The 57671-nt window shown below is 50.3% G+C and carries 55 protein-coding genes and 1 tRNA gene (2 of these 56 only partly in view); 32 read left to right on the top strand and 24 right to left on the bottom strand.

Features of this window, described 5'->3' with window-relative positions:
- Positions 1-87: the 3' end of a pyruvoyl-dependent arginine decarboxylase gene (locus METFOR_RS07195; protein WP_015285456.1), read on the top strand. It extends 456 nt beyond the left edge of the window; the window shows 87 of its 543 coding nt (coding positions 457-543); the start codon falls outside the window, past its left edge; the stop codon is at positions 85-87.
- 661 nt (positions 88-748) lie between these two features.
- On the opposite strand, the gene METFOR_RS07190 is transcribed toward METFOR_RS07195, so the two are convergent.
- The 6 genes from METFOR_RS07190 to acsB are packed head-to-tail and all read right to left on the bottom strand — an operon-like array spanning position 749 to position 8819.
- Positions 749-1516 (bottom strand): ATP-binding protein, encoded by a 768-nt coding sequence (locus METFOR_RS07190; protein ID WP_015285455.1) that lies wholly within the window; start codon positions 1514-1516, stop codon positions 749-751.
- A gap of 17 nt (positions 1517-1533) precedes the next feature.
- The gene (locus METFOR_RS07185; protein ID WP_015285454.1) at positions 1534-2580 is read right to left on the bottom strand and encodes a uroporphyrinogen decarboxylase/cobalamine-independent methonine synthase family protein; all 1047 of its coding nucleotides are present in this window, start codon (positions 2578-2580) and stop codon (positions 1534-1536) included.
- 5 nt (positions 2581-2585) lie between these two features.
- On the bottom strand, positions 2586-4487 hold the full coding sequence (locus tag METFOR_RS07180) for an ASKHA domain-containing protein (RefSeq protein ID WP_015285453.1): 1902 nt from the start codon (positions 4485-4487) through the stop codon (positions 2586-2588).
- Positions 4488-5825 (bottom strand): acetyl-CoA decarbonylase/synthase complex subunit gamma, encoded by a 1338-nt coding sequence (acsC, locus tag METFOR_RS07175; RefSeq protein WP_015285452.1) that lies wholly within the window; start codon positions 5823-5825, stop codon positions 4488-4490.
- A 1-nt stretch (position 5826) separates the two neighbouring features.
- Positions 5827-6783 (bottom strand): acetyl-CoA decarbonylase/synthase complex subunit delta, encoded by a 957-nt coding sequence (locus tag METFOR_RS07170; RefSeq protein WP_015285451.1) that lies wholly within the window; start codon positions 6781-6783, stop codon positions 5827-5829.
- Positions 6784-6788: 5 nt separating this feature from the next.
- Entirely contained in the window at positions 6789-8819 is a 2031-nt protein-coding gene (gene acsB / locus METFOR_RS07165; protein ID WP_015285450.1) for an acetyl-CoA decarbonylase/synthase complex subunit alpha/beta, read from the bottom strand.
- Positions 8820-8978: 159 nt separating this feature from the next.
- On the opposite strand from acsB, the gene METFOR_RS07160 reads away from it, so the two are divergent.
- A complete protein-coding gene (locus METFOR_RS07160) occupies positions 8979-10040 on the top strand; it encodes a PEGA domain-containing protein (RefSeq protein WP_015285449.1) in 1062 nt (353 codons plus the stop codon).
- 81 nt (positions 10041-10121) lie between these two features.
- Entirely contained in the window at positions 10122-11633 is a 1512-nt protein-coding gene (locus METFOR_RS07155) for an MBL fold metallo-hydrolase (protein WP_015285448.1), read from the top strand.
- 551 nt (positions 11634-12184) lie between these two features.
- Here METFOR_RS07155 and METFOR_RS07150 read toward each other — a convergent pair.
- Positions 12185-13045, bottom strand: coding sequence for a DNA adenine methylase (locus tag METFOR_RS07150; RefSeq protein ID WP_015285447.1), 861 nt, complete (start codon positions 13043-13045; stop codon positions 12185-12187).
- Positions 13046-13163: 118 nt separating this feature from the next.
- On the opposite strand from METFOR_RS07150, the gene hxlB reads away from it, so the two are divergent.
- The 3 genes from hxlB to METFOR_RS07135 are packed head-to-tail and all read left to right on the top strand — an operon-like array spanning position 13164 to position 15917.
- On the top strand, positions 13164-13763 hold the full coding sequence (hxlB, locus tag METFOR_RS07145) for a 6-phospho-3-hexuloisomerase (protein WP_015285446.1): 600 nt from the start codon (positions 13164-13166) through the stop codon (positions 13761-13763).
- An 8-nt stretch (positions 13764-13771) separates the two neighbouring features.
- Positions 13772-14875, top strand: a complete 1104-nt coding sequence (locus METFOR_RS07140) for a pyridoxal phosphate-dependent aminotransferase (RefSeq protein WP_015285445.1) — start codon at positions 13772-13774, stop codon at positions 14873-14875.
- Positions 14876-14879: 4 nt separating this feature from the next.
- Entirely contained in the window at positions 14880-15917 is a 1038-nt protein-coding gene (locus METFOR_RS07135; protein WP_015285444.1) for a M42 family metallopeptidase, read from the top strand.
- Between the two features lie 297 nt (positions 15918-16214).
- On the opposite strand, the gene METFOR_RS07130 is transcribed toward METFOR_RS07135, so the two are convergent.
- Positions 16215-16286: transfer RNA gene (locus METFOR_RS07130), tRNA-Arg, on the bottom strand.
- Between the two features lie 430 nt (positions 16287-16716).
- Here METFOR_RS07130 and METFOR_RS07125 point away from each other — a divergent pair.
- The 3 genes from METFOR_RS07125 to METFOR_RS07115 all read left to right on the top strand — a co-directional run bounded on the left by METFOR_RS07125 (position 16717) and on the right by METFOR_RS07115 (position 20503).
- Entirely contained in the window at positions 16717-17793 is a 1077-nt protein-coding gene (locus tag METFOR_RS07125) for a carboxypeptidase regulatory-like domain-containing protein (RefSeq protein ID WP_015285443.1), read from the top strand.
- A complete protein-coding gene (locus METFOR_RS14535) occupies positions 17790-19133 on the top strand; it encodes a response regulator (RefSeq protein WP_015285442.1) in 1344 nt (447 codons plus the stop codon). The genes METFOR_RS07125 and METFOR_RS14535 overlap by 4 nt, the downstream gene beginning before the upstream one ends.
- Positions 19134-19513: 380 nt before the next feature.
- Positions 19514-20503 carry a DUF1616 domain-containing protein gene (locus METFOR_RS07115; protein WP_015285441.1) on the top strand — a complete coding sequence of 330 codons (990 nt, stop codon included), beginning with the start codon at positions 19514-19516 and terminating at the stop codon, positions 20501-20503.
- Between the two features lie 46 nt (positions 20504-20549).
- On the opposite strand, the gene METFOR_RS07110 is transcribed toward METFOR_RS07115, so the two are convergent.
- From METFOR_RS07110 to METFOR_RS07080, 7 genes are read right to left on the bottom strand one after another with little or no spacing between them, the layout of a single operon-like run.
- The gene (locus METFOR_RS07110) at positions 20550-21329 is read right to left on the bottom strand and encodes a hypothetical protein (protein ID WP_015285440.1); all 780 of its coding nucleotides are present in this window, start codon (positions 21327-21329) and stop codon (positions 20550-20552) included.
- Positions 21326-21799 (bottom strand): hypothetical protein, encoded by a 474-nt coding sequence (locus METFOR_RS07105; RefSeq protein WP_015285439.1) that lies wholly within the window; start codon positions 21797-21799, stop codon positions 21326-21328. The genes METFOR_RS07110 and METFOR_RS07105 overlap by 4 nt, the downstream gene beginning before the upstream one ends.
- On the bottom strand, positions 21796-23109 hold the full coding sequence (locus tag METFOR_RS07100) for a DUF58 domain-containing protein (protein ID WP_015285438.1): 1314 nt from the start codon (positions 23107-23109) through the stop codon (positions 21796-21798). The genes METFOR_RS07105 and METFOR_RS07100 overlap by 4 nt, the downstream gene beginning before the upstream one ends.
- Before the next feature lie 3 nt (positions 23110-23112).
- Positions 23113-24222 carry an AAA family ATPase gene (locus METFOR_RS07095; RefSeq protein ID WP_015285437.1) on the bottom strand — a complete coding sequence of 370 codons (1110 nt, stop codon included), beginning with the start codon at positions 24220-24222 and terminating at the stop codon, positions 23113-23115.
- Positions 24223-24230: 8 nt separating this feature from the next.
- Positions 24231-25115 (bottom strand): DUF4350 domain-containing protein, encoded by an 885-nt coding sequence (locus METFOR_RS07090; protein ID WP_015285436.1) that lies wholly within the window; start codon positions 25113-25115, stop codon positions 24231-24233.
- The gene (locus tag METFOR_RS07085; RefSeq protein WP_015285435.1) at positions 25105-26916 is read right to left on the bottom strand and encodes a hypothetical protein; all 1812 of its coding nucleotides are present in this window, start codon (positions 26914-26916) and stop codon (positions 25105-25107) included. The genes METFOR_RS07090 and METFOR_RS07085 overlap by 11 nt, the downstream gene beginning before the upstream one ends.
- Positions 26913-27173, bottom strand: a complete 261-nt coding sequence (locus METFOR_RS07080; protein ID WP_015285434.1) for an MraY family glycosyltransferase — start codon at positions 27171-27173, stop codon at positions 26913-26915. Before METFOR_RS07080 ends, METFOR_RS07085 begins: the two co-directional genes overlap by 4 nt.
- A 395-nt stretch (positions 27174-27568) precedes the next feature.
- Here METFOR_RS07080 and METFOR_RS07075 point away from each other — a divergent pair, with 395 nt between their 5' ends.
- Together METFOR_RS07075 and METFOR_RS07070 are read left to right on the top strand one after the other, a co-directional pair.
- Positions 27569-27901 (top strand): hypothetical protein, encoded by a 333-nt coding sequence (locus tag METFOR_RS07075; protein WP_148277625.1) that lies wholly within the window; start codon positions 27569-27571, stop codon positions 27899-27901.
- Positions 27902-28054: 153 nt separating this feature from the next.
- The gene (locus METFOR_RS07070; protein ID WP_015285432.1) at positions 28055-29923 is read left to right on the top strand and encodes a hypothetical protein; all 1869 of its coding nucleotides are present in this window, start codon (positions 28055-28057) and stop codon (positions 29921-29923) included.
- Positions 29924-30067: 144 nt separating this feature from the next.
- On the opposite strand, the gene METFOR_RS14530 is transcribed toward METFOR_RS07070, so the two are convergent.
- Positions 30068-30766, bottom strand: coding sequence for a metal-dependent hydrolase (locus METFOR_RS14530; RefSeq protein WP_015285431.1), 699 nt, complete (start codon positions 30764-30766; stop codon positions 30068-30070).
- A 241-nt stretch (positions 30767-31007) separates the two neighbouring features.
- Here METFOR_RS14530 and METFOR_RS07060 point away from each other — a divergent pair, with 241 nt between their 5' ends.
- On the top strand, positions 31008-31568 hold the full coding sequence (locus METFOR_RS07060; RefSeq protein WP_015285430.1) for a DapH/DapD/GlmU-related protein: 561 nt from the start codon (positions 31008-31010) through the stop codon (positions 31566-31568).
- Between the two features lie 121 nt (positions 31569-31689).
- Here the strand turns inward: METFOR_RS07060 and METFOR_RS07055 are convergent, their stop codons facing one another.
- Entirely contained in the window at positions 31690-32223 is a 534-nt protein-coding gene (locus METFOR_RS07055) for a hypothetical protein (protein ID WP_015285429.1), read from the bottom strand.
- Between the two features lie 442 nt (positions 32224-32665).
- On the opposite strand from METFOR_RS07055, the gene METFOR_RS15555 reads away from it, so the two are divergent.
- Entirely contained in the window at positions 32666-32890 is a 225-nt protein-coding gene (locus METFOR_RS15555; RefSeq protein ID WP_015285428.1) for a hypothetical protein, read from the top strand.
- Entirely contained in the window at positions 32880-33293 is a 414-nt protein-coding gene (locus tag METFOR_RS07045; protein WP_015285427.1) for a type II toxin-antitoxin system VapC family toxin, read from the top strand. The genes METFOR_RS15555 and METFOR_RS07045 overlap by 11 nt, the downstream gene beginning before the upstream one ends.
- 613 nt (positions 33294-33906) lie before the next feature.
- Here the strand turns inward: METFOR_RS07045 and METFOR_RS07040 are convergent.
- Complete coding sequence (locus METFOR_RS07040) at positions 33907-35175, bottom strand: ATP-binding protein (protein WP_015285426.1); 1269 nt, start codon at positions 35173-35175, stop codon at positions 33907-33909.
- A 618-nt stretch (positions 35176-35793) separates the two neighbouring features.
- On the opposite strand from METFOR_RS07040, the gene METFOR_RS07035 reads away from it, so the two are divergent.
- From METFOR_RS07035 to METFOR_RS06965, 16 genes are all read left to right on the top strand, one after another.
- A complete protein-coding gene (locus METFOR_RS07035; protein WP_199484004.1) occupies positions 35794-36174 on the top strand; it encodes a nucleotidyltransferase domain-containing protein in 381 nt (126 codons plus the stop codon).
- 78 nt (positions 36175-36252) lie between these two features.
- A complete protein-coding gene (locus tag METFOR_RS16195; RefSeq protein ID WP_394295931.1) occupies positions 36253-36510 on the top strand; it encodes a HEPN domain-containing protein in 258 nt (85 codons plus the stop codon).
- 112 nt (positions 36511-36622) lie between these two features.
- A complete protein-coding gene (locus METFOR_RS15550; RefSeq protein ID WP_015285423.1) occupies positions 36623-36943 on the top strand; it encodes a nucleotidyltransferase domain-containing protein in 321 nt (106 codons plus the stop codon).
- Positions 36936-37319 (top strand): HEPN domain-containing protein, encoded by a 384-nt coding sequence (locus METFOR_RS07020; RefSeq protein ID WP_199484003.1) that lies wholly within the window; start codon positions 36936-36938, stop codon positions 37317-37319. The genes METFOR_RS15550 and METFOR_RS07020 overlap by 8 nt, the downstream gene beginning before the upstream one ends.
- Positions 37320-37704: 385 nt before the next feature.
- The gene (locus METFOR_RS07015; protein ID WP_015285421.1) at positions 37705-38646 is read left to right on the top strand and encodes an SDR family oxidoreductase; all 942 of its coding nucleotides are present in this window, start codon (positions 37705-37707) and stop codon (positions 38644-38646) included.
- Positions 38647-38770: 124 nt separating this feature from the next.
- Entirely contained in the window at positions 38771-39868 is a 1098-nt protein-coding gene (locus METFOR_RS07010; RefSeq protein ID WP_015285420.1) for a DegT/DnrJ/EryC1/StrS family aminotransferase, read from the top strand.
- Position 39869: 1 nt separating this feature from the next.
- A complete protein-coding gene (locus METFOR_RS07005) occupies positions 39870-40847 on the top strand; it encodes a Gfo/Idh/MocA family protein (protein ID WP_015285419.1) in 978 nt (325 codons plus the stop codon).
- Between the two features lie 45 nt (positions 40848-40892).
- Complete coding sequence (locus METFOR_RS07000; protein WP_015285418.1) at positions 40893-41486, top strand: DapH/DapD/GlmU-related protein; 594 nt, start codon at positions 40893-40895, stop codon at positions 41484-41486.
- Positions 41483-42577, top strand: a complete 1095-nt coding sequence (locus METFOR_RS06995; RefSeq protein ID WP_015285417.1) for a DegT/DnrJ/EryC1/StrS family aminotransferase — start codon at positions 41483-41485, stop codon at positions 42575-42577. Before METFOR_RS07000 ends, METFOR_RS06995 begins: the two co-directional genes overlap by 4 nt.
- 60 nt (positions 42578-42637) lie before the next feature.
- Entirely contained in the window at positions 42638-44071 is a 1434-nt protein-coding gene (locus tag METFOR_RS06990) for a nucleotide sugar dehydrogenase (RefSeq protein WP_015285416.1), read from the top strand.
- Between the two features lie 185 nt (positions 44072-44256).
- Entirely contained in the window at positions 44257-44571 is a 315-nt protein-coding gene (locus METFOR_RS06985; RefSeq protein ID WP_233504475.1) for a nucleotidyltransferase domain-containing protein, read from the top strand.
- Positions 44549-44953, top strand: coding sequence for a HEPN domain-containing protein (locus METFOR_RS06980; RefSeq protein ID WP_015285414.1), 405 nt, complete (start codon positions 44549-44551; stop codon positions 44951-44953). The genes METFOR_RS06985 and METFOR_RS06980 overlap by 23 nt, the downstream gene beginning before the upstream one ends.
- Before the next feature lie 34 nt (positions 44954-44987).
- Positions 44988-46049 (top strand): non-hydrolyzing UDP-N-acetylglucosamine 2-epimerase, encoded by a 1062-nt coding sequence (gene wecB / locus METFOR_RS06975; protein WP_015285413.1) that lies wholly within the window; start codon positions 44988-44990, stop codon positions 46047-46049.
- A gap of 21 nt (positions 46050-46070) precedes the next feature.
- Entirely contained in the window at positions 46071-47342 is a 1272-nt protein-coding gene (locus METFOR_RS06970; RefSeq protein WP_233504474.1) for a flippase, read from the top strand.
- A 136-nt stretch (positions 47343-47478) separates the two neighbouring features.
- Positions 47479-48303 (top strand): class I SAM-dependent methyltransferase, encoded by an 825-nt coding sequence (locus METFOR_RS14835; RefSeq protein WP_015285411.1) that lies wholly within the window; start codon positions 47479-47481, stop codon positions 48301-48303.
- Positions 48304-48446: 143 nt separating this feature from the next.
- Positions 48447-49202, top strand: coding sequence for a TylF/MycF/NovP-related O-methyltransferase (locus METFOR_RS06965; RefSeq protein WP_015285410.1), 756 nt, complete (start codon positions 48447-48449; stop codon positions 49200-49202).
- A 1260-nt stretch (positions 49203-50462) separates the two neighbouring features.
- On the opposite strand, the gene METFOR_RS06960 is transcribed toward METFOR_RS06965, so the two are convergent.
- The 4 genes from METFOR_RS06960 to METFOR_RS06945 all read right to left on the bottom strand — a co-directional run bounded on the left by METFOR_RS06960 (position 50463) and on the right by METFOR_RS06945 (position 55723).
- Positions 50463-51926, bottom strand: coding sequence for a glycosyltransferase family protein (locus tag METFOR_RS06960; RefSeq protein ID WP_148277624.1), 1464 nt, complete (start codon positions 51924-51926; stop codon positions 50463-50465).
- A 356-nt stretch (positions 51927-52282) separates the two neighbouring features.
- Positions 52283-53377, bottom strand: coding sequence for a glycosyltransferase family 4 protein (locus METFOR_RS14525; protein ID WP_148277623.1), 1095 nt, complete (start codon positions 53375-53377; stop codon positions 52283-52285).
- 5 nt (positions 53378-53382) lie between these two features.
- Complete coding sequence (locus METFOR_RS06950) at positions 53383-54594, bottom strand: glycosyltransferase (RefSeq protein WP_015285406.1); 1212 nt, start codon at positions 54592-54594, stop codon at positions 53383-53385.
- Positions 54569-55723, bottom strand: coding sequence for an N-acetyl sugar amidotransferase (locus tag METFOR_RS06945; RefSeq protein WP_015285405.1), 1155 nt, complete (start codon positions 55721-55723; stop codon positions 54569-54571). Before METFOR_RS06945 ends, METFOR_RS06950 begins: the two co-directional genes overlap by 26 nt.
- 77 nt (positions 55724-55800) lie before the next feature.
- On the opposite strand from METFOR_RS06945, the gene METFOR_RS14520 reads away from it, so the two are divergent.
- Positions 55801-56010: a type 1 glutamine amidotransferase family protein gene (locus tag METFOR_RS14520; RefSeq protein WP_052310769.1), complete on the top strand. Its 210-nt coding sequence runs from the start codon at positions 55801-55803 to the stop codon at positions 56008-56010.
- A 35-nt stretch (positions 56011-56045) separates the two neighbouring features.
- Entirely contained in the window at positions 56046-56267 is a 222-nt protein-coding gene (locus METFOR_RS16190; protein WP_394295930.1) for a type 1 glutamine amidotransferase family protein, read from the top strand.
- Here the strand turns inward: METFOR_RS16190 and METFOR_RS06935 are convergent.
- Together METFOR_RS06935 and METFOR_RS06930 are read right to left on the bottom strand one after the other, a co-directional pair.
- Positions 56252-57394 carry an N-acetyl sugar amidotransferase gene (locus METFOR_RS06935; RefSeq protein WP_015285404.1) on the bottom strand — a complete coding sequence of 381 codons (1143 nt, stop codon included), beginning with the start codon at positions 57392-57394 and terminating at the stop codon, positions 56252-56254. The two genes, METFOR_RS16190 and METFOR_RS06935, sit on opposite strands and share 16 nt — an antisense overlap.
- Positions 57391-57671, bottom strand: partial view of a DUF354 domain-containing protein gene (locus tag METFOR_RS06930; protein ID WP_015285403.1) — the 3' portion only. The gene runs 832 nt beyond the window's last position; the window shows 281 of its 1113 coding nt (coding positions 833-1113); the start codon falls outside the window, past its right edge; it ends in the stop codon at positions 57391-57393. Before METFOR_RS06930 ends, METFOR_RS06935 begins: the two co-directional genes overlap by 4 nt.

The raw sequence follows: 57671 nt of genomic DNA, 5'->3' as shown, positions 1-57671 counted from the left end.
ATCAAGACCAAGCACATCTGCCAGTCCGCAGAAGGGGACAAGAACGGGTTGTGGACAACGACGATCGCGGTCGCGGTGTTTCTTTGATTTTTGTATTTTTTCTCCGTTGAAAACATTATTTGAATGATGGGGGCTGATGCCCCCATACCCCCTTTTGTGATAAATGGCCGCCACAGTCGAAGAACGCTTTGCATTCTTCTCCCATCTCATCCCCGCGGGATTCGATGAGAGGATTTTTTTAAAAACTCTGCTTCATTCTTGCAGAATGAAGCACCCCGAAGGGAGACCGCCGTGACCAAAGTCAGGGCGGTCTGGAGAAAAATCCCGAGGATTTTTCAACTCGCCCCGCGGCGGCATCAAATACCTGTTCGAATCATTGTAATTATTCTTCTAATGGTAATCCAGAGACATCGCCTGCGCCCCCAAGTCGAAGAACGCTAACGCGTTCTTCTTCTGCTTCGGGTCTTATAACCCTTAGCATCCCCTTGGGGGTGCTTTATTCCAAAGGAATGAAGCAGAGGGATTTGAAAAATCCCTCTTGTCGAACCTCTTCAGAAGTGAGACACGAAAAGAACCTGAAAGATTCTTCGAGTCAGGGATGGCACAAGGGGGGCGATCACGACAAGAATAGGGGGATTATTCAGAGTAAAAATTTTGCATCTGAATATCAAAAGAGGATTGATAGTGCGGTTTGACCATCTTGATAAATAGCATGGCGGTGGAGTATCAGACTATCAGAACCAAGAGGCTATTTCTCACCCCGCGCCCTCTTCATCTCCCGGATCCTCTCCGCCAGTTCCCGCACAGCAACCCGCGCCGGTGAATTGTTCGGAATAAGCGAAACCGGCTCCGCTGCCAGGTCCGCTTTCTCCACAGCAGGATCTTCCGGAATAATAGCAATGGGCGATTCAGATCCAATATCGATTGAAGCCGCCCCGGTTTTGTACTGGTTGAACACAACGCGGATCTTCTCCTGCTCAAGGCCGAGCTGGGTGGCAATCTCCCTTATGCGGGCGATAGTCCGGAGGCCCCGGGCGCCGGGATCGCTGACAATGAGGAGGAGGTCCGGTTTTCCGATAGTGCCCCGGCTGATGTGTTCCATGCCTGCCTCAGAGTCGATGACAATGAACGGGTAATCGCGTTCAAGTGACTGCATGCATTCCGACAGGAGGTCGTTGGCAAAACAGTAGCAGCCGGTTCCTTCGGGCCGGCCCATGGCGACAAGGTCGAATCCCTCGCTCTCGACAAGAGCCTGCCGGAAGCGGAGCCGGACATAGTCGTGCCTGTTCATGCCGGGCGGGATATTCCGTGAGAACGCCTCCTCCCGCATGCTCCCGAGCGTCTCTTTCACGGAGACGCCCAGTGCTTCATGCAGGTTGGCATTCGGGTCTGCGTCAACGGCAAGGACCGGCGTCTCGCCCAGGGCGATGAACAACCGGACAAGGAGAGAACTGACCGTTGTCTTGCCGGTCCCTCCCTTGCCGGAGAGTGCAATCGTAAAAGGGTGTGGCGACATTCTGCTTTCTCCGTATGTCAGCAGGGCGGGTAGTTTTTGTCGGCACGGATCCGGAGGGAGATCTCTGCTGCTGCCCCCATGATGCCAAGCGAACCGTCCCTGTCGGCAAAACGGATCCCGCAGCTGGGGGTGACGAGCGACTGTGCATCAAAGAGCTTTTCCGGCATTCTCTGGCAGAGATGGGTACGTATCGCGAGATACTTCTCATACAGTGTGTCAACCGTTTCCGTAGTGAAGATCTTGTATTCGGCCGGAACAATCCCCCATGCTACGACTCCGCCCCGCTCCATAAAGGTGATAACCGAGTCGGCATACAGGAGGAACTCTTTTGCCGTTGCATAGGCATCGAGGGAGATGACTGCGGGGCTGAGTTCCATGACAAACTCCCAGTCCGTATTGGAGCAGCAGTGGACACCGAGCCCGCCCTGGACGAGCGAGGCGATATCCTCCCATCCTGCTTTCACGGTATCCTTGTCAACCGGGACAACCGAAGAGCCGAGCGATGCAAGGTAGGGCTCGTTCAAAACAACGAGCGTCTCCTTTGCACCGCACTGCTCCCTCATAGCATTCTCGCACCAGCGGGCCTTGAGCGCGATCATCTTGGAGAGGACATCGGCAAGCTGGGTGTCGTAATAGATCGGACGTTTGTCTGCATCCACGACCTGCATGCCGAACGTGACCGGACCGGTCACCTGGCACTTGAGCACGCAGGCAGAGGGGACTGTCCGTGACAGCATCTCCATGAATGCCGAAGCATACTCCCTGTTGAGCCCGTAGCCGGAGAAGTTCCCTTCGACAAAGTCCATGTACACCTTCTCCATTGCCGCGGTCTGGTCTTTTGTGCTGTCAAACAGGAGCCGGTCCTCGCGGATGATGCGGCCCGGGAGCTGTTCTGAGTCATTGAAGACAATGCCCTCCAGCAGGGCGCGGTTTGGCAGCGTCGGGATATAGGGGAAACCCGGAAAGATGGAGAGCACGTCGTCGCAGGCCTGTTTCGGGTCGGTGTGGGGGAGCCCCCCGACGCCGGTTGCGAGAGAGTAGGGTGGTGGTATCATTATTGCCATGCTGATCACTCCTTCCTGATCCGGCAGGAATCGAGGAGTTTCTGGACTCCCGGGAAGAGCGAGAAGTCCGTGTGCGGGAGGAAGGTGCTGCCGGTGTACTCGTCCATAAAGGAGCTCTCGGCATTCAGCTCGATGTAGGCAATCCTGTATGCGATATCATCAAGGGTCTTTCGGGCCCGGCGGTTGATGAGTGCAATGTTTGCACCGGTGACCGCCCCGTTGCCGATATTTTTGATGTCGTTTAAGTCAATCTCCGGGATCAGGCCGATGATCGTAGCGTTCTTCTTGTCCAGGTAGTTGCCGAATGCACCGGCAAAGTAGATGGTCGAAATGTCCTTGTGGGTCACCCCCGCTTCCTTCATCAGGGTAACGCAGGCAGCGTGGACTGATGCCTTGCTCATGATCAGGTTCTTGATATCGTTCTCGGTGATCACGATGTCCTTTCCGATATCCGTCTCCTTTGCCCAGGCAATGACAAATTCGGGGAAGTGCGTTCCTTTCCGGATGCGGGGATGTTCGATCTCGGTGTTAATCCGTCCGGTCCGGTCGATGACACAGACAACCAGCAGCTCGGCAAGCAGGTCAATGAGCCCCGAGCCGCAGACCCCCCGGGGTTTGATCCCGTTGATGGTCGAGTACTCCGGGTCGAGCGTGACCGGGTCAATGGTGATCTTCTCAATTGCCCCGGGGTTGGCCCGCATGCCAAAGAGCACCTCGCCCCCTTCCAGGGCCGGGCCGGCCGCGCCGGCACAGGAGAACATCCACTCCCTGTTCCCGAGCACAACTTCGAAATTCGTGCCAATGTCCACGAGGAGCGAGATCTCATCGCGCTCTCCCATGCCGCAGGCAAGGATGTCGGCAATGATGTCGCCCCCGATGAAATCGCTGACCGCCGGAAATGCAAAGACGCCGCCGTTCGGGTTGCAGTTGATGCCGAGACGGTGGGCAGCGATCGAGAGCGCCCTCCGGACAACCGGGACATACGGCTCGGCGATCATGTAGGCCGGGTCGATCTCGAGGAGCATGTGAGTCATGACGGTGTTTCCGGCAACAACTACATCATAGATGTCCTCGCGGTCGATCCCGGCAGAGTTCGATGCGGTGGTGAGGGCCTGGTTGATACTCTCGGCTGCAAGTGCCTGGAGCTTGGTAAGGCCGTTCTTCCGGGCAAAGTTGACCCGGGCCAGAATGTCCTCACCACAGCTGATCTGCTTGTTGTAATTCGAGGCCACCCCGACGACTTTCCCGGTTACCAGGTCCCAGAGATAAACGACAACGGTTGTCGAGCCCAGGTCCACGGCAGCGCCATAGGCCCTCTTCGAGGTATCGTTCTCCTGGAGATCAATGACCCGGTACCCCCCGGGAACGAGGCCGATGGTTGCCGTCACCTTCCAGTCACTGTGACGCAGGATGGAGGGGATCTCGCGGAGCACCTCAAGCGGAGCGTACATCTTCTCCGCCACCGGCCCGCCGCTCTTCTGGATGCCCCAGAGAAGGCGGGATAGGTCAGGCGACGGGTCGGCAAGACTCGGCGGCTGGAGCTCGACATAATATTTCCTGACCGACGGGCGGAACTCGATCTCGTGGTCAAGCCCCTCGACAAGGATCTTCTGCTCCTGGATGAGGGTGCTCTCGGGAACGAGGACATGGAGGTCACCCTGGACAATCGTCTCGCAGGCAAGGCAGGCGCCTTTCTGCAGCTCGGCGTCAGAAAAGAACCTGCCGAATTTCTGCCGGTCGAACTCTGCGCGTCCCGACTGAATGTATACGATGCATTTGCCGCACTTGCCCTGGCCGCCGCAGACAACGTTCATGGAGAGGCCGGCCCGCTGCGCGGCATCCAGTACGGTCGTCCCCCGGGGGACATCGATCTTGCGGTAACTGGGGAGGAAGGTAACGGTCCGCATCTATTTTTTCCACTCCTCGTGCAGGTACTCCCCGATCTCCGCTGCATCACGGGGACCGACAAGGACCTTCCAGCCGGTTGCATCTTCTATTCTTCCGGAAAGAGGCGATGCATACCCGGGGATGATCAGCTTCCGGTGGGAGACCTCGTTCTCAAGCCCGAACTTTTTGATTGAGTCGCGGACAAGCATCTCCGAGAGTTTTCCTGCTGCTACGGCAGTCAGGACCGAGAGCCCCTCCGTATCCACGATCAGCATGAAGCAGGGGACGCGGGCAGATTCGAGGTATCCCTGGAGCGTGAAGAACGTGAGTGAGAAGTTCACGGTCATCAGGACGGGTGAGTCCTTATCCGGCGAGCCTACGCGGTAGATTCCCGGGTTCATCTGGATGGGTTTCTGGGGATCGGTATAGATGTTCTGCCGGAGGGTAAGGGCAGCTTTTGCGGACCCGACCGGGAGGGGATCGGTAACGATGACGGACCCGTATTTGACAATTCCTAATGCAACGGCTGCATCCTGCTGGCCGGTCTCTGCTGCATTGAGGTACACCGGATACCCGAGATCCGGGACTGCACGGGTGATGGCGAGCTGGCGGACAGCCGTGGAACGCCGGATAAAGTCACCGAAAGTTCCGGGCGCAAGGTCAAGGACAAGGTCAGGCACGCCATCGGCTGTGCAGGTCTTCACCAGGTTTACAAGGCCATCGAGGCTGCCGGATCTCACGACAAGCGGGCAGCCGTGCTGTTTAGCAAGGGCGCACATCTCCTTTACATTTTCCTGCGTTGCTGCATGGAGGAGGGGGCGGTAGGTGCCACAATAGACCAGCGCTGCTTTCAGGGCTGCTGTGTCTTTCGAGATGAGGACGGGCGGCAGGTGGGCTTCGACCTTTTCCACCGTTTCCACGGCCCGGGCAAATGTCTCTGCCGAACCACTCACATTCTCAATAGCGATACCATTGAACCGGAGGTCAGCACCCACGCGGGTGAGCGTCTCGTCCCGCACCCTCCGCGTAACGGCAACGATCTCGTCAGCCTGCATCGTATCGGTGACACGGAAGACAATGCCCGGGGGGTGGTAGAAGGTCTTCTCGTGGCGGTACAGGACGGTCTCTTCCCCGACCTTGAAGTTCCTTGTACCGACACCGATCTTGACGAGACGGATCGGCGGGCGGGTTGTTGCGCCAAGCACGGACTTTGCCTCGTCACTCAGGTACGGGCAGAGGTCGAGGTCTGCTTTCCCGCCGGCAAGTTTCATGGCGAACGTGAGACAGGTCGGATCCCCACACTCCTTGCAGTTCTTCTTGGGAAGGAGCTTGTAGATATCGAGTGCCTTGAGGGCCATCTCACGGCACCCCCGCGGAGTGTGCCGGTTGTTTCATGCCGGCAAGTGCCTTCCGTAAGGGCGCGATGGTTCCGGGGTGACGGACGCAGAGGATCTCTGCCCCGGCAGTTGCGGCCGCAAGGCAGGTGAAGAGCTCCCACTGGATTGCGGTCTCGTCCTGCAATCCGGCGCCAGCCTCCCGCACCTCCTTGATGGTAAGGGTATCGGCCGCGGAGCAGATCATTGGCATGGCAAGGTCGCTGTCTCCCTTGAGGGCAGAGAAGCGTATCCGTTCCATGGCAGAGTATGAGTACTCGAAGCCATACCCGAGCGCTCCCGTATACGGATCAATGACAATGTGGTCGCGCTGCACCCCGATCTCCTTGAGGAGAATGTTGAGCTGCTTTGCCAGGTTGATATCGATGGGAGACTGGGCGATGATGGAATGGTTATAAGCAAGGGCAGCTGCTGCGATGCTGCGGTACTTCCCCGCTTCTGCGGTCCCGAGGAGGAGACGCTCCCCCTGCCCGGCCTCTCCGCATTTCTGGTACACTTCGCTGTCGATCTTCGGCTCGTTGCTCCCCTCGATGATGACCGGGAGACTGGTTGCCAACAGGACACCTTCGACAACAGGGCCAAGAGACGCAACGTCTGAGAAGTTCCTCTGCTTCGTGCTGGTCAGGTGGAGGCGGACAAGGTCGGCGCCATAGTCTGCATCCGCTTTCTTTGCCCATTCGTTCACGTTGCTCGTCACGTCACCGCAATACTCTTTCACAATGGGCGACCAGAAGGAGGGGTTGTCGCAGATCTCAAAAGCAATGAGCGGGGCGGGTGTGGAGGGCTGGCCTTCAAGGAACGGGAGGGTTGTTCCCCCGCCGATACGGTACGAGACCCTCCGCGTCCCGCCATCAGCATTCGTTGCACCGAGGACCACTTCGCCAATGGGGGTGGTCCAGCCGAAATTCAGCTCGGGCGGCATGGCACTCACACCAGGGGCTTCATGGTCAGTGCAGGATGCCCGACACGCTCTAAAAATTCCATGAGCGCTTCGATAGTTTCAGCAGTGGTCTCATCCGCAACCTTGTCAAGGAACCCGGTAAGGCCCCGTTCTGCAAGTTTCTTTTCCAGCCGCTCTTTGAGTTCTTCCTTTAATGCTGCCGGCATCCAGACAAGCCGCTCGATCCCTCCCTCGCCCTGGAGGAAACGGTCCGAGAGGACATAGTTCTTGGAGATGCCGGCAAACCCCGGTGTCTGTGCTCCCCCGCCGATAGTGCCTGCAAGCGTGGAGAACGTCATCCCAGAGGGAGTCATGCCCTTGTATTCCCGGTTCACAACCATGATCCCGTTCACTTCCGGCAGCATCAGGGCAATTGCCTCGAAACAGCCGCAGCAGGTCATCGGGTATTCCATCACGCTGTACAGCGAGCACCGCTCGATCTCCCCATGGCTTGCCTTCTTGACAAACCGGTTCACGCCCTCGAATTCTCCGGTCAGCTCGTTGATAACGGCCCCTTTCTCGATGGGCTGGTTGGCCCCCGACGGAGACATCTCGTACGCAATCTTTCCGTCAAGCCAGCTGATGGCGCCGCAGAGGGCGAGCCGTTCGGGAGTGATGACACAGACATGGTTTGGGGCGAACGTCTGGCAGAGCGTGCAGGAATAATACGTATTCACATCTGAATCGCGCATGCCCTTGATCCGGGCATCGCGCTCATCGTACACCCGCTCCGCCTCTTTTTTTGCCTCAACAACCTTTGCCGGGTCCGTGATCAGTGTCACGGCTACCGCATCGAGCAGCTGGGGGAAGTCCATCCGGAACTTACTTGCAAGCAGCTTGCCGATGTGCTCGATCTTCACCCCTTTTGCCACGGCTTCTTTCGAGATCCTCACCCAGATGAGGTCACGCTGGGCAACGTGCCAGGAGCCTTCGCCGTAATTGACAAAATTATGGATGCGGCGTTCGAGGACCGGCTCGTAGTCCTTCTTCATCGCCTTTCCGGCGACTTCGATGATGATCCCCAGCGGGTTCGCTGAGCCCTCCTTCATAGCATCGATCTCCGGACCGATGACTGTGACCTTGCCATCTTCGATCTCGGAAGGCTCGCGCATTCGGAGAAGCTCAAACGCGGTCGACCGGCCACCGCCAAACTCCACGTACATCTCTTCTTTCCGTATGCTCTTTCCCTCAAATGCCGGTGAACAGCTCATGGGGATGGGAATTGCCGTGACATTGACCTTGATACCCTTGAGTTCCATTCCCTGGCGCACCACATCCCCCGGGGTTGCCGGAACCCAGGTTGCATTCTCGTACCCGCCAAGGGAAAGGATGGGAAATCCCAGCACCCGCATGCCGTCGACAAGGGCGATCTCTTCATCCGTCAGGCCGGGGAAGACAATGACAATGGCCTTGGCACGCTCGGCTGCGTATGCCAGCAGGCGGTGCATGTCACCGGGCGTGACCCCGCCAAACATCATGGCAACGCGGGCTACGATGTCCACAAAGTGAATGCCGTAAAACGGGGATGAGCCCAAGGGGATGAGGCGATAGTCGAGACCGACCTTCACGCCGGCTCCTGACAGCGACGGGACAACGTTTCCGGCAAGGAACGTGAGCATGTATTTTTCCTGCAGCTCGCGGCAGATGGCCGCGGCGCTTCCTTCTCCTTTAGGAGTGCCGACAATGAGTGCAAGCCCAAGAATGCTTCCGTCCACGAGCGAATAACCGAGCTTCCGGATTACCGTGTCGCTGATGAAACCGGTATAGGGAGCGGGTTCCTTTCCCTGAACTGCGGTCTGTTCAGCCAGCAGGCATTCAGATGCAACGATGGGGTTATTCGCGGTCTTTTTGAGAACGTCTTCCGCTGCTGCACGATCGTGGACTGCGACACCGGTCAGCGCGTACGATATCGGGAGGTGGTAGGCCGTTTCCTCATAAGAGAACGGTTTCTGGATCGATGCGATCCTCGTTTTCAATGCCTCTTCGCCATGTTTTTTGGCTGATTCTACGTCGGTCATTACCTCTTTGCCTCGTACCAACAGTTACCCGGTAATATAGATATAGTTTCGTTATATGATAACCCGGAATCCGTCGGATTTGGCCTGCTCCGGCAAACAATGACCGTAAAGGAGATATACCGTCACAAAATGATATTCTTTATAAATTGAGGAACCGTTATGGGAGAGATTATCCTGAAGAGTATGATTCCACGGCTGGTTTTCCTTCTCGCCGTCATATTCTGCATACCGCCGGCACTGGCTGAAACCGGGACGATGTCGATCGCCTACTGGGGCAATGGCGGGTACTATATTGGCGACACGATCATCTTTGACGGCGTATCCCCGGCAGGGAATTCCACCGCAATCAAGCTGACCGGGCCGGGCCTGCCGGCAAATGGTGTCCCCATTTACGATCTTGATGGGGCCGAGGGAACCGGAAACCCGGTTATCGTCAAAGAAGACGGGAAATGGCGCCTCGTCTGGTATACCGGGTCGATAAAGGGCGTTGACAAGATGCAGACCGCCCGTTACTACATCACGGTTTTTGATGTGAACAATCCTGAAGTATCCGCAAAAACATCGGTCATGATGAAGAAGCCGGACTTTTTTGTCACGGCAAATCCTGATACTCTTGAAACCGGGGATTACCTCCAGCTCCTGGGAACAGCAGAACAGGGAACATCCGATATCCATATCGTTATCAGCGATGAGATCGGGAAAGTGTATCGCACGTATGACACCGCTGCAAGCCGGTCAGGATATTTCACCTATGCGTTCCGTGTGGATATGATGCCGGGCACATACTATGTGACCGTCTCAAGCCCGTCCGTGAAGAACACGTACCGGACCACGATCACGGTTGTCCCGCCCGCTGCTCCGGCAGCAAACGTTACTGTCGCACCAACGACGCCTGCGGGCATGGCAGCCGATACCGGGACGCTCTCCATATCCTCCAACCCGGCCGGCGCTGCCATCTATGTGGACTCGGTTAATATGGGTGTCACGCCGATCACCCTGGCAAATATCGCATCAGGAACGCATACCGTGGAAATCCGGTCGCCCGGGTATCTCACCTTCTCTCTCCAGGTGACGGTAAATGCCGGTGAAACCACCTCCCTCTCCCCGGCACTGGTGAAAAGCCCGCTCTCCCTCCCCCTCTCTCCCGTTACCACACTTGCCGGCCTGATCATCGCTGGTGCTGTTTTCCTTATCGGTTGTGCGGCACGGAAGACAGAATAACCACGTTCTTTTTTGCTCCCTTTTGAGACCATAATCTATATCGACGCAGGGACGCAAACGTACTACCTCAATCGGAATATCATGCAGAAGTATTCTTTCGTCGCCCACATGCCGGATGAACCCGGCTCCCTGCACCGGGCAGCCGAGATCATCAAGCACTATGATGGCAATATCAACCGCATCCAGTTCGACCGGAGGATCGATCCCGGAACGGTTTTCTACGAGGTGACCGCCACGGAAGAGTCGTACCGGAAGATCATGGATGACCTTGCCCGGATCGGGTATCTCCAGACCTCGCTTGTCACGCTGGATTTTTTGAAATTCTGTGTCTATCTCCCGCACCGTCCCGGGGCACTCTATGAATTCCTCTCGTACATCACTGCAGCCGGGGCAAATATCGCGTTGATTGATTTCGACGATAAGGGTCGCCACCCGGACCGGCTGACCATCAGCCTGAACCTCGAGCAGAGCAAGGAGATCGACTGGCTGCTTGACGAGCTCAAGTCCCGGTACCGGCTCGAGATCCTCGAGTATGACCGTACCGGTCGCCACCTTGACGATACGGTCTTTTATGTCCGGTACGCGCAGGCTGTCCGCGATTTGATCGGAGAATCGGAGGACGCGTTCCTCCTCTCCTTCCTTGCCGACAGCAACCACATTGCGCAGGAACTCATGGACCGCGGGTGCAACCCCCACCAGGTCTTTGACAGTGTCCTTGCCACCGGCCGGACCATGATGGAGACATCAGGCCCGGGCTTTTATGCATCGGTGCAGCAGTTTGCGGTGGCACCCGGGATAACCCTGTACTGCTTCCAGCCACCCTGCGGCGGATCGGTCTTTCTCATCAGTTCACCGGATGACCTCCTGATGATTGATACCGGGTACGGTATCTATCACCATGACTTCATGGCTCTCTTCTCCCGGTATGGCATTGACATGCGGAAACTCTCCCGCATCATCGTGACGCATGCTGACGCTGACCACTGCGGGGCATCGGGGCATTTCACCGTCCCGGTTCACATGCACAACGGAACGCTTGCGATCATCCGCACGAACAACCGGGGCTGGGGATCGCGGAGCCAGGAGTCCGTGCTTGAAGCGTTTTATACCAGGATGATCAACCTCTTTTCGCGGTTCCAGGTGCCAGAAGATATCCACTGTTTCGGCGAGCCCGAACGAGAGAAGCAGGGTATCTTTCCTGTCATCGGGACGGTATCCATCGGCCCGCTGCATCTGGACGTGCTTGACGGTTTAGGGGGACACACCTTCGGGCAGGTATTCCTCTATTCCCGGGATCATGGTTTGATCTTCGCAGCGGACAGTGTCATCAATTTCGGAAGCCTGACCAAGGCCCGGGCGGATTACAGTTCCCTTGCCGCATTCCTGGTCACCTCGGTCAACGTGGACAGCGACCGGGCTAAACAGGAGCGTGTTGCGCTGATGGCCCTTGCAGAAGAGACTGACAAGGCCCTGGCATCATCCGGCCAGCGCTGCCTCATCTGCGGCGGACACGGGGCCGTCTCGGTTATCGAGAACGGGAAGCTGACTGCTTTTGGCCAGATAGAAGAATATCACGCGGGAAAAACCGACTGATTGTTGATCTGGATACTATCCGGAAAGAGCCGGTGTACCAGACAACTAATAAAGGGCATTTCCAGCCCGCCCCCGCAGACGGGCCGGATTGCCTGAGGCGAAAAACGGTATTGTAAGGTTAATGGGGAGTGGGGGCATTGTGCATTGGAAGCGGGAGACACCAATCTTATCTCCTTTGTCTCTGCTCAACCACGTTTGACCGGTTTCTCAGGCGTCACCTCCATATCTTTCGTATTCACACTGGTACTTACTGACGGGTATGCTGCGGACGGGTTGTCGCGCATGAGGGTGATCCGGGCCCGGAAGATCTTCTTCTCCAGGAATCAGCCGGATCACGAGGAACACAACCCGGGATATCTTTTGGGGCAATTTCCGGTATCTTCCCGTTTTCTTACCAGCGTTGTCTGCACCGTGCTGTTGCCGGTCAGGGACCGGTTTGCACAACGACCATGTTGTGACAGAACCTGCTAATAACCCTCATTATTTGCATGGCATTTCTGCATAGCATAAAAAAGAAATTGTGGATCTCAATTTTACGGCATAGAGTTCAGTCATTTCTTATCAAAGGCATAGTTCGTGACAATGATCTCCTGGATCCCCCGTCTCCGTTCGCCATTGCAGTTGATGAAACGCTTGGCATTCACCGACTCAATATGGAAATCAGCATACAGTTCCTCGATCTCCGGCACCTTGGAGTTGCTGAGCATGATGCAGACCCCCTTCTTTGTGAGCCGGCGGAATAACCGGGCGAGGCGCTCCTGCTCAGTGAACGGAAACCCGTGGGAGTTATAGTCCGTGAAGTTTGCCGTCTTCGAGAGCGGCTGGTAGGGGGGATCGAAATAGATGAAGTCTCCCTTCTTTGCGGTCTTCACGGCCAATGCAAAGTCGCGGTTCTCAACCTTCACCTTCTCAAGCATGGCAGAGAACTTGAGGATGCTCGTGTCCGAGGGGATGGAACGCTTCGTGTAACTGCCAAACGGGACGTTGAACTTACCCTTCCGGTTCACCCGCCAGAGCCCGTTGAACCCGTGCTTGTTGAGGAAGATGAGCAAGGCAGCCCTTTCGAGAGAATGGTTCCTGCTGCCGATCAGTGCATTGAACCGCTCTTTGTGCTTCTTATATGAGGCCTCATTATTCTGGAAATCCTCGTTTGCGAGCGCCGTGATGAGAGCTCCCGGGGTGTCCTGAACAACCCGGTACAGGTTGATGAGTTCGCTGTTGAGGTCGGAGATGACCGCTTTTTTTAAGAGCCCCTTGTTCTCAAGGTGGACGAGCAGTGCACCGCCCCCGACAAACGGTTCGTAATAGGTATCCCAAAATTCCGGGAGGCGGCAGTCCAGCTCTACAAGCAGCTGCCGCTTGCCACCGGCCCACTTGATGAATGGCGAGCATTTGACGAGCGGGGATATCACAGTCAAGATTGTATGAACATCCCATATAGATCTATCCCCGTGGACCTATGTTACGCAACGGGCTCGCTCTGTAGAAATCCTCATCTGCTTTGTAGATGCATCATTTCTGGAGAAAACCATGGAGCGCCACAGGGTTCAGGAGATGATGCTCTTGATGGCATCGAAGATCCGGAAGATTACCAACACCATCTCCGATGACGATGTCGAAAAATTCCTCGAAGAGATCCTCAAGGCAAAGCGGGTATACGTGATCGGCGCCGGGCGCTCGGGACTTGTAGCGAAGGCATTTGCCATGCGGCTGATGCACCTCGGTATGCAGGCCTACGTGGTCGGAGAGACCATCACCCCGGCGCTCTCCGGGGGAGACCTGATCGTGATCTTCTCCGGATCCGGCAGGACCAAGACCGTGGCGGATATCGCGGAGACGGCAAAGGAGATTGGGGCGCACATCTGTCTCATCACCTCCAATGCGGATTCACGGATTGGCAGGATCTCCGACTGCAATGTCGTCATCGAACACCAGCGCGATGCAGTGACTGACGATGCCGTGGAATTTGAGATCCGCCAGATGATGGGAGAGCACAAGTCGTTTGCCCCGCTTGGCACACTCTTTGAGACTGCGTCCATGATCTTTGCCGATGCCGTCATTTCCCGGCTCATGGAGATTACAAAGACCGACGAGTCTTCGCTCAAGAACCGCCACACGAACATCGAATGAGGAAAACCATGACCATGAAATTTTCAGAACGGGTTGCCGGAATCGAGATCTCCGGCATCCGAAAGATCTTCGAAGCTGCAGGCCCGGGATCGATCAACTTAGGCCTCGGCCAGCCGGACTTCGACACCCCGCAGCATATCAAGGATGCTGCAATCAAAGCAATCCAGGATGGAAAAACCGGCTATACTACGAACAACGGCCTGCCGGAACTCCGTACCGCTATCAGTAAAAAGTTCAAAAACGAGAACGGGATCAAGTACCATCCTGACCAGCTGATTGTCACGGCCGGTGCGAGCGAGGCACTCCACATTGTCATGCAGGCCATGCTGAACCCCGGTGATCGCGTCCTCTGCCCTGACCCGGGTTTTGTGTCGTACTCCTCGCTTGCCACCATTGCCGGCGGAAAACCGGTCAGCGTGCCGCTGACAAAAACGCTCCATATCGATGTCGAGGCGGCAAAGAAGCTGATGGCCGGGGCAAAGCTCATGGTCATCAACTCACCCGGCAACCCGACCGGCGCGGTTGAGAGCGAGGAGTCGATCCGGGCCCTTGTCGAGTGCGCAGCAGACAAGGGAGTCACCATCATCTCCGATGAAGTGTACGAGCATTTCATCTATGGCAAGAAGCACGTGAGCGCAGCGCAGTTCGGTGATAATGTGATCACCATCAATGCCACGAGCAAGACCTACGCGATGACCGGATGGCGTATCGGGTATCTTGCGGCATCTCCCGAGATCATCGGGCAATGCCTGAAGGTCCACCAGTACTGCCAGGCCTGCGCCACCTCAATCGCCCAGTACGCGGCAGTGGCTGCGTATGAAGGAGACCAGAGCGCAGTGAAAGTCATGCGGGACGAGTATGAGGCACGGCGCGACCTCATCTGGGGCGGACTGAAAAGTCTTGGTTTTGATTTCCCGAAGCCCGAGGGGGCGTTCTACACGTTCGTCCCGATGAAACCCGCCCTCACAGAGAAGATTATCGAAGCCGGTGTTATTGTGGTACCCGGCACGGCGTTCGGTGCCAATGCCCCGGAATACACCCGGTTCAGTTATGCCACATCGCGGCAGAATATTATGACAGCACTTGAGCGGATTGGAAACCTTGTGAAGTGATACCATGGTCAGGGAACTGTTAGCAAAATTATCCAATGCCCACGGTGTGTCGGGCAGTGAAGGCAGCGTATTTGCGATTGTAAAAAAGGAGCTCAAAGGCCACGTGGACGATATCCGCGAGGACGCGATGGGCAACCTGATCGCAACAAAGAAAGGCGGGAAGTTTTCAGTGATGCTGGCCGCCCACATGGACGAGATCGGCCTGATGGTGAAATATGTCGACGAGAAGGGCTTCATCCGCTTTGTCGCGCTTGGCGGCTGGTACGATCCCGTGCTCTACACCCAGCGGGTTGTCCTGCACTCGACAAAAGGGCCGGTGTACGGCGTTGTCGGCGGCAAGCCCGTGCACATGATGAATGACGAGGAGCGCAAGAAAGGTGTCAAGATCGACGACATGTTCATCGATGTCGGGGCATCGAACCGGCAGGAAGTGGAACTCCTGGGTATCGATGTCGGCACTCCCGTTACCATCGACAGGCAGTTCGCGGAACTCGCAAACAACCGCGTAACCGGCAAGGCCTTTGATAACCGGGCCGGTGTCGCGATGCTGATCAAGGCCATGCAGGAAGTGAAGTCCCCGCATACAATTTATGCGGTTTTCACTGTGCAGGAAGAGGTGGGCCTGAAAGGGGCGCGGACGAGCGCGTACTCGCTTGATCCCGACTGCGCCATTGCAACCGATGTCACGATCCCCGGCGACCACCCGGGCATTGACATGAAAGACGCACCAGTTGAGATGGGAAAAGGCCCGGTCGTCACCATTGTCGACTCCAGCGGCCGCGGACTCATTGCAAACCGGAAAGTCGTGAGCTGGCTCAAGGCAGCGGCCGACGCAGAGAATATCCCGGTGCAGCTTGAAGTGGGCAGCGGGGGCACGACCGATGCAACAGCGATCCACCTGACAAAGGGCGGCATCCCGAGCACGACGATCAGCGTCCCCTCGCGCTACATCCATTCACCGGTTGAGGTAATTGATCTCTCGGATCTCGAGAACAGCGTAAAGCTGCTGGTCGCTGCGCTGAAGAAGAAGCCGGTGCTATAAAACTTTATTTTCAAAAGTTTTTTTGTCCCTGCCTAACGAGGGGTCGGCAGAAATCGAGCGTCATATTCAGCGAGGTTTGATTGGAGAAAGCGACACGTCATCAGACTTGGAGCATGAGAAGACAAAAAATTTCAAAACCATCAGATTTAGACTCGCCCGAGCGATCCCCGCATGGGGTGGGTGGAATCACAATTTTGAGTTATAGAGAATCAGATGGATTCACGTTATTTGTTGATTAATGAATTATTAACATGAAATAACTCATTTTTGAGAAGAGATTTTGACGTGAAAACCAAACGCCCCGGCCGGGACTTGAACCCGGGTCAAAAGCTCCGGAGGCTTCTAGGATGTCCACTACCCTACCGAGGCATTGTTCGGCCATGCACGGTGCAAAACCCCCCACGCATACACCCGTTCCGGAAATCATGGGTGTCTGCGACGGAGGCCGGAGCGTGCTCCGCACCCGTTCACGGTTCCATAATAACAACACCTCATTCTGTATTAAAGCTCACGGAGACCCGGTGATAGTCTGGCGGCCCTGACAGGTATTTTGTCACGGAGCGGGGGGCATGTACCAGAGTATGTGAATTGCCAGGGAGCGGTAAATCTGGTGAGAATGCGGTACAATAGAGGAATAATGCTGTGAATGGGCCTAATCACACAGATATTTGATCGGAAAGTATTGTAAACCCCCTGCAATAAATAATAACTATCTGATTTCCGATCGCAGCTGTCTGCGAGGGATTACCACACCCGTATGTCATTTCTTTCATATCCCGGAAGAACAGGCAGGATCTTCATGATAGTCTTCCTTCTCGCTCTGGCATGGACTGTCACTGCCGCTGAACCTGGATCTCTCACGGTGGTTGTCAAGGATGCCCGTACCAAAGCCGTTGTCGGGAGCGCGCTCGTATACCTTGACGGCGCATATAAAGGGACAACCGCGGACTCGTCCGGGGTGATTACTCTCGACGGCCTTAAAGACGGGACCCATACCGTGCGGGTAACAAAACCGGATTTCCGGGAAGTTACAACCAAAATTGTCTATCCTGATCAGACAACAGTCTCCTTGGAGATTGCACGGGGTGCGCTCGTACTCTTAAACGAAGAGAGTGAGAAAAAGGGTGCAATTAACGTAGTTTTTTATCCTTCATCAACCTCCTACAGTTGTACTGACCATGCAAAGGTCTCAACACCGGTCTATATCAACAACGAGACCCGCTTGAGGGAGGACGTGATGAAGGTGATCCATTCGACGTATCTGGACCTTGACAAGATTACCCCGTCATCAAAACCCCTTCCTGCTGATTACCGTGACCGGTTTAATTTCTATTACTACTATGACCCGTCAGCACCTGCGGATGCATTTGACGGCTGTGCCGGTACAATTCCCGGCAATTACTGGAATGACGTGACGTTTGCCGATATAACCGTCATCCTGTACCCGAAATACTACGGTGCTTATTCGGACGCAGCATGCATGCCGACCGGGTGCAGCCAGGACTATGGGCCCGGCCGCAACCTGATGAAGGCCCCGGCCGACCAGCTGACCCTGATCCAGCACGAGACCGGGCATGCAATGTATGATCTTGTCGATACGTACTGTGGCAACACCTATTATTACCAGAACGACCCGCATGCAAATGTCTGGAGTTCGCGCGAGAACTGCGAGTCGGATGCACGTTCCGATGGCCGGGATCCTGCACAATGCCGGCAGATCCAGCAGGCTGCAACCGTCTCGTCAGCGAGCTGCAGCCAGCCCTACTGGCGCTGGGACCCCATGCCCGATATCATGGCTAGCGGGTACCGGGGAAAATTTGGTGAAGCGGCAACACAGCGGATCAACTACGTTCTCGGAAAGGTGGTTGTATCATGAACTTCCACAAGCTAACCGGTCTCCTTGTCATTATTATCCTGTGCTGCGGTATCTGTCCGTTCGGTACAGCCGCTGAACAGGTGGTTCCCGATTTCGATAAAGTTGTCCGTATCCAACTCAATTACCTGGATGGAGCTTATACGCTTTCATCTGCCGAGGTCCAGTACGGCAGGGCCCCGAACCTGGCACTCCAGTCCGGCGAACTGAAAGGCAGCATCCTTGACACCGCCGGAAAGGAACGGCTCTCGTTCTCCACAAGGGAACCCTGGCGGGCCCAGGGTGACATCCTCGGCGACCCGGAAGGGCGCACCCTGATCGGCTACACGGAAGACGGGGACTCAAGCGACATGAGTATAACGGTCCCCTGGGTGCAGGACATGGCAGCCTTCACCCTCACGGACTCGCGGAACGGGGCATTGTTAGTATCCGCAGACCTCACGCCGGCCGCAACGCTTTTCTGCGCTGATTACCCCGGCGATCCGGATTGCCAGGCGCGCGGGACGCCATCCCATCTGGCTACAATGGAACCGGTGCCGGAAACAACATCCCTGCCGGTTGTCTTCATGGCAGTATTTTCCGTATCGGTCTTCCTCGCGGCCGGTCTTGCCATCATGACAGTAAGAAGAAGGACAGCGGCAACAGGGATCCCGGTGGGGGCAGTTGCCGGAGAGAAACCGGTGAAACAGACAGTACTTATCGTAGATGATGATCCCGGGATGGTAGAGATCATCGACCAGTTCCTCACGGATGAAGGGTACGCGACCATCCGGGCTTTCAGCGGGAAAGGATGCCTCGACATCCTGAAAAAGCAACTCCCCGACCTGATCCTTCTCGATGTCCTGATGCAGCCAATGAACGGGTGGGAGACACTCGAGCAGATCAAGAAGGATCCCTTAACAAAACCGATCCCGGTCCTGATGCTGACCGGCAAACGTCTCACCTCTGCCGAAGCAAAACAGTACAACATCTGCATCGATGACTATATCACGAAGCCCTTCCGACATGAAGAGATCTTCAGTGCGATCGACAATATCCTCCAGAGGAAACAGCGCTTTAAGGACGGTCTTGAGCTGGCAAAGAAGGTCGGCGTTGACCGGGAGAAGTTCTGCGAGCTGGCAAAGTTATCACGGCGGATCTCGGTCAACAAGAAGATCATCGATATCCTGCAGGCACCTGCCGGAACACCGGCCTGGGGACCGGATGAGATGACACCGGAGAACAAAGAGGTCATCGAGCAGATCACCATGATAACCCGGGTCAACGAAAAGCGTGCCGAGCAGCTGAAGAAGGAGATTAATACCGTTTTCCGGTCCAAGGGCGTTCCGGAGATCACCTGGTAAGTCTGAGGGCCGCTCACTTCCGGGAATTCCTGTCACGGCCGGATACACGTTTTTGCCGGTATGAATAATCCAAGGGATTTTCATCAGATTCCTGTACCGCGGGGCGGCATAGCGCACTCTGTAAAAAACCTCCTTCCGGATAGTTGCCCCCCCTTGCGCCTCCGACTGGTTTGAAAAACCAGAATAATAAGAAGAGCGCGAAGCGTTCTTCGACTTCGGCGGCCGTTCATCGCAAACGGCGGTATGGGGGCATCAACCCCCATCACTACTTCATAGAATTTCAAAAGAGCCCTTTTTTCCCTATAAGTGACGCGTACCTGCCATTGCAGACGGCAATAATCCCGACATGCATAATATCCTGAACAGTGAATATTCCTGTCATGGATCAGCCGCGGCACCCATATGATACGGTTGTTGCCGCGTTTGCGACAACACGGGTGCCCCGTGACCTTTTGGCCTGCGAACTCTGGCTTCTTTTTGCGCTTCTCTGCATCTACGTTCCCGTCCTGAACGAGTCTTTCCTCCGCATCCTGTTCGGTATCCCGCTGGTCGTGTTCATCCCCGGCTATGCGCTGATAGCGGCCCTCTTTCCCGCTGCCCGCGATCTCGATGGCATCGAGAGGATTGCACTCTCGTTCGGGCTTTCCATTGCGGTTGTTCCTCTCACAGGGCTTGTCCTGAACTATACGCCCTGGGGGATCCGGCTCGATCCGATTATTGTCTCCCTGTCACTGATCACCGTCTCCCTGTGCCTCCTTGCCCAGTACCGCAGGGCGCAGGTTCCGGAGGAAGAACGGTTCGTTGTCCCGTTCCAGGAGATCCGGAGTACCCTCGTAACTGAATTCTTTCCCCAATCTGAACGTTCACGCACCGACCGGATCCTTTCCATCATCCTCCTTGTTGCAATTGTCGGGGCCATTGCCACAACGGTCTTTGTCATCGTTGTCCCCAAGGAAGGCGAGAAGTTCACGGAGTTCTTTATCCTCGGGGAGAACCAGAAGGCTGCCGATTATCCCACCCGCCTCGTCGCCGGGACGAACAGCTCCCTCTATATTGGTATCGGCAACCACGAGTACCGGCCGGTGAACTACACGGTCGAGACATATTTTATGAAGATGACATTCGACGAGAGAACAAACACCAGCACCCTGCATGCCATGGACCGTATCGACCGCTTCCCGGTACAGGTCGCCCATAACCAGACCACGGTCATGCCCTACACCATCGTGCCGGTTGCTGCCGGGGACTATAACCGGCTCGAGTTCCTCCTCTTCAACGAGACCGTGCCTGATGACGGGATCACCGGGACAGAACGTATCAACCGGAGCTATCGCGATCTCCATCTCTGGGTATCAGTAAGGTCGCTGTAACCTGTGCCGGCCCGACCGGAACTACCGGAAAACCGGTGATTTCTGGTTATTCGTTCAGCACCGTGAAGATTGCCGTCACATCCGGTTTTTTCATATCGGGAGAACACCGTTCAACACGCACAACCTTTCCGGTGCTTTCGGCACAGACCGATGCAAAGAGACTGCAGACCGGGCAGGGGCTCGTGATACAGCACTTGGGAGATTCTGCAACCATGGCACGGCACCCGTCAATGAGCCGGTAATCCTCCATGACAATGGTGATAACCCCGGATTCTTCCGATGAACTGATCTGCACAGCCACCTCAAGAACGTCTACGCCAAGTTCCCTGACCAGGTTGTTCAGGCCGGCCGGGTCACGGGGAATCGCAAGGTGCTGTTGTGTCCTGAGCAGCCGGAGAAGGGGGGCACTGGCAGGCTCCACGAGGATTCCTGCCATGTCCTGCCCTGCCACGAACGGTTCGGTGAGGAGCGGCATACCGGTGTATTCCGCTGCCGGGACCAGCAGCATGGGATGGTCCCTGCCATCCCTGCCCCCGGGAATAAGATGGGCGTTTCCCTGGGCCCCGAGATCTGCACAGATGCGGGCCATGCTGATGCTGCCCTGGACCGGCAGGAGACTGAGATAGCGGAGATCAAGAGGGTCGCTTGCGGAGAGCGTGACAAAGAAGATTCCTGTCAGGATGCAGGCCAGGGCTGCAATGACAAGGGCTGCGCTCGTGAAGTCGCCACGGTTGGTCAGGATGGCCGTTGCCACAAGGACAGCGGCCAGGATTACGAGTGCAAGGGCTGCCTTGTAGCGTGGATTGATCGTTGCGAACGTGATCATGATACACCACCGGAATACTGTTTTTTGAACTGGTATATGCGCACGGACTGGACAAGGAGAACGATGAGAAAACCAGCCGTAAGGACAGATAACGGAAGTACTACATGGTTCGAGAATTTAACAAGCAGCGCAACGGCGGTGGTGATTCCGCAGAAACAGAGGAAGGAGTGGAAGTCCGGTGTATTCTTGAGAATGCCATGCGAGGAACAGACAGTACCGGCTACCATCCATACGGTAAAGAGCCCGGCCCAGAGGTTCATGGCGCCCGCTGCTGTGATGAGGAGCACGCCGGAGCAGACAAGATAGAATCCCCGGTCCGGCCAGCTGCGGGAAACTGCGTAGATGCCAAGGAATGCTAGGAGAAGGGCCGGGGCAGGGTACCAGATCTCTGGTCGTACGTATGCGGTTATTGCGATAATCCCTGCTGCAAGGGGCACAAGGAACCGGAATTCCGGCAGGAATGTGTTCATGCACCCACCCCGCGGGCTGCTGAAAAGGTATCCCGCCGGACAGGTCTTCCTTCCCGTACTTCCTCAACGACCCGGACCGTCACTTGGATCTGGCAGGTCCGGAGGGGCCTGACCACATGCCGGATATGGCTTGTGTCCCCGCAGCCGAGCGTGAAGAGATATGCGTTATTCAGGAGCAGCTGCGAGAGTGTCCGGGTGACCTGCCCGGCAAAGGCCGGGTTCCGCTGGCAATACAGGATTCCGGTATACCGCTCCTTCAGGGTTTCAAGAGCCGTCCGGATCCGCGGATCCCGTGCCTGTGCCCCGGCATTCTCGCAGTGCCGGATCATGCTCCTGAGATCGTTCCGATCCGGCATGCGGTAGAAGTGGACGGAGCGTTCGGCCGGGTGCATCCACTCTTTGAGTTCTGCAAGGCAGTGTGCCGGGTTCTTCTCCTCGCGGATGAGGTGAATGATATTTGGGCCGGAGATGAAGAGGATGGAGATATGCTGGAAGGACTGCAGGGTATCGGTCACCATCCCGGTAACCTCGGAGATCATCTTTGCGAATGCCTTTTCTGAGTAGGGCGCCCCGCACCAGGGGAGGTCGACAATGAGAAGCGGGGGAAAGCTTGTCGGGGTGCTGTATTTCCGGATAAACATTTTGTTGTACTTGGCCGAGATCTTCCAGTCCACGTGGCGCAGGTCATCGCCGGGCTGGTATTCCCGGAGCGAGTGGACGTCAACGGTTGAGAGGATGCTTGCCTTCCGGTTGTCCCGTGTCCCTTCCAGGGAATCCGATGAGGGTGCCTGAAAAAGCCCTGCCGGCAGGACCGAGAGGACCGGGCCCGTCTCCGTCTGCCGGGATAATCGCAGCGTTTCAGAAAAAAAGAGATTCCTGAACGTGAGGGAAATTCCGGAAAACCGGAGATCCCCGTGGATAAGGGGAATGATCCGGTAGCGGCACAGGTATGTCTGCTCGGGACTGCCAGACACGGTATCGATTATTGTCTCACCATCCATGAGGAGTGTCTTATGAGGAGGGAGTTCTTCGATGATGACATGGACACGCGGCATGCCGCGGAGCGTGATCCGGGTTGTTACCATAAGCGAGGTGCCCCGGCGGACCATATTCCGGCCCAGTGTCCGCCGGCACTGGACGGAGGACGCAATCTTCCGGACTTCGCTGTCGAAAACGAGATACTGCCCGAGAACCGCAATGGCAAGCGTACTCCCGGCGAGGAGGAGCACGGGGTCATCGAGTGCCAGTGCTCCGGAAATTAAGAGGAGGTTGACAAGACAGATCCCCTGTGTGCACCGTCTCAGCTGCAAAACTCAGAGCACCTCGACTTTGGAGAGGATTTCTTCAAGCACCTGTCCCCGTGTGACCCCTTCCACTTCCGCGTCGCGCGACAAGATGATCCGGTGCGTGAGTGCCGCCCGTGACACCTGCTTGATATCGTCGGGGATGACATAGGTGCGGTTGTTCAGGGCAGCGAGCGCTTTGCCGCCACTGACCAGGGCAAGAGAGGCACGGGACGATCCACCGAGTTCGATGTCGGGATGCGTCCGCGTTGCGATCACAAGGTCGCGGATGTACTGGAGGACTGGTTCTTCGATAGAGACCTGGCGGATTACCTGGATGTAATGTTTGAGGGCGCCGGGGGTGAGGATGGGTGAAAGAGACTGGGAATAGGTCTCCCACTGGAGCATGCCCTCATTGGCGCGCCGGATGATGCTGAGTTCTTCATCCGGGTTTAAGTAATCGGAACGTATGGAGAACATGAACCGGTCGCGCTGGACTTCGATGAGCGGAAATGTCCCCTCGAATTCATGGGGGTTCTGCGTTGCAATGACACAGAACGGCGACTGCATCGGCATGGTGATCCCGTCCAGCGTGACCTGGCGCTCGCTCATTGCCTCGATAAATGCGCTCTGCGATTTCGGGTTGATACGGTTGATCTCATCGGCAAGGAGGATGTTGGTGAAGACCGGTCCCTTCCGGAGGACAAACTCCTTCTTGTACTGGTCGTAGATCCTCACACCAAGCATATCCGCGGGCTGGAGATCGATGGCCCCCTGGATACGGTTGAAGCTGCAGCCGGTCAGGAGGGCGATGGATTTTGCAATCGTGGTCTTGGCGGTTCCCGGCACCCCCTCTACCAGGATATGCCCTTCGTTTAAGAGGGCAAGAAGGATCAGGTCGATGACCTCATGGTTCCCGACAACGAACTCGTTCAGCCGCTCGTTGATGAGGGCGGCAAGACCGGAGATCTCCTCGACTTCTTTTTTCAGTTCCGGAAGGGGAAGCCGCCCGGATGTTTCTTTTCCCACGCTTTCTGAATCGTTGCCGGCCGGTGCGATCCCGGCGTGTCTGCTGGTGCCTTCCCGCCCGGTTTTCCGGGACATATCGACAATTTTTTTCTCAAGATTACTGTGGTCCATCCTTTCACCTAAACAGCCTTCTTTCTCCAGGCCCACGCTATGCCCAGGATCAGCAGGCAGAATATGAGAATTTCTATAATTACTGTATTTCTTACTACATGAAGAATCCCGCTTAATCCTTTCGCGTCCGCGGTGCGGGAATTCATCTGGTCAATAAGAAGGAAGCTGTCCTGTGTGGTCAGGTTGTCAATAAGCGCACGGTTGTTTGCGTTCTCCGGCTGGAGATACATCGTGTTGACGAAAATGCTGGGATCGGACAGGACAACGAGCCTGCCGGGCCCGATGGATTCCTGGACCATCACCGGCAGGGTGCCCATCTCTTCACCGGCATTGAGCCGGTTGTTTGCGTTCCGGTCAGCCCAGCTCATGACCGATGTAAGCACGAGCGGCGATCCGCCCTCCAGTAACGCCGCACCGTTCAGTGTTATCTCCGATGGCATGACAAAGGGTCCCGTTTCCTGCGTACGGTACGCGATGATCAGGTACGGGTCAGCATACTGGCGGTCGAGGCTGGAGATGTTCACGGGAGTGATCGTTACCCTGCTGCCGATCCCTGCCAGGATTTCATTGCCGGCACCGAAGTCATCGGCAAGGATGATGGTGTGCCCTCCGGCAAGGAATGCCTTGTACCCGGCAATCTCCCGTTCGGTTGGACTGCGGTGCGGCGCAAGGATCAGGAGTGTCGCGTTTCCCGGCTGCTTGTCAAGGACTCCCGGGTCGAAGACCTCAATTGTCCTGTCGCGGCCAAGGTCGGAGAAGAATGCAGATGTCCCGTTCCAGCCGGTATTGTACCGCGAGAACTCCATGTCATTGGCCGAGAGGTGCAGGAAGAGGAGGACAAGGGCCGCAACAAAGACGCCCCCGGCTATCCATGAAGCATACCTAATGGCCATCACCCTCCATCTGTTCGTCCGTAGTATGCAGGGCCGTCTCGAAGACGGTCTGGTCCCTGACCGAAACGATCCCGCCATACCGGATACGTTCATATACGGCAATGAACCGGGCGAACGGGCGACAGTACGGTTTGCCTTTGCAGCCGCGGGAGATCTCGCGTGCTGTCAGCGTGCGGTGGCGGCGGATCTCCTGGTCACGCGCTACCCGTGCAGCCAGCTGCTGGTACACACGCCAGGATGCAGCCTTCAGCCCTTTTTCCTGCAGGAGGCGGGTGTAATACGAGATGAGTGTTTCATTGTCGGGGTCCATCAGTTCGCTGGTATCGGCAGGCTGGGCTGGCAAATCGCCTCCCAAATCCTCTGCTGAAGCGCTGACACCGGAATTTACCAAAATCCCATCAGTCTTTTCTGCACGGGCCTCGATCTTACGCGTCATCCGCTGGATGTAATACAGGGCAGCTTTGACAAAACCCGCAACGATTACAATGGCAAAGATGACGAGGAGGATGTCCCAGAGTTCCAGCTCATCACCGGTCTTTGGGATGAGCGAGATCTCAATCACCTGTAGATCGCTTGCCGACGGGTCGATGGGGTATCCTGCTCCATTGAACCGTGCAAGGATCGTGTGTCTTCCCGGAGGAAGATCGATCTCTTTCATGAACCATCCCCGGCTGTCAGTCTTGGTGACCAGCACGTGTGTCTCGTCCCAGACCAGCTCGACAGAGGCGGAACGGACCGGGTAATTGGCCATGACCGCGCCGGAACAGTTGACGGTCGTGGTCTTATTGGTCCGGCTCACCGAGAGGTTTGTCGCGGATGCTACCTGCTCCACCGTCAGTGTCCGGTTCACGGAACGCGACGTGGGAGAGCGGGAATAAACAGTATGGGTCCCCGAGAGTGTGCGTTCAATCGGGATCTTTGTGTTGTAATACCCGAAACTGTCCGTTGTGAGGGTGGAGAACGGGACGTCATCCATGTACAGGATAATCTGTTTTCCTCCTTCACGGCGCGTGACATTTCCCTGGAGCGAGAGCGAGATCCCCATGTACTCGATCACTTCGCGGTATTTTCCTGTTTCCGGGCGGAGGAAGAGAGAGATGCGGTCGTCACCCGGGACGAGCGAGGTATCGACCCGGAGCAGCGTCTCGGCCTCCGGGTTCTCGATCTGCTCGATGATCTGGTCGACAACAACCTGGCTCTCCTGGTTCTTCGTCGTGTTGATACCGAGTTTCCGGCCGCTGTCAGCCACGCGTTCCGTTGCATTGCGGTACCGTGCACCCATGCCGCGGACTTTCTTCCGCAGTTCTTCTCCCCGGAGACGGATCGTGGTGAGCATATCCTGGTTGTTCTCGCTGTGGTACTGGATCTCCATCACCTGGAGCTCGTCTAAGGAGATGGTTGTATTGAGAAGGGAATCCAGGATCTCCTTCTGCATGGCCGTGTTTCTCTCCAGTTCCTGGATCTCGCTCTCGTTCATGTCCAGTTTCACGATCAGGTTCTTTAATGAACCGTGGCTGTTCTGGAACCGCTCGAAGTCCCGTCGCGCCTGTTCGATGTCGTGGACCCGGATGGAGAGCGATAGCGGCCCGGTAAAATCGACAAATTCCTGGATTTCCGGTACGATATCGTCCGTGCTGTTGGTTGCCTGCAGTTTCAGGACATCGGTATTCTTATGGAACGGGGACGGGAAGGAGTCCTCTTCAAGCGAGTACAGCAGGGGAGCGGGAATAGTCAGGACGAGGGCTGCGAGTATCGCGATCACGAGCAGGAAAAAAACCGCGTACCGGATCTTTACATTCATCGTGCAAGGATCTCCATGACTTTTATTGCAACAATGCCCCCGAAGAGAAGGATACCTGCAGCAACCACGTACTTGAGGTACCGCATGTACGGTGGCAGGGTAAACCGTGTATCCATCAGTTCGACAATCACGAGGAGGCCGATCAGCCAGAGAACAAAAAAGATCTCAAGGTCAATCCGTGCGGCAAGGAGCATGAATACCGTGATAACGATAAGCCAGACCGTGACGACGATGATGGCGAGATCCTTTTTCTTCATGGGTTTCCGATCATCTTTTTGGATATTGGGATATAGGTAATTTTCTTTTTATATGCAGGTTTCAATATGATCTTGTCTGTACAAGGGCATGAATATCATGAATAAAAATCCTGGCGAAAGATACGTCTGCCATGGGGACGGGAAGGCGAATCCTGCCCTTATCCGGGAGACCGTATTTACGGAGAGCGGATATTACCCCCCCTGCTGACAGGTATGCCAGACAGATTACTCCTCTTTGCCGGGGTTATTTTCCTTGTGCTCCTGGCACTTGCCTGCCCGGTGCAGGCATTCCGGCAAAACCCTTGATATCACGGTCCCTGACAATGTCGATACCGTCATCACGTTCGAGCATGAACGTTCCTGGTTAGGAGAAAGTGATTGTCTTTACCACTATCATGGACCCTGGTGCCAGACTGGCTGAAGCCGCCTGTTCGGAGTACAACCGGGAGGCAACGGTCAATGCCGTCTCTCCCACTTTTGTCCAGCTCACCGTTTCGGGCTTTGCATCGCGATCTGCGGGAGATGATGGTATCACGATGAAGATACCGGCCCTGTTGTTCCGGAATGCGGATAAAATCCTGAACCAATACTGGTTTGCCCGGCTCATGAACCCGGACTTCTCCCCTCATATCAGCCGGGTGACCTTCCCGGACGGGTATGGTGAGACATTTACCAGCCAGGCAAAGCTCCCCGCCATCACGCACACCCCTGCCCGCTCCGGGCACTGAGCATTCCCGCCTTCCATTTTTTCCATCACCCGGTCATACACCTCTTCACGCTTTTTTGCGGAAAATTTATTCCGGGAACGACCAATTAACGACAGAGATCCTCTCCACGAGTATACCAAAACAGTTGAATACCAGAATTACGGATTATATCTGATGGAAAAAATTCAGATCCAATTTAATGAATCTGATTATACTACCTACCATGATTATTGCCTGAAATATTACCAGGTCCGCGATACCGGGAGGCGGCAGGCAATCCATGCCTTCCTGGAACTTTACACAAAAGGCATTCTCATCGTGGAAGAGCAGGACCTCCGCCCGGCCCTGCGGTTCCTTACCGAAAAATGCAATGAACTCAAGGTGGAGAAGGAGCGCGCGGCCGGGGGCGATGCCGCCGTTGCCACGCGTGCCCGGCTCTGTTTTGACCTGCTCGCGTTCCTTGACGACCTGGAAAAGATATACCGTCTCATCAAAAAGCAGGGTATTGTTCCCAACTACGTAATGCTCCTTGCCACGTTCTCGAACGTGATTGAAGAGATGCGGGATGCGGCAGCTGTCGGGTTATATGATGTCGACCGCACCCTAATCGAGGCCCTTGCAACGCCCCTTGCCGGAATGATCCGGAAACGGCTGGGCACGAACCGCCAGTGGCAGTCGGTTCTCAAGGAACTCTCGTTCATTGCCACCCGGTTTTGCCAGAAATTCCCGGAACCGGCCTTTGATGCGGAGATCGTCCAGCTGGTGGCTCCATCCGTAGTAGCGCATTTCAACAAGGATGTTGCGGTAAAAGAGATCTTTGCTGCGCTTTCTGCCTGCTATGAGGAATGCGAGCTTGAGGAGTTCGAGTCCCTCCTGAACCGGACCCCGGAGGCACTGAAATACGACCAGGAGGCGGATATCGGCTGGGATGCGATTACAGAACCGCTCAGGAAGGTCTCGGCTGAAGTTATCCGGCAGCGCGAACGGCTTGCCCGTGAAGCATCGACACTTGCCGATCCTGCCCTGCTCATGGCGCTGGGATCCGGAGGGGATGACCGGCCTACCCCTGCCGTCTCATCACCCTTGGGAAAGCCCGTCCTGCACGGGGGGAAAACATTCGATATTGCTGTCACGGCGGACGGATCGACCCAGGTGGAGTCCCCGATCAAAGCCTATCCCCTTGCCGATGAACCGGTGAAGTCCCCGGATTTTGGCGCGGTGAAGCCGTACGTCCCCCTTATCATCGGTTTTGCGATCATTGTGCTCTTCATTGCCGGGACAATGTTCCTTTCCGGCGACTGGGTGCCTTTCGGCAACACAACCAATGCGACAAGTACCGGCCAGAAAAACGTGACCGTTGCGAAGACCACGGCAAAGCCGGCTGCAACGACCGCGAAACCCGCTGCAACAACGGCAAAACCTGCTGCTACTACTGCAAAACCGACTGCCACCCCGACAGCCAAAGTCTATAGCGCGAGTGATATCGGCAATCACCTGCTCGATATTGCCTTCGGTCCGGACAACAGTAAACTGGAGAAATCAAACAAGACTTTAATATCCCTCTCCATTTCCGGGTCTTATTCCGACAGCGATGTCCAGCACCTTAAGGAATTCATAGACGATTTCAACGTGAATTCAGCAACCACAAAACTCTCCACCAACTTAAACCTCCAGGGACAAGGCGACATCCCCATCTTTTTTATTCCGGAGGAGGGGCTTCTTCAGGTAGACACAAATTCCCGGACAGATGAATTCCGGGATACCGATACCGGGAAATACTACATCATCACCACAACCGAGAAGGTGTATGTCAATTCCGATCTCAGCGGGGCTGCACGGAAGAAGTGGCTGGTGCGCAGTGCTCTCACGAAGATGGGTTTCCTTGGTGAGACCTACAAATATACGGATAGTATCTTCTACACAAATGCCAACTCCGCAATAGAGCCGAATTCCATTGACTGGAAGGCCGTCCAGCTGATGTTTGGGAAAAAAATTACTTGGGGTATGACTAAGGCACAGGTTAAGTCAACATTGGGCCTTTAGATCGCCTCTTTTTTTCCGGCATGAACGATCTTGGATAAGGGATGTAGTTGCTAAAAACAGAATCCGCACTTTAGTTTTAATACTATACCTGTCTTGATTGAAATTCACCGATGTCTGGTTATGATCTCTGCACACCGGATATTTTCATGACCTGCTGACAATACTCTGCCAACGCCAGAAGAGGAGCGATGCAAGGGCAATGACAAGGCCGCCAAGGATCAATTCCTCCGGCCGTCCCCAGCCAACCTGCCGGAGCGTGTGTCCTCCAATCCCCCAGCCGATAAGGATCCCGGCAAGGCTGCCGAACACGAGCGCACTGAATGCCATGATAAGGGAGATGACCGCCCGTCTTTCTTTAAGAACCGGGGAGATGCGGGACCGGAAGAGGACAGCGAGCACCAGGATGAGAACCATGGCCCCGAGGATGAGCTCGAAAGGATTGTGAAGTTCTTCGAGAAATTTCACCCAGAAGAAATCCTCGGTATGGGTACCGGAGAATGACCCGAGGAAGGGATAGTACCAGTTCACCGGCTGGCGCCACATCAGGTCCAGCGCCTGGTGCGAGAGAATGCCGATACCAAGCGCAGCAAGACCGGGATCTCTTCGAAACAACCAGTACACAATACCAACTGCAACAATCAGGAGCGCGAGCGCGAGGGTGTGGGTGAAGATCCTCCCAAACCCTATTGACGTATTGAGGATCAGGTACCCGAGTGGCTTATCGATAAGGTCCGGGAGGATGGCACCAATCGTGCAGGGAATGAGCCACCGTCGGTCGTTGAAGAGTTCGGAACAGAGAAAACCGAGCACGATGCCGGTGAAGAGGTGGAAGAAGAAGTACATCGGTTGATCAATCTGTGTGAGGGATGCTATAAAAAGGAGAAGGTGGTTATGGTTTTGCTCTTCCAGCAACCCACGTAGAGGGGGAGTTTAAGGGATTTTTTCCATGCCCGGTATGGTAAACAGAAGACAACGAAAGGATTTCTTTCAATGAAAATGCAAAAGAAAATTTTTATCATATTGTTGTTACTATGATAGAACACAAAAAAATAAATCTCACACAATCCGATAGGAAGTTTTCTCGATGATTCCCGGTAACCTGCAGCAGTTCCAGGCCTCGTTCCGCATGGTGCAGTCTACCCTGATCGGTTTTCCGTCCCCCGCTGCACTAAAGTCCGAGATCTTTCCCGGCGTACACCTGGGTGCGGATCCCTCGATAGGCCGGCATTGCATCATCTTTGGCAATGTCTTCATCGGCGACCGGTTCCGGTGCGGGAATGATGTCCTGATCCGCAGCGAGACTGCCCTTGGGGATAACGTCACCCTGGGTGACGGCGCTTGTATTGACATGGATGTTGTTATCGGCAACAATGTGACTGTCCGTGAGGATGTCTGGATCCCGCAGTTTACACGGATTGAGAACAACGTGCAGATTGGGCCGGGTGTCCGGCTCGTTGGCGAACCGGTCTTCTCCCGCATACAACAAAAACCTTCGAGGGGGATCATCCTTGGCGAGGGTTGCGTGATTGGGGAGAAGGCTGTAATCGCACCGGGTGTGTCTATCGGTGCCGGTGCCCATGTGGAAGCCGGGGCGGTTGTTACCCGGGATGTGGCGGCTGACCGGGAATGTGCGGGAAGGCCGTGAAGTATTCCGGTTTTTTGATTTTTGTGATACGGATTGAATTACATTCCTGTTTTTCCGGTATTCATTCGGAGTTGCTGCTCTTATCCGGCAAAAATGGATTAATTGTTTAATCCACAGCACATCATTGGCCGGCCTGCCGTTCTTCGTCAAGGGCTTTCTTTCCTGCCCGGGTCTCCGGCTCCAGGACAATCCCGATCTTCCCGATCGTATCCGGCAGGATCCGATACCGGTGGAAAGCCCGGGCAAATCCCCGGATCCAGAGCTCGAAGATGAGTCCCGGCTGCTGTTTCATTGCCCGGAACGCTGCGATCTCTTTCCTGCAGCGATCCTGGATTCTTTTGCTGTCAAACCAGGAATCGCGGATGCGGCGGATTCGAACGAAACTCGTGATCCCGTCCTTCATGGCGATGAAATCGTACGGGAGATCTCCATCTGATACAACATCGGCGACGGCGAACCCCCATATGGCAGCCCGCCGTTTTGCTTCCCGGATGGCCACAAACGGCCTTTTGATCCGGCCCGGGCCGGTATCCTTTCTTGTCGCTTCCGGCAGTGTTCCGATCAGGCCCTTGGTTGTTGTCTGTTCTTCGTGCGGTTTTCCCATCAGTTCCAGTGTTATTTTCTGGTCCTCCTGCGGTTTTCCCGTCCGGTCCATGGTTTTTTCTGATCTTCCTGCGATACTGGGGACATGCTTCCGGCACCATCTTTGCATCCGGCACCGTGTCCCAAACCGGCGATCCGCGATCCATCATTCCTGCGATCATCGTTTATCCGGTTCAACTCGTTCTTTTTGTTCTCTGTCTGCATTTTTTTAGTCCTGCCACATACCGGGCCGGGCAGATGGAACGCGAGAGCATACGCTATCCGTAATGAGTTTTCGATGAGAAGGTTTCTCGTTCCACCCGGCTCCTGGTGCCCGGTCGTGTGGCACAAACCTGTTGGAGCGAATAAAAGGTATGCTTATCTGAATAAACCAAAAATTTCCAAAACCGGAGACGCAGCGCAGGTTTCAGAGGCAACGGAGCGAGAATTTTGCGATCCTGGCTGCGCAAAAAATGACGGTATTTTCATATACAAATATTGTATACAATATACTTATGGCAACCTCTGTTTACAGTATCCGGATCGATTCACGGGTACGGAAGATGATCGACGAGCTGCCGGGAAAGGAGTGCCAGGAGGAGATTCGGGCCCTCATCGAGAATACGATCAGGATGAAACGCAGAAAACAGCTCCTGGATAATGCACAAAAGAGACAGGAAACAAAAATCCCGGGCATGCCTGCAGCCCGGATTATCCGTGAGGCCCGCGATGATCGGTAAGACCGTTCTCGATTCAAGCGTCATTGCCACGGTCTTTTTCCCGGAAGATATGACAACAAGGACGATCAGGAAACTTGGTTTTGAACTTTATGTCACGGTGGACAGTGCCGTGGCAGACGCAGCACAGGTTGCCGCGAAACGGATAGCATCGGGGGCAGACAGCCCCGCTGACGTGAAGGAGATGCTCCACGATGCCATCTACTATATCACTCAGCTCTGCGATCCCATCCCCTCAGCCGAATTGATCGATCCGGCCCTAGACCTGGCCTGTGAGCTCAATATTTCCCTCTACGATGCGCTGTTCGTTGCCGCCGCAGTGCGCGAACACGGGGCGCTGTTCACGGCGGACAAGGAGCTTGCATCCATAGTAAAGAAGGTATGCAGAGTACGGGTGCTTGAGTAATTCTTTCCTTTTGCGTGAAGTTTGCCAGGGATTTAACAAAAAACTCAATTGGGTGCAGCTACCCCAGAATAATCCCCATTTTTCCCGTTCCGAATCCAAAAAAAAGGATCACGCCGTTGTGGCCGGCGACGTGTTTTTGTGCCCACAGGGGAGAGAAGGTGCGTTTTTCCGGCCACGTTTAACGGTGGACATAGGTATGGGATCTATTGCCCGGATTCTCCGACGTAAATGACCGGTTGGGGCCGGGGGATGTGGACATGAGTTAGCACATTGAGTGTCCACGCATTCCCGGAGACGTGAGCGGAGCCCGCTACGGGCTCCTTTTGACCATGGGGGGGAGTATGTATTGCCAAGGGCTCATGCTGTGCATTGGCAGGCAGCAGAAAATCTGTCATATATTCGGGGTAACTCCAGTATATTATTGGTTGAAGCAGGGATATGGAGATTTCAGAATTGTCCGTGAAGCCAAGGGTTCGGTTTTCTTGCACGGGGGCTCTTTACCAAAAAAATTCTGAAAGAACTTGGTTTATTTTATTCCATATTCGACAAAGATTTACGGATTGATCACCCGTTCTGTTGCGCAACCCTTATGATGATGCATAAGGGTATCGAATCACATATATCCGGGAATTCCTGGTCGCTGCAACCATTTCCAGAGGGGGATATACTGGATCTCTCCCCGTATGCCGAACCATTCCTCAGTTGTTATGTGTTCTTCTTCCCCGGTTAGGATGATGCGGTTTTCGCACGACAGATCCCGACCTGCTATCAGGAGAGCATTAACTTCCCGCCGTCGTGTCTTTTCATCGGTCAGATCGATACAGACCTGGATAAGTGCAACCACCTTCGTTTCCTGGTGGAGGACAAAATCAACTTCCTGATGCTTTGCGTTCTTCCAGTAGTAAAGGTTCAGGATTCCGGAAAGTTCCATCTGGTGAAGTGCAATTGCAACAAGGTTTTCATTCAGGTTCCCATCATTGCGGGAAAACCTGAATCCTTTGGCCATGACAAACCCGTTATCGATACAATAGATCTTCCGGTTTGCCATAACCTGTTCCTTTACCTTGTACGAGAATCTCGGGATCGAAAAAAAGAGAAATGCTTCTTCCAGGTACTCAAGGTATTTCCGTACGGTCCGGTCACTCCTGCAACCGGTTACCCTTGTGAGGCCGTGCACAGAATATTCCCCCGCAATAGTGGAACAGAGGTACTGGGCGAGATTTCCCAGGCCCTGTGGGGAGCGGACCCGGTAGCGCTGGATAATGTCCTTGTATATCACGGCATCAAAAAGACGCAGGAGGTATTCTTTCCGGTCAATAGAGGTTACCAGGTGTTCGGGAAATCCCCCGGTGACAGAATATTCCGCAAGGTATGCACGGTATTCACGTTCGGTATATTCCCCAGGTTTTGTCCGCAGGTATTCAGCAAATGAAAAGGGGAAAATGGTGGTAATGGTATGTCGGCCGGTCAGGTGCGTTGCGAGTTCTTTACTGAGCAGGCGTGCATTGCTTCCGGTGATATAGAGCATATATCCCTGCCGTGCCAGCCGGTTTGCCAGGAGTTCCCATCCCGGAATATTCTGGATCTCGTCAAGCAGGAGCGTTTTTGATCCATTGTAGAGATCGGCTATCTCAGTGAGAATATCAGGGATTTTTTCTGCACTATTGAGCTCTTCGTCATCAAAATTTACATAGCCGAACGGGCCCTGTGCCATGAGGTACCGGGTTACAAAAAATGATTTCCCTGCCCTGCGGGGACCACTCACAATCCGGATAAGCCGGCTGTTCCCGTTACGGATCTCTGCCGTGCGCTTGATGTACGGCTCTGCTTTCCGGAGCTCGAGTTCCCGCTTCTGCTGTAAAAGAGCATCCCTGACGGTCATTGTGTGTTCTGAATAATTATAATACAAAAAAGTAGTTAAAATTTTGTATTATGGTTTTTTACAGCATGCTAAACGGACTGATGGTGTGATCATGGAACCATTTCCCGTATGCAGTGTTTCCGGATTATTCGCACCTTGTGATCCTGAAATTGTCAAGAATATTCCATAATCAATTACCTCTTTCAAACTCGGTTGGTCGATGATATTCATTTTATAGTTAGCCGAGCATATAGATAGTGGACAAATTGAGAAAGTGATTTACAATCTGTCCAAATCAGCAGGGAGATCATTTATGATTAAATGCTTCCCGTTACTGATCTCTGCCATACGCTCGATATATGGTTCTTGACAGCGGAGATACAGTTCCCGTTTCTGTTGGATAAGAGCATACCTTACGGTCATGGTGTACCCTGAATTATTGTTTTAAACAAGGTAATCTTACAGAATGAGTGCCCGAACAACCATTTCCCGTCGGCCGGGTTTCCGGCCCGGACGTCTGTGTCCTGATACTTGTCCAGGACAATTCATTCGGCGGACTCACTGTAATCCTGCTACAAGTCGGTTTATTCACCGGCAGATCCCAAACAAGAGATGTGCATATAAGATTCCAGATAAAAGATGAACATAAACCAGGGATTTTCCCCCAGAGTATTCATGCAGAAAAGAGGAAAAATCCAAAAAGAAGCGCTGAACGAGATCCTTAGGTGTATTGTGGATGTCGCGAAACCGGAAAAAATTCTGTTTGGTTCCGCTGCACGTAACGAGATGGGTCAGGACAGCGATATTGTTCTGCTGGTAATCAAATCCGGAGATTACAATCCACATACCATTGCCGGAGATATTAATTTGAACCTGTTCGGGATAGGCCAGGCAATCGATCTGATCGTTGTAACCCCGGATCGGGTCAGAAAATACGCGGATTCACTGCACCTGGTCTTTTATCCCGCATTGCACGAAGGCAGGGTTCTCTACGATGTCAGCACAGTTGCCTCCGGATGATCCGAAGAACGGATGAGAAGGGCACGCAGCAGTCATGCAATAGCCCGTTGCTGCAAGCCGGATAAATACCGGTAAGACCTGTGTTTCCAGGCACATCGGGCTTCTGAAATGGCGATCAAGGCAGTAATTATTGCCCGTGCGCTCCCCCTGTCCTACATCCATGATATCCCGGATCTCCTTCTTCGCCTCGAAAGAAGCGGGCGTATCATTCCGGGTCCCATTACGTCAGCAGCCCGCCTAACACCCTATGCGGCACATACACGATACCCGGGCTTTGTATTCTTGGTTAGTCCGGAAGAATATGCCAAAAAGCACTTGTTCTTACAGAATCCGTAATAAAACGGGCAACCCTCGTTCTTCAGGAAAAGAGAATCTGAACCTGTCACGTTTGTCTGGGAGAACCACGGGCAAGTATTTATTGGGAATCGGGGAAGGATCATATAGAGAAATGTCCATCCAGAAACGGTACGAAACCGTTATCCGGCAATTTGTCCGGCAGGCACAAGAGCGGTATATTTCCCATATTGACAGGATCATTCTCTACGGTTCGGTTGCGAGAGGAGAGGCGAATCCGGATTCTGATATCGATCTCCTGGTACTCTGGAATGGGGATGAACACGAGGGCTGGCGGGCAATGACTGGCCTTGCGTTCGATATCATGGTAGATTCCGGGGAATATCTTTCCGTAAAGGTGATGAGTACAAAATCATTCAGTAAAGCATCCCCGTTCAGCCATAATGTCATTAGTGAGGGGATCACGGTTGCCTGATCGCGATCTTGAACTTGCTGCGGAAACCCTCGATGCTGCCGACTATCTGCTGAAAGGCGGGTATTACAATGATGCGGTCAGCCGGGCATATTACGCAATGTTCTATGCAGCCCGGGCGCTTCTTGCCAGTCGGGATCTCCATCCGAAAGGCCATAAGGGACTCATCCTCCAGTTTGGCCTTGAGTTTGTCAAGAGGGGTTTTATCGAAGAATCATATGGTCGTGCACTCTCTCATGCCAAAGAACGCAGGGAAACCGTTGATTATAATATTGATGCAGCGATGTCGCCTGATGAAGCATGGATCATTGTATCGGATGCACGGGATTTTCTTGATAGAATCGATCGGGCATTCGATGAAATGGGATTTGAGAATTAATACAGGTAATTGCTTACTACAAACTCCTTGTTATTCTGATGATATTGGTGGTTCCGCCGTAATATCTGTCTAAGTGTCGCATTGGACAGGATCATCATGTCGGAGGATTGGCGGCTTACAATCCCTCAATGCTTTTTTGAGGATGAGTCAACATCCAGATTGCGGTAGGTGACTGGACTTGAAAAGCCCTGCGAGAGGATTAGTAATTCCCCTCCTTATCCCGGCATCCCCATTATGGAGACGTTACCTGTCGGCGGGATTAATCGTTATTCTCCTGATATTTTTACTGAATCATGGCACCGGATAATCAGGATAATATTCTTTCACATACTATTATCATTGTTCAATCCTGTGAGAAATCTCCGGGTTTTCGAGGATTCGCATCATGAAATATGTTGTAACGGGCGGGGCAGGGTTCATCGGATCGCATATTGCCGAAGGACTTGTCGCAAACGGACACGAGGTTGTGATCTTTGACAACTTTTTTTCCGGGAAAAAAGAGAACGTGAACGATCTTCTGGCCGGCCCGAATGCTTCCTTGATCGAAGGGACGATCCTCGATTCCGCTACACTCCGGAAAGCGTTCGAAGGCGCTGATGGAATTTTCCATGAGGCTGCCATTGCATCGGTCCCGCGATCGGTAGCGGATCCCCGGGAAACGCATGAGGTCAACCTGTCCGGAACCGTTAACGTACTGATGGCTGCCCGGGACTGCGGTGTAAAAAAAGTTGTTTTTGCCTCATCTGCCGCGGTGTACGGCGACAAACCGGAACTCCCCAAGCGGGAATCGATGATGCCGGATCCCCTCTCGCCCTATGCGGTCACAAAATCAGCTGGAGAGAATTATTGTTCGGTCTTTTCCCGGCTCTATGGGATGCAGTGTGTTTCATTGAGATACTTCAATGTGTTCGGGCCACGGCAGGACCCGGGGTCGCCGTATTCCGGGGTAATTACCAAGTTTATTACCAATACTCTTGCGCACAAACCTGTCACGATATTCGGCGATGGGAAGCAGACGCGGGATTTTGTGTATGTGAAAGATGTGGTCCGGGCGAATATCCTCGCAATGGAGTCTCCGGTGTCTGGTGTGTATAATGTTGCCAGTGGTTCGCAGCTGGATTTGATGGAACTTTTGGAGATTGTTGCCAATGTGTCGGGGATCAGGGTGCCGGTGGAGTTCGTTCAACCTGCTGCGGGGGATGTACGGCATTCGGTTGCGGATATTGCTGTTGCTCAGGAGATACTGGGGTATGTGCCGGGGTGTTCGATGAGGGAGGGGCTGGGGGAGACGGTGCAGTGGTTCAGGGATTTTATATATTTTCCATAAACAAAGGGATCCATTGCCCACAAAAATCGTCCTTAAAAATAATCACATTCGCTTTTCTCACAACAAAATAAGATGCTTTAAGATGAATTGCTGAAAATTATTTTTGGAATATTTTTCGATACTCATGACTAAAATTCCCATTGCCAGACCATCCCCTGGAAAAGAGGAGGACAGAGCAGTCTCTGCTGTCATCCAATCCGGGATGCTTGCCCAAGGGCCTGCCGTTGCACAGTTCGAGAATCTTTTTGCTGATTACTGTAGTGTAAAACACGCAATTGCGGTCAATAGCGGGACCGCTGCACTTCATACCGCTGTGGCTTGTGCCGGCATAACGACGGGCGACGAGGTAATTGTTCCTACATTCTCTTTTTTTGCGACTGCGAGTTGCGTTTCCATGTGCGGGGCAAAGCCGGTGTTTGTGGATGTGGACGAAAAGACCTTCAACCTCGACCCGGACGCGGTCTCCAGAGCAATTACAAGGAAGACGAAGGCGGTCATTGGCGTACATCTTTTTGGCCAGCCATTCGATATCCGACCGGTGCAGGAGATCTGCAGCGATCATAAGATTGCCCTGATTGAGGATGCCGCCCAGGCACATGGGGCACAGTACCAGGGAAAACCTGTCGGCGGGTTTGGAAAGGCGGGCTGCTTCTCATTCTATCCCACAAAGAACATGACCACGGGTGAAGGCGGGGCAATAACCACGGATGACGACCAGTACGCTGCACGGATGCGGATGTTCATCAACCACGGGCAGAGCGAGAAGTACCGCCACGCGATGATCGGGTACAACTACCGGCTCACTGATATCGGAGGCGCGATCGGTTCCGAGCAGCTGAAGAAACTTCCAGCCTACAATAAGACACGGGCTGCAAATGCCGCATATCTCGACAAGCACCTGCAGAAGAAAGGGCTCATTATACCCCAGCGCCGGGACGGGACCGTCCATGTCTATCACCAGTACGTTGTCCGGATTACTCCCGATTTCCCCATGAAGCGTGCGGAACTCATGACGTACCTTGCAGAGCGCGGGATCGGCACGGCTGTCCATTACCCGATCCCCATTCACTCCCAGCCGGTCTATCTCGAACAGAACAAAAAGAAAGTCTCCTGCCCTGTCTCGGAACAGCTCTGCGATGAAGTCCTCTCGCTGCCGGTTCACCCGAACGTGACAAAGCCGATGCTTGAGGAGATCTGTTCAACCATCAACGGGGTGATGTAAGATGGATGTTGGTGTTATCGGTTGCGGGATCATGGGAAAAAACCATATCCGGGTATATTCTGAACTTAAACTTGTTGACCAGATTTATGTTTACGACCCCGATCCCAAATCGGTCAGCCACCTGAAGACCACGTGTGAGTCTGTGACCGTATGCCCGACCATTGAGAACCTGATCAAGAAGGTCGATGCAACCAGCATCTGTGTCCCAACCCCCTACCATTTCCGGGTTGCAAAGCAGCTGATCGAATCGCATGTCCCCTGTCTTGTCGAGAAACCTATCTGTCAGACCGTACAAGAGGCTCGTGAACTCGTGAAGATGATTCCCGATGACCTCACTGTGGGTGTCGGGCATATCGAGCGGTTCAACGCGATCATCCCCGAACTCGCCCAGATCATCAAGCACCCGGTCTATATCGAGATCAACCGGCATAACCCGGGTTCTTCGCGTATTGTTGGTACTTCGATTATCGAGGACCTCATGATCCACGATATAGACATTCTCTTCAACCTCTTCCCGATAAAAGAGTGGAGCCTGACGTGTTCCGGTAATGACGATGTCGCCACGGCCCTCTTCACTCTTGATTCCTGCCCGGCAATCCTTACTGCCAGCCGGAAGTCATCCAAGAAAATCCGAAGGATCTACATTGAAGAGGAGCATTTCACGGTTGAAGGGGACTACATGGCCCAGGAGATCTATATTCACCGGAAACCCGGCCGGTTCTCTATCGATGGTGAGCGGTACTCGCAGGAGACTACGATCGAGAAGGTGCAGGTTAATAAATCCGAGCCTTTAAAGAAAGAACTTAAGACATTCCTAAGGGCAGTACGGGATAAGAAACCGTTTACCGTTACACCCCAACAGGCACTGGAGAATATGGTGATATGTGAGAGGATTCACAAGGATCTCTCCAACCGGGAAAGACATGTGCCGGTTACCAGTTCCGGAAATCCGATCGTAGCTGACAGGGGGGGGACATAGAACCGGGAAGGCTCCCGCTCATGGTACTATATTCAGGAGACTATTATGAAATATGGAACGAATTCACTTGGCTCGGGTGCACAGGTTTTTGAACCGGTCACCTTAGGATTTCCCTCACGGAAACAGATGGGAAAGACGGAGTTTAAAGGAACGACAATCGGAAGGAATGCTGTCCTGCGGTCAGGAACGATCATTTACTGCGATGTCACGATCGGGGATGATTTTTCCACGGGTCATAACGTCATGATCCGGGAAGACACGACGATTGGCAACAAAGTGGCAATCGGGACTGCAAGTGTAATTGAGGGGACATGCACCTTGGGCAGTAACATCAGTATCCAGAGTATGGTCTTCATCCCGACCCGCACAACCATTGGTAACGGGGTTTTTATCGGACCGAATGCCGTCCTGACAAATGACCGGTACCCGCCGACCGGAAAACCCGAACTCATGGGGCCCGTTATCGAAGACAACGTGGCGATCGGTGCAAATGTAACGATTCTTCCGGGAGTCCGTCTGGGCAGGGGATGCGGGGTGGCAGCCGGATCAGTCGTGACAAAGGATGTTCCGCCCGGTGTGCTTGCGATCGGCTCGCCAGCCCGTTTCCGCTCCCTGCCGAAGGAGATGATGCGATCATGACCCGGATTCCTATAGCAAAACCCGAAGCCGGCGAGGAGGAGATTCGCGCAGTTTCTGATGTGCTCAGATCCGGCATGTTCGCCCAGGGGCCTGTTGTCAGACAGTTTGAGAACGAGTTTGCAGCATTGTGCGGGACCCGTCATGCAGTTGCGGTAAATAATGGCACAGCAGCACTTCATGCTGCGCTCGCATCCGCCGGCATCGGGCCCGGGGATGAAGTAATCGTTCCGACTTTTTCGTTCTTTGCAACGGCCAGCTGCGTCTCGATGTGCGGTGCCCGCCCGGTCTTTGTTGATGTTGACGAGCGCATGTTCGGGATCGATCCTGCCTGCGTGAACAATGCCATCACAGCAAAGACAAAAGCCGTGATCGGTGTCCACCTGTTCGGCCAGCCGTTTGATGTCCAGCCTGTCAGGGATATTTGCGATGATCATAACCTGCTGCTTATTGAGGATGCGGCCCAGGCGCACGGGGCGTTATACCGGAAGAAGCCCGTGGGCAGTATGGGCCATGCCGGCTGCTTCTCCTTTTACCCCACCAAGAACATGACGACCGGGGAAGGTGGAATCATCACTACGAATGATGATGAGTATGCGGCAGTGCTTCGCAGGTTCACAAACCACGGGCAGAGCGACAAATATTACCATACGATGATTGGCTATAATTACCGCATGACCGACATCGGAGCGGCAATCGGGAGGGAACAGCTGAAGAAACTTCCTGAGTTCAATGCCCGGCGGAGGGCAAATGCCGAATATCTCTCGGCTCACATCCATGCCCCGGGGATTGTAACACCGTTCTGCATGCCAGTTGCCACACATGTGTACCACCAGTATGTCCTTCGTGTCATTCCCTCGTGTCCCCTGTCGAGATCCGAACTGATCACGATGCTTGCCGCAAAAGGAATCGGGAGTGCGATCCATTATCCCATCCCGATCCACCGGCAACCGGTATACCTCAGTCAAAATCCAGAGGTTTCATGCCCGATTGCCGAACGGCTCGCGCAGGAAGTTGTATCGCTGCCGGTTCACCCGAATGTTACCGAGCCGATGCTTGATGAGATCTGCGATGCAATAAACAGCGTGAGCTGAAGCGAGAATAACAATCAGAGAAAATAATCATTTGTCCGACACCATTACAAAGAGAAGATCATGAAACCATCACTTGCCCATGTGATCGCGGAAAGGGGTCCTATCCGTAAGATCGGGGTCATTGGTATGGGCTATGTCGGCATTCCTGCCGCGGCACTCTTTGCCGATTCCCCCGCGTTCGGGCACGTATACGGATTCCAGCGCGATTCACCATCCTCCGGGTACAAGATCGCCATGCTGAACCGGGGCGAGAGCCCGTTGAAGGGCGAGGAGCCAGGCCTCGAGGACCTGCTCGCGAAGGTTGTCACTGCCGGGAAATTTTCCTGCACTTCTGATTTTTCCAAAATCGGCGAATGCGATGCGGTCACGCTCGCCATCCAGACACCATTCCTGGACAAGAAGGACCTGCTGCCGGACTTCTCGGCCCTGTACGAGGGCGTGAAAAACGTCGGGCATTACCTGAAGCCGGGGATGCTTGTCGTCCTCGAGTCCACGATCACGCCGGGCACAACGGCTGGGATCGCCCGCGAGATCCTGGAGAAGGAGTCCGGGCTTATTGCTGGCAAAGATTTTGCCCTTGCCCATGCACCGGAACGCGTGATGGTGGGCCGGCTGATCCGGAATATCCGGGAGCACGACCGGATCGTTGGCGGCATTGATGATGTGAGCACGAAGCGGGCAACGGAGCTGTACTCCCCGATCCTGACGATCGGCAAAGTTATCCCGATGAGCGCGACCGCTGCCGAAGTCACGAAGACCACCGAGAACACATTCCGCGACCTCCAGATCGCCGCGGTCAACGAGCTGGCGCTCTATTGCGAGGCAATGGGAATCAACTTCTACGATGTCCGGACCGGCGTGGACAGCCTGAAAGGCGAGGGGATCACCCGGGCAATGCTCTGGCCGGGTGCCGGTGTCGGGGGGCACTGCCTCACCAAGGACACGTTCCATCTCGAACGGGGCGTGCAGGTGCTCGGGAAGGACAGACTTGATTACCCGGCTGGTGAGCCCTCGCTCTATGTCCTTGCTCGGCACATCAACGACTTCATGCCCCGCCATATGCTCACGTTAACCCGGCAGGGACTGGAACGGGCCGGCAAGGAGCTGAAGGGATCAAAGATTGCGCTTCTTGGCTGGGCGTTCCTCGGGAACTCAGATGACGCTCGCGATCCGCCATCGGAAATGTTCTATGAGCTTGCCCGGGAAGCCGGTGCGAAGATCACGATCCACGACCCCTGGGTTGAGTCCTACCCGGGGATCACGCTGACAAAGGACCAGATGGGGGCCGTGAAAGGTGCGGATGCGGTTGTCATCTTCACCGGCCACAACGAATACCGGCACCTGGACCCCCGCGAGCTGAGGCGGGTCTGCTGCAGCGGCCGCCCGGTGATGGTGGACGGCCGCAATGTCATTGATCCTGATGCGTTTATCTCCGCCGGGTTCGTGTACAAGGGGATCGGCAGAGGGGACAAGAACGGGCACGGGATTTGGTGAGATGGGATTGTAAAGATCGTAACGGTTATTGGAGCACGGCTGCAGTTTGTGAAAAACCAGGGGATGACCATGACCGTCTCTTCGGACAGATATGCATTTAAGAATCAAAATAAAACAATCCAGAGTAGAACGGGGATTTATCCCACGGAGGATCTATGCAGGAAGGAAGAACAATCCGGAACGATGTGTTGAACGAGATCCTCACGCGTATTGTGGATGTCGCAAAACCGGAAAAAATAATTTTATTTGGTTCTGCTGCACGGGAAGATATGGGGCCGGACAGCGATATTGATCTCCTGGTGATCAAGAATGGTGCATTTGACGAGGGTTCGCTGACAGAGGAGATCTATATGCGCCTGATTGGTATTGGTAAAGCAGTCGATGTTGTCGTGATTTCTGCTGCAGATGTGGAACGATTCCACAACTCACCGTTTTTTGTTGTGCAGCCTGCACTGCTTCAGGGCAGGGAGGTCTATCGTGCCGGCACGATTTCCTCCTGATGATCCCCGGGAATGGCTGAACCGTGCGCATTCCAACCTCACACTTGCCAGTACGGTTCCGCGTAACGAACTTTACTTGGAAGATCTCTGTTACAATGCCCAACAGGCAGCGGAGAAAGCAATCAAGGCAGTTTGCATTGCCTACGATATCCCGTATCCTTATGTCCATGACCTGGCAGCGCTTGTCACTATCCTTATGAACCATGGCATTGCGGTTCCGGACAGGGTAAAAGAATCTGCAAAACTCACGCGGTTTGCCGTTGCCACCCGGTATCCCCGCATTCATCCACCGGTTCGTCTTGATGAATACCAGAGATCCCTTTCAATTGCCAAAGATGTCGTCCGCTGGGCTGAGACGATAATCCGGGAAAAGAGATCCTGAATCTGTGGTATATCGTGAATGGAAGTCTGGTACCATGAAGATAGTCACCATTGTCGGGGCACGGCCGCAGTTTATCAAATGCGCTGCGGTGTCAAGGGAAATACGGAAAGACCATACCGAGATCCTCGTACATACCGGACAGCACTATGACCCGGAGATGTCGGATATTTTCTTTAAGGAACTCCAGATTCCCCGGCCGGATTATTATCTTGGCGTGGGATCGGGTACCCACGGGAAGCAGACCGGCCAGATCCTGGAGAAGATCGAGGAAGTCCTGCTGAAAGAAAAACCCGAACTTGTCATGGTGTACGGCGATACGAACTCCACGCTTGCCGGTGCGCTTGCCGCGGTGAAACTGCATATTCCGGTTGCCCATGTGGAGGCCGGCCTGCGATCGTTCGACCGCACGATGCCGGAAGAGATCAACCGGGTTGTCACGGATCACGTTTCGGATCTTTTGTTCTGCCCAACGGAAACCGCAGTCAGTAACCTTGCTTATGAAGGAATTCGTAAAGGGGTGCATCTGGTTGGGGATGTGATGGCGGATGTGCTGTGGTTCAACAAGGAACTCGCCAAAAAAAATTTCCACGTGATCAAAAAATTGGGGCTTACTCATGGCGACTATGCTGTCGCAACAATTCACCGACCTGTAAACACGGACGACCGTGAAGCGATTTCATCCATCATCCGAGCATTTGAGAAAGCAGAGATATCGATTGTGTTTCCGGTTCATCCCCGCACCCGGAAATATCTTGTTGAATACGGCCTGTTTAAACGAATGCCGAAGAATGTTCGCATCACCGAACCGCTAGGATATCTTGACATGATCCGATTGATGAGTAACGCAATAAAGATTATCACTGATTCGGGCGGGATCCAGAAAGAGGCATACATTCTCGGGATACCCTGCATCACGCTAAGGGAAAAAACTGAATGGGTTGAGACGTTGCAGAACGGGTGGAATGTGCTGGTGGGGACGGATGAGGGGAAGATCCTGGGTGCGCTGAAAGCCCCTTTACCCTTAAAACCGCAGCCGGAGTTGTATCCTGTTGGTGCGAGCGAAAAAATCTGCGAAATTCTTCAATTCTCTAAGTAAAAAAGGTGAGTTTGTCTGCAGTTGCCAAAAATATCCCTAAGTAAAGCAATGGTGGATGTTCAATGGGCTTTCATTAGTATAATTACAGCATCATTAGCTCATTTCATTCTTAGAATTATATTTGGGAGGGAACTCGGACCAGAGGGACTTGGGATCTATACTCTTGCATTCACAATATATCTTTTCGGAATGCAGTTCGCGGCATTTGGGATTGGATCTGCATTAACAAAATACGTCGCTGAATTTATTGATAATACTACAACCGTCCGTAATTACGTATCATCCGGGCTGACCAGTTCGATTATAACCGGTACCCTTATGTGCATTATACTCTTCATCTTTGCACCATTTATTGCTATTTCTTTTTTTAAGGTTCCGGAATTAGTGGGATTGCTCCATTTGATAGCGATTAGCCTCCCGTTCATCGCGATTCAGAAAGCAGTGCTTGGAACATTAAATGGTTTTCGAAAAATGCATCTTTATGCATTTTTAAATGTCATCCAGAATGTTACTATTCTCGTAACGTCAACAATCTTAGTACTGTTCTTTGACAGAGGGATTACAGGGGCCGTGATAGGATTTGTTGCACCTACCATTGTGATAGGAATCTTAAGCCCGATTCTGATTCGAGAATATCTTCAAACGAGTTTTTTTTGGATTTATTCAGCATTACGAGATACAACGTTTTTTGGATTTTATATAGTGCTTGGCGATTCTGTTTCGTTTCTTAATACACAAATGAGTATCATTCTTATGGGTTACTTCTTATCTCCATCAGATGTTGGTATTTATGCGGTTGCTGCGATTCTTGCCCAAATATTAGTATTAATTCCCGGGGCTATACAGACAGTAACGAACCCAGTAATTGCATCATTATACGGAAAGGGAGATATTGAAGGAGTTCGCCGTGTCTTTTATTCTACACTCAAGAAAAGTTTTCTTCTTACTGCGGGTAGTGCAATAGTTATTGCAGTTTTTGGGCCATATGTCATAATTCTCTTGTTTGGTGACATTTTTTTGGCATCATACATTCCTTTATTGATATTGTTATCAGGATATGCGATTGGTGCATCATTTGCAGCGGTTGGAACCACACTCTCAAGTATCGGAAAGGTACAGGTCAGTTTCTATGTGGGTGTCGTAGGTCTCGTGATAAACATCATCATAAATTTATTATTAATCCCGATCTTTGGAATTGTTGGAGCAGCAATGGCGACAAGTGCCACAATTATTATCATTTTCTTGATTCTCATCAGGATAATTAACAAATGTTTGCATACCCCTTTGGTATAATCTAACATATTATCCATTTTCATTTTTTCTTAATATTTATCCCGACTAGCTCGAAAATAAAATCTAATGATTTCTGATTGGGTGATAAAAAAAATGATCCGATAAAATAAAATCTTTTTAAATCCGGAATGGATGTATGAATAATAAGTGGATACGAAAAGGTCATCATATCATTCAAATATTTCGAACAATTATAACAAATCCTAGTTCAATTGGTAATGTTTTAACAGATGAGGTTGTAATACGAAAACGGATAATTCAAAAATATGGTTTTGAACGAGGTTTACCAACATTAGATTTATTAGATCTTTTGCCCGAATTTGTCGATACAGTCTATCCCATCAGTTTTTTAAGTGATGGATCCACGCCAATTGATTATCTTCTGCTAAACTCACTAGCAAAAAAGTATGATCACTGTCAATATCTGGAGATTGGAACCTGGAGAGGGGAAAGTATTGCAAATGTATCACCATTTGCTGAAGAATGTTATTCCATAAGTTTAGCAAAAGAAGATCTTTTAAAAGAAGGATATTCAGAAGAAATGGTAAGATCAATGAGATTTTTTTCAGAAAAATTAAAAAATGTTATTCATATCGGAGCAAATTCAAATAACTTTGATTTTGGGTCAATTAATAAAAAATTTGATATCATATTTATTGATGGAGATCATAGTGAGGATGCTATAATATCAGATACCCAAAATGCATTTAAATTACTTAAAAACGACGATTCTGTTATTATTTGGCATGATTATGGACATACGCCCGAACGCATTAGATGGGAAACATTGGCAGGAATCATGGAGGGATGTCCACCAGAATTCAGGAATGATATATTTCATGTATCTAATTCCCTTTGTGCTATATTCACCAGAGAAAAATTTACTACAAAAACATTCGATTTCCCTAGCGTTCCAAATAAAGTGTTTACCCTTAACGTATCAGTGAAAAAAATTGGATGACGTGTTTATATACCTCGATCGATATTTAATTTGGAGAGGTTTGTTATTAAACGCAAATTTTCTGAAATATCCAAAATTTTGTATGATGCACCCATATTTGATGAATCGATAATATTAAGTTCCCGTTTATTAACAGAGATATTATGGTAAATTGGAAGACATCTGCTAGAAAAATTTTTAATTTTCTTGGATATGATATTAAGAAAAATAATTACCCGATCGATTTTGAAAAAAAGGATATTGAAATTATTGAATCGGTTCTCCCATTTACATTGACAAACACAGACCGGATATATCCATTAATCCAATCTGTGAAATATATCATTGAGAATGAAATTGAAGGTGATATTGTTGAATGTGGTGTATGGAAGGGCGGAAGTATGATGACGGTAGCATTGACTTTGAACAATTTAAATCAATTTTCAAGAAATTTATATTTATATGATACATTTGAAGGAATGCCTAAACCAACAGAATCTGATGTTGACTATATTGGTGAACCAGCAATAGAGACATTTCAAAAAGTTAAAAAGAGTGATACTGCTTCTGATTGGGTTAATTGCTCATTGGAAGAAGTGAAAAAAAATCTGGAATTAACAGGCTATCCCAAAGAAAAAATATTTTATATAAAAGGCCTGGTTGAAGACACAATTCCTAAAGTAATCAGTGATAAAATTGCAATTTTAAGATTGGATACTGATTTTTATTCATCTACAAAGCATGAATTAAACATGTTATACCCCAAACTCTCAAAAGGGGGTATTTTAATTATTGATGATTATGGATATTGGGCGGGATCGAGGAAGGCGGTTGATGAATATTTCAAGGAAAATAGCATAAAAACCTATTTACAGCGTCTTGATTATTCCGCTCGTCTTTGTATCAAATATGATTGTTAACTTCGCTCCATAGAAATCCATGATTCGGTAATTTTTGGCATGATTATGGACATACACCCGAACGCATTAGATGGGAAACATTGTCAGGAATCATGGAGGGATGTCAACCAGAATTCAGGAATGATATATTTCATGTATCTAATTCCCTCTGTGCAATATTCATCAGAGGAAAATTTCCTATAAAAACATTCGATTTCCCTAGCATTCCAACAAAGTGTTTAAACTTAACGTATCGGTTAAAAAAACCGGATGATATCATTTATACAATTCAATTAATATCACATTCGCTGTTGTTTGATTGTTAATCCGAACTCTATTTTTTTGAAGATGATATTAATTATATATTTCATATGGATTTTTTAGAATATCCAATAAAATGAAAAATAAGGTATTTTTCTTTGTTTTGATTTTACAAAATTTTTCAAAATTTGAAAATGTCCGATACCATGCAGGTTTCGATTTCGGCATTGATAATTTTTATTTTTAAATTTACCTCATTGGCAAGTTTAGACAGGATGAATAATTCCATCGTGTTAGATGGTGTGGAGGGTTATTCAGAGGGGCGAATAAAAAAAAGTTTCGTATGAGGTGGGGGAAAAAGGAACGCTAATAAAAATTTTTCCATTATTTCGCAATAATGGGAGTATTGAATTAATAAGATCTTTAGGATTACTGATGTGTTCGAGACTATGAAATAGGCAACGTAATCAAAAAATTTTTGATATTCATTTCTTTGAGAGAATACTTCAATATTTTCGCAATATGCTATCAAATCTTGTTTCTTACATTTTTCAATTGATTATAAACTTATATCAAGACCTACCCCGTGAACAATTAACTTTTGTCGAATTGTTTTTAGAAATTCACCATTTCCACAACCAATCTCCAATAGTGAAATCTGTTCTTTATTTCTCTTTTTCATTTCATCACGCAGAATATCCCATTCCCATCTTTTTGCAGGATAGTAATCAGATTGGTTCGTGATCCAGGCATAAAATTCGGTTGATCCTGGTACTGAAGGATCTGCCCACTCTAATGAACATTGTCGACATTTATTGATGGAATAATCAATTATTTCTACGGTTTCAGGTAATTTTTTTGTTAAAATTATTTTCTAACTCATTTTTCAAATAATTCGATGAAAGTGAACAAAGGAAATCAGATTCTGAACAACATATCGGACATATTTTTACGGGCATATTGGAAGTCCTACAACCAAGAAAAACATCTTTATAATAAATCTTTACTTTACATTTTTAATTAATATATATCAAATATCTGAATATTAAGGCTATGGTAAATCTTCGCATTAATCGACTGATCATTTCTGAACCGAGAATAATCGTTTTCAGTATATCTGCCAACTTCGATATATCCCGGGATTTTCTGATACATAAGTTCATCAATTGTCAGTAAAACGACATAACTTTGTTCACCACGTTTTAAATTTATTTCCGTGAATGATTGAGTGTTATCTGAATAACCAAAATGATCAGGTACCATTACCATTGAATCATAATTTTTATCTGATAATAAATCCTGAAACCTTCTGATTGAACTCAGGGGAGTTAATACTTTTTCAGTAATCTTTGTTCCAAAGAACCATTTCATTCCGTGGACTTCATTATTGGTCAAGGCATCATTTGTTTTAAAAATATTTGGTGAATTAAAAGTACCAAAAAGACTCAGGCTCCATATACCAGATAATATCAATAAAAATAAAAATATTTTTACTAGCGGGGATTTAAATCTCATGGAAATCACATAAAGAGATACAACAAATAGCGGCACCTGAGCGTAGATAATAAAATTTAAATTTGTTAATCGATCTGATTGATGAGAAATTATTGGATTGAAAAAAAGGATTAGTTCTAACATTAAAAAAAACAGGTAAAAAAAAGCCCAAAAAGCTATATAATTTTTTAAAACAAGAGTGATTCTGTCTCGTTTTAAATAGATGATAATAATAGCGATTATAATAATCAGAAGTGGAATTGTATAACGTCCATAGTATACCGTCAACAATTTAAAAAGTTTATCGGGATTCATATTTATACGGGTTAATTTATCAGTGGTCTCGAAAAAAACCGGTTCCGTTACTCTCTGCAGATAAGATCGATAACTTTGGTAAAAGTCCCCCATGAGTGTTGAACAGAAAATAAACCACGAAAGAAATCCAATTACAACCATTAAGAATAAGTGCAGAATTCGTAAATAGTTCAAATTTTCAACTTTTTTAAGAATTTGGCTGAATATTATTAAAGCGAGAAATGTAGAAACTACCAAAAAAACAATGAATGGGTGCATAAATGGAACAAGAAGTATGAAAGGAAATACTAATACGGTATTAATAAAATTTTGATGTTTGATAAATTTGAACACTAGATAGAGGATAAGAGGAATAATTGCAAAAAATAAACCATGTGGAACATTTAGAAAATTATAAGGACCGAGATAAAAAATAAATGATGCGGGGATGGCAATATTAATAAGAATCTGATCTTCGAGGAAAAGACAACAGCATAAAAAAAGTCCTCCTGCAAAAAGGAAGGAACAAACAAGCGGAATTACGAAAGAGATAATATGGGGATCAAGGCCTGTTACTATTGAGAGAGCAGCGCCAATAATATGGCTGGCTGGATAAATATCCCACCCAGAAATACTGCCAGATGTACTAATCTGGAGGTATTCACCAATATATGTCATGTCATCTGCCCGTCCCATTGAGTAATAACCTAACATATACGGGATGATGAGAACTGCAGAATAATTGAAAAAAAGTAATAATATACCAAGTTTTCTGTAAATTCCCTGACTACAAAATATCGCTGTTGATCCTATTATATAACAAACAATCAATGACAAGAAAAAACTAAGTGGTAGTGCCGAATAGATGTCGACAATATATCCTTGAGGTACACAAAAAAAAAATACAAGAAAATTATTTATTGTTAACGAATATCCTATTGTCAACAGGATTTTTGACATCCGCTCTTTATTATGGCAAGAGGATATAATTTGAATCATTCTAGAATTCAATTGGGAGAATGTAGTGTGTTGAATAGGAAAAACCATACAAATCACGGCGAATTCACAATCTCACTGCCATTTCCACGATATAATAATATAAATGTCTTTGTTGCATTTTCCCACGTGAATTTATTTTTAGCTGTGTAATACGCATTTTGAGAAATTTTTTCACATATTTCAGGGTTCTGAAGAAGAAAATCAATTTTTTCAGCAATTTTTTTGGGATTGGGCTCTACTAAAAATCCATTGATACCACTTTCTATTGCTTCTGGGATACCAGCAATCGGTGTCGCGATAATAGGTTTCCCCATAGACATCGCTTCTAACAATGCTATTGGCAATCCATCACCTAACGTTATATGAGTATAAATCTCACACATCTTCAATGGAATAAAGGGATTCTCGATATTCCCTGTAAAAATAACATGTCTTTCCAAACCAATCTCGTTGGAAAACGCCCTCACCTCTTCCGAATATCGCCCTTCTCTCGTAACGATGAGTATAATATTAGGATATGATTTTTTCACTAAATAGATGGCCTGAAGTAGAATCTTTAGTCCTTCAGCTTTGTAGGGAAGAGCAGTCATACCAATTGCTGTAAGAATAATCGAATTGTCATTAATACCATATTGTTTTTTAAATTCCTTTACTTGGTAGTCTGGAACAGTGATCGTATGAACTCCCGCATAGGTAATTGCAGAATTTTGGAATGAAAACCTGTCAACTTCAATAATTCGTTCTTGCAATCTCTCCGAAACAAACGTCACACAATCACATGTATTCAAGAGAATCTGGAAGAAAAACTTTGCAAATAATTGTAAACTTTTATCAGGTTCTGTATGGAAAGTATGGATCAACCTGCATCCAAAAATTTTCTTGTAGATCACTCCTGGGAGGAGACAGTACCACGTCCCTTGAGTGTGGATTACATCAGGTCGAATCTTCAGTAACTGCCGGAAGCAGGTTAATGAGAATGCGATCTTGTTCTGCCCGCCACAGAATTGCTCCGGATCGTTACCTTCCCTGAAAAACACGCTGACATCGATCCCTTTGTCCTTCAAAGCTTGTACTAGGTTTACGACATATGTTTTGATACCTCCACCTTCGCTGTTCTTCCAGTAATTCGTGATAAGTGCAACCTTCACAAATCTCACACCGAAATCTTTGTAAATACCTTTAAAGTTTCCTTTGCGATATTTTCCCACGTAAACTGCTTCGCATACGCAAGGATCTTCTTCTGGTCCCACTTTCGATCCAATGCCATCATTATTTTATCGGCAAGGTCACCAATATCAGCCGGTTCAACGACTAAACCATAATCTTCAGAAAAAATGACCTCTGGTACCCCTCCGACCTTCGTTCCGATAATTGGCTTTCCGCATCCGAGAGCTTCGAACATTACAGTTGGGTTGCCTTCATTGAGACTGGGTAATACAAATATATCACAGGCATTTATCCATAACGGGATCTCATCATGGGGCTTTTTACCTACGAGCAAAACATACTCACCAAGCCCCTGGAACAGAATTTGCTTCTCAAGGGTACGTATCTCGCTTCCCATTCCAACAACGATGCAGAGAATATCCTTCCTTTCCTTAATGATCTCGTTGACTGCATCAATCAAATATTTTTGACCTTTCACGGGTTCAAGATTTCCTACATTGAGGAGAATCTTCCGGTCTAGTGGAAGACCCAACACTCTGCGGCTCGCTGCCATCTCTCTTGGCGAGAAGAGATCACTTCTGAATCCATTGGGTATAATATAAACTGGAGTGTCGACATCCAATTTCTGGATACATTTGAGATTACTTTGACTTACGGTAATAACTGCATCAGCCTTGTTCAGGACATATTCAATCTTCTTTTTCCAGATTGCATCTTTGAATGGAAGAGAATAGATGTCATAGCCATGTGCTGTAACTAAGAACGGAACATGATACAGGTCTTTCAAACGGGCACCAACATAACCAGAAGACCATGTGGCATGTGCATGCATAAGGTCAAAATGAAAGTAATTCTTTCTGATGATACTATTTACAGCACAAAAATGTTGTTCTCCCAATCGTTTATAAAAAAAATCGAGGGGGGCATAATAAACGGGTGTTGGAAATACAGAAATATTATGGGGAATGTTTATGCAATTTATTAGATTTTTCTTTCGAAAATTTGTTAAAGAATTGATTGGAAGTATGGTTGAAATTTCTGCAATCGGATTATGTCGAACTAATACTTTTACGTTCGAAAAAAAAATTGCGATTGATTCCGTTTGATCTTTAACAAAGCTATAATATTCAGGTGCAATAATAAGTAAATCTTTATTCAAATTATGCTCCCCCTTATATATTAATATGAATTTTCCCATAAATTTTGTCCGGGTAAAGTTTTAGTTTATATGCTATGTTAATGAAAAATCTCATTTTCATGATTAATGGATAATTGGTTTTGTAATCATAAAAATATCGATTGGGTGCTTTCATGATCTTTTGGTATTCATCATTGGTAATATTCAATTTATTAATGATAAACTGGATATCCTGAACAACTAACTCTTTGGGATAAATCACTTCTTTTATTTTTTCTAAAGCATCATCCCGTGTTAGCTGATTTGAACGAATTAATGCTGAAAATTCAATGATGCGTTTTTCAATCCCGAATTTTTTTGGAAGATAATATCCATGGATGAATCGTGTATATACATTTTCAAAATGGTGTCCCCCATAGTATTGCCATCCCACCTCTTTTTCCAAGACCTTCATAGCTTCATGCTTGTTATAATTCATATAATAAAGGGGTTTAATGAATTGTATCTGCTTGATAAAATGAAAATAGAATAAATCCGCCATTGAAAGATTAGGAATTTTCTGCAGTTTTTTCCCTTTTCCGAATTGTTTGTAAACACTCTTGATATATTTGCCATCCCCATAACCCCAGGCGGAGGGTTGTTTACCTTCAGTTCTGAAATTACTTCCATTAATAATAAATTTCACATTTTCCTTAACCGCGATTTTATACAGAACGCTTAAATATGCAATATCTGTGGGCATATCAGCTTCAGGAACAGAAGATCGTAAAAAAGCAATTTGTAAATCCTTGAATTCTTCCCAATCTGCAACCCAGGTGTCAAGATCAAAATCCAATTTCGTTGTTGCGTTTTTAATATTTCTTACAGAAATTTCACTATTCCATCCATTATCGAAATGGACCGCAAGAGGACGTAGTCCCCATTGTTTTGCGAGATAGAGGCAATAGGTACTATCAGTGCCCCCGCTTACTCCTATAATACAATCATATTTTTTTCCGTTGCCTTTATTTTTAATATTTTGAATAATTTTTTCGAGGTGTGCTTTCCCTTCCACATTTAGGGGGGAATTATTTTCTCTCTCATTGTGTTCATGACAAAAATTACATACTCCATCGGAATCAAAAAAAATATCCGGAATAGTAGTATCGCAAATGCATTTTGAACAAATCTGGTAATCTGAAGAAGTCATAATATCTCATCAATGTAGTAGTATATATAACCATTAATGCTGATTAAAAAGACTTAACAAATTATTACCGGTGAATAATGATTACCATTATTGATTATGGCTTAGGGAATATCGGTACTGTTGCCGCCAAGATAAAAAAATTTGATACACTCGTGAAAGTTACATCTGACCCTAACGAAATATCTGATGCGGATAAGTTAATTCTTCCCGGAGTGGGATCCTTTAAAACCGGGATGGACCACCTAAAAAGCAGAAATTTGATTAATATATTGACAAAAAAGTTTTGAGAGAGAAAACACCCATTCTGGGTTTTTGTCTTGTGATGCAACTATTCACAAAAAAAAGTGAAGAAGGTGGGGTTGATGGATTGGGTTGGATTGACGCGGATACAATACGTTTTAATTTTAATCAAATACAAAAAGATCTTAAAATTCCCCATATGGGATGGAATACCGTCCAAATCCAGAAACAAATTCCTCTTCTGAAAAATATTGAAACAAACTCTTGTTTTTATTTTTTTCAGTCATATCATTTCCGATTATAACTTCCATAAATCTTAGTCGGGAATAAATGCAGTTTGTATGCAATCTCAATAAATGGTTTTAATTTACAAACCAGAGAATAATACGAATCGAATTCAGTCTGAGATCTCGGATTGGAATTAATAATTTCGTTAAACTCATTTTGTTCAATACCAAAATTATTACAGAGAAATTGAATATCTTCCTTTACCATTTCATCACTGCATGCGGGCAACTCAAGTTTATTCAAAGCTTCTTGTCTGCTCATCTGATTGGATCGAACCAATGCAGAAAAATGAATTTTCCTTTTATCAATTCCAAATTTTTTGGGTAGGAAATATCCTTGGACAAATCGACAATATCGAGATTCATGGTGACCGATACCATAATCAATCCAACCTAATTCCTTTTCGAGTATCTTTTTTACATCCGATTTAATATATGGTAAGTAATAGAGAGGACGGACAATCTGTATCCTCTTAATCAAAAAATAATAAAGGTAATCGCTGAGCATTAAATTAGGGAACTTCTTCAAACTAACACGGCCGAACCGATTGTGAATGTCAGTCAGGTATTTCCCATCACCATAACTCCAACCAGGCGGCATTTTTCCTTCAGTTTTAAAACAATTTCCAACAAAAATATATTTTATCCCAAACTTCACGGCACAGTGATACAATGACGCAGTAATCGCCATATCCGGAGGGGTTTCAACATCAGGAATCGATGCCCTGAAAAAAGCTAATTCGAGATCAGATATTTCAGACTCATCAATTTTTACCGTATACAAATCGACATTCAGTTTTTTTACTGCGGTTTGAACATTATGGACAGAGATTTCCGTATCACTCCCATCATCAATGTGAAGTGCCAAGGGATTGAGACCATATTTTCGTGCAAGATATAATGTATAGATGCTATCTGTTCCTCCACTAATTCCAATAAGACAATCATATTTTCCTTTGCTTTGATTGTTTTTGATGTTATCAACGATCTGTTGAAATTTTTTATACGTGTTTTCATTGGAAGGGAACTCAAGTTCGATAAGGTCATAATTTTTGCAGAGACTGCATACACCGCGATTATCAAATGTGATTCCTGGAATGCTATCATCACAGACACATCTTGCACAAATTTGTTTTTTTTTCATAATGTTTCTCCAGTTACAGGACTCCATAAATATTGCAGATCGGGGTTATTCCTCATTTCCATAACACTTTGGGGATACGCATCTATGAACCAAACCATAAATGCGGTTATATTTACCTTGTCCTTTAATAATAATTCCTTACGAGGTTTCCAAATCTGTTTTATGTTTGGTATTTGAGCTAAATCTACCGCCTTTTGTATGGCATCATATGAATTTTTATAGTTAAAAATCAGGCAATATTTTTTCTCAAGTTCGATAAAATTTCCCATGTCATTTT

This window comes from Methanoregula formicica SMSP (genome assembly GCF_000327485.1).
Classification (GTDB): Archaea; Halobacteriota; Methanomicrobia; order Methanomicrobiales; family Methanospirillaceae; genus Methanoregula; species Methanoregula formicica.
Note: the sequence above shows the minus strand (reverse complement) of the source record. Positions and strands in the feature narration are given on the sequence as shown.

Excerpts from the sequence above, each read along its gene's own strand:
- METFOR_RS06990 (WP_015285416.1), top strand. The coding sequence starts at position 42,638 with ATGAAACCATCACTTGCCCATGTGATCGCGGAAAGGGGTCCTATCCGT.
- METFOR_RS07090 (WP_015285436.1), bottom strand. The coding sequence starts at position 25,115 with ATGGCCATTAGGTATGCTTCATGGATAGCCGGGGGCGTCTTTGTTGCG.
- METFOR_RS07045 (WP_015285427.1), top strand. The coding sequence starts at position 32,880 with ATGATCGGTAAGACCGTTCTCGATTCAAGCGTCATTGCCACGGTCTTT.
- wecB (WP_015285413.1), top strand. The coding sequence starts at position 44,988 with ATGAAGATAGTCACCATTGTCGGGGCACGGCCGCAGTTTATCAAATGC.
- METFOR_RS06950 (WP_015285406.1), bottom strand. The coding sequence starts at position 54,594 with ATGGGAAAATTCATATTAATATATAAGGGGGAGCATAATTTGAATAAA.
- METFOR_RS07075 (WP_148277625.1), top strand. The coding sequence starts at position 27,569 with ATGGACCCTGGTGCCAGACTGGCTGAAGCCGCCTGTTCGGAGTACAAC.
- METFOR_RS07095 (WP_015285437.1), bottom strand. The coding sequence starts at position 24,222 with ATGGACCACAGTAATCTTGAGAAAAAAATTGTCGATATGTCCCGGAAA.
- METFOR_RS14530 (WP_015285431.1), bottom strand. The coding sequence starts at position 30,766 with ATGTACTTCTTCTTCCACCTCTTCACCGGCATCGTGCTCGGTTTTCTC.
- METFOR_RS07070 (WP_015285432.1), top strand. The coding sequence starts at position 28,055 with ATGGAAAAAATTCAGATCCAATTTAATGAATCTGATTATACTACCTAC.
- METFOR_RS14535 (WP_015285442.1), top strand. The coding sequence starts at position 17,790 with ATGAACTTCCACAAGCTAACCGGTCTCCTTGTCATTATTATCCTGTGC.
- METFOR_RS16190 (WP_394295930.1), top strand. The coding sequence starts at position 56,046 with ATGCAACTATTCACAAAAAAAAGTGAAGAAGGTGGGGTTGATGGATTG.
- METFOR_RS07135 (WP_015285444.1), top strand. The coding sequence starts at position 14,880 with ATGGTCAGGGAACTGTTAGCAAAATTATCCAATGCCCACGGTGTGTCG.
- METFOR_RS07060 (WP_015285430.1), top strand. The coding sequence starts at position 31,008 with ATGATTCCCGGTAACCTGCAGCAGTTCCAGGCCTCGTTCCGCATGGTG.
- METFOR_RS07125 (WP_015285443.1), top strand. The coding sequence starts at position 16,717 with ATGATAGTCTTCCTTCTCGCTCTGGCATGGACTGTCACTGCCGCTGAA.
- METFOR_RS07140 (WP_015285445.1), top strand. The coding sequence starts at position 13,772 with ATGACCATGAAATTTTCAGAACGGGTTGCCGGAATCGAGATCTCCGGC.
- METFOR_RS07190 (WP_015285455.1), bottom strand. The coding sequence starts at position 1,516 with ATGTCGCCACACCCTTTTACGATTGCACTCTCCGGCAAGGGAGGGACC.
- METFOR_RS07105 (WP_015285439.1), bottom strand. The coding sequence starts at position 21,799 with ATGAACACATTCCTGCCGGAATTCCGGTTCCTTGTGCCCCTTGCAGCA.
- METFOR_RS07055 (WP_015285429.1), bottom strand. The coding sequence starts at position 32,223 with ATGGACCGGACGGGAAAACCGCAGGAGGACCAGAAAATAACACTGGAA.
- METFOR_RS06995 (WP_015285417.1), top strand. The coding sequence starts at position 41,483 with ATGACCCGGATTCCTATAGCAAAACCCGAAGCCGGCGAGGAGGAGATT.
- METFOR_RS15555 (WP_015285428.1), top strand. The coding sequence starts at position 32,666 with ATGGCAACCTCTGTTTACAGTATCCGGATCGATTCACGGGTACGGAAG.
- METFOR_RS07110 (WP_015285440.1), bottom strand. The coding sequence starts at position 21,329 with ATGATCACGTTCGCAACGATCAATCCACGCTACAAGGCAGCCCTTGCA.
- METFOR_RS07115 (WP_015285441.1), top strand. The coding sequence starts at position 19,514 with ATGGATCAGCCGCGGCACCCATATGATACGGTTGTTGCCGCGTTTGCG.
- METFOR_RS06960 (WP_148277624.1), bottom strand. The coding sequence starts at position 51,926 with ATGGGACGGGCAGATGACATGACATATATTGGTGAATACCTCCAGATT.
- METFOR_RS07080 (WP_015285434.1), bottom strand. The coding sequence starts at position 27,173 with ATGAAGAAAAAGGATCTCGCCATCATCGTCGTCACGGTCTGGCTTATC.
- METFOR_RS14835 (WP_015285411.1), top strand. The coding sequence starts at position 47,479 with ATGAATAATAAGTGGATACGAAAAGGTCATCATATCATTCAAATATTT.
- acsC (WP_015285452.1), bottom strand. The coding sequence starts at position 5,825 with ATGGCCCTCAAGGCACTCGATATCTACAAGCTCCTTCCCAAGAAGAAC.
- METFOR_RS06945 (WP_015285405.1), bottom strand. The coding sequence starts at position 55,723 with ATGACTTCTTCAGATTACCAGATTTGTTCAAAATGCATTTGCGATACT.
- METFOR_RS06935 (WP_015285404.1), bottom strand. The coding sequence starts at position 57,394 with ATGAAAAAAAAACAAATTTGTGCAAGATGTGTCTGTGATGATAGCATT.
- METFOR_RS07015 (WP_015285421.1), top strand. The coding sequence starts at position 37,705 with ATGAAATATGTTGTAACGGGCGGGGCAGGGTTCATCGGATCGCATATT.
- METFOR_RS07035 (WP_199484004.1), top strand. The coding sequence starts at position 35,794 with ATGAACATAAACCAGGGATTTTCCCCCAGAGTATTCATGCAGAAAAGA.
- METFOR_RS07170 (WP_015285451.1), bottom strand. The coding sequence starts at position 6,783 with ATGCCGCCCGAGCTGAATTTCGGCTGGACCACCCCCATTGGCGAAGTG.
- METFOR_RS07160 (WP_015285449.1), top strand. The coding sequence starts at position 8,979 with ATGGGAGAGATTATCCTGAAGAGTATGATTCCACGGCTGGTTTTCCTT.
- hxlB (WP_015285446.1), top strand. The coding sequence starts at position 13,164 with ATGGAGCGCCACAGGGTTCAGGAGATGATGCTCTTGATGGCATCGAAG.
- METFOR_RS15550 (WP_015285423.1), top strand. The coding sequence starts at position 36,623 with ATGTCCATCCAGAAACGGTACGAAACCGTTATCCGGCAATTTGTCCGG.
- METFOR_RS06965 (WP_015285410.1), top strand. The coding sequence starts at position 48,447 with ATGGTAAATTGGAAGACATCTGCTAGAAAAATTTTTAATTTTCTTGGA.
- acsB (WP_015285450.1), bottom strand. The coding sequence starts at position 8,819 with ATGACCGACGTAGAATCAGCCAAAAAACATGGCGAAGAGGCATTGAAA.
- METFOR_RS07155 (WP_015285448.1), top strand. The coding sequence starts at position 10,122 with ATGCAGAAGTATTCTTTCGTCGCCCACATGCCGGATGAACCCGGCTCC.
- METFOR_RS14520 (WP_052310769.1), top strand. The coding sequence starts at position 55,801 with ATGATTACCATTATTGATTATGGCTTAGGGAATATCGGTACTGTTGCC.
- METFOR_RS07040 (WP_015285426.1), bottom strand. The coding sequence starts at position 35,175 with ATGACCGTCAGGGATGCTCTTTTACAGCAGAAGCGGGAACTCGAGCTC.
- METFOR_RS07000 (WP_015285418.1), top strand. The coding sequence starts at position 40,893 with ATGAAATATGGAACGAATTCACTTGGCTCGGGTGCACAGGTTTTTGAA.
- METFOR_RS07180 (WP_015285453.1), bottom strand. The coding sequence starts at position 4,487 with ATGCGGACCGTTACCTTCCTCCCCAGTTACCGCAAGATCGATGTCCCC.
- METFOR_RS07185 (WP_015285454.1), bottom strand. The coding sequence starts at position 2,580 with ATGGCAATAATGATACCACCACCCTACTCTCTCGCAACCGGCGTCGGG.
- METFOR_RS07085 (WP_015285435.1), bottom strand. The coding sequence starts at position 26,916 with ATGAATGTAAAGATCCGGTACGCGGTTTTTTTCCTGCTCGTGATCGCG.
- METFOR_RS07005 (WP_015285419.1), top strand. The coding sequence starts at position 39,870 with ATGGATGTTGGTGTTATCGGTTGCGGGATCATGGGAAAAAACCATATC.
- METFOR_RS07010 (WP_015285420.1), top strand. The coding sequence starts at position 38,771 with ATGACTAAAATTCCCATTGCCAGACCATCCCCTGGAAAAGAGGAGGAC.